We start from the raw sequence: 56,250 nt of genomic DNA on the forward strand, positions 1-56,250 counted from the left end.
GACCGTCGAAGCCGTCAATCGGACAGTAGCGAGGATCAATCTACGCCCGCGCAAGCGCTTGGGCTGGAAGACGCCGTACGAAGTGCATACAGGGGTGAGCGTTGCACTTATGTGTTGAATTCAGGAGTGGAAACGCGCCGCGCTCGTCTGCTGCCTTCGCATCATTCCCATAGGGCGGCTCCATAAACGCAATGCCGCCCGACACGATCGAGGCGACTGACTGAGTATTAACCTTCAGCCCATCCGCTCCAAAGCTGACGTCCACACCGCTGGCGTTCCAGAAACGAGTGCCTGTGGTGATAAAGGCATCATTCGGAGCAGTCACGAAAATTTCGATTTCTACGCCCTTACCGTCGGCGGATAACTGATATGAAACGACCTGTCCAACTTCGATGCGACGGTAATAGACAGGCGAACCAACATCCAATGAGCCAAGGTCATCTGCACTCAATGTATAGCGCTTGCCTTTCTGTCCATAGGTAATTGGCGGTGGACTTTCCAAACCCTTAAAAACGATTCTAGTGTCATGGGACTCGCCAGGGTCAGCTCCGATGAAGGCGCCAGACAAAAGCGTATCCACGCCTGAAATACCTTGCGCGCCGATTCGAGGGCGAACCACCCAAAAACGTGAATCCTGAGCCGTAAACGCCTTGGCGGCTTGGTCTAACTGAATAGTTGCCACCGCGTGGTCACGATCGTCGCTCAAGGTAATGTCGGAGACTTGCCCAATTACAACATTTTTGTATTTGACCTGTGTTTTTCCAGCAACCAAGCCTTCAGCACTGAGAAAGGTCACTTTTATTTCAGGCCCCTTTGACAGGATGCTGTGCGCCGCCATCGATAAGCCAATTAATGCCGCCACTATGGGTAGTAACCAAACCAACGAGACCCCCTTACTTCGATCCTTTACACCCGGCGCTTCAGGCTTTCGTTGAGTTTTGACATTAAATTGATCAGACATCTTCAACCTCAGCATCCCAGATAAGACGGGGATCGAAACTCATAGAGGCCATCATGGTGAAGACCACGACAAGGCCGAAAAAAACAATCCCAATTCGTGGCTCGATATTGCTCAGCATTTGAAACTGCACCAGTGCGGCAAGCAAAGCGACGACCAGCACGTCAAGCATCGACCAGTAGCCAATGCGCTCTACGACGCGATAGAGACGAGCGCGCTCCAAGGTGCGCCATCGGCTACGTCGTTGGGTGCTCATGAGTAACACGAACATAATCAGAAACTTCATACAGGGCACTACAACGCTGGCTATAAAAATGAGCGCCGCGATGTCCCATGCCCCGCCCTTCCAAAGTTCGAGCACACCACTCATGATCGTACTCTCGCGGCCATTACCGACAATATCGGTGCGCATCACCGGCAACAAATTGGCGGGCACATAACATAGCAAGCCCGTTATAAGAAGTGACCAGGTTCTAACAAGGCTATTGGGTTTGCGTCTATGCAATGTCGCGCCACAGCGCGAACAAATTAATGCATCACTGGAACTTGCCTTCTTACAGGTGTGACAGAGAACCAGTTGCAACTCTGAAGCAATTGGCGGACGTTGAATCGTCATACGTCCTTTGCCTCATCCCATAGCCGTTGCATACTTTTGCTGGTGACAATGATGCTCACAATACAGAGTAATACTAATGCAACCAGACCCATACCTGGGCGCACATCTAACAGCCCGCTTAGTTTAATGATGGCGACCAAAATACCGAGCAGACATACTTCCAGCATGCTCCAGGGCTTCAACTTCACTAAAAGCCGCATACACCCCTTAAACCCCGGTGCACGCCTACCCTGGTAGGCAAATCCAAGTAACCAGCACAAGAGACCAATTTGCAGCCCTGGGGCTAGTATGATGCATACACCTGCTACGAAGGCAATTGGCGTAATATCTCCTCGTGCAAGCGCCCATACGGATGACCACAATGTTGCTTGATTACCCGCACCCTGAAAACTTATATCGATTACGGGAAAAACATTAGCAAATACGAACAAAAGCGCGCTGGCTATCGAGATTGCAAACAACTGCTCAATCGTCAGCGCTGAACCTTGCTGGAGCACACCATCGCAACGCGTGCAAATGGATGTCTGACCTGGCTTCAGCGGCAAGGATTCGAAGACTGAATCGCAGTGCTCACAGATAATCCAGTCATCACACTGATGCATAAGAGTGTTCCTAAACGTTGTTCCGGCAGTCAGTTCGATTAATACGCAAGCGCAGAAAGCGGACTTAGACATGCTCACTGACTTGAATAAAAAGTGCACACCAACATAAACCACGCCGGCACACCATTAAGCATTCGGAACAAGGCTACACGCTGTTTTTCAATAAACGATTTGGAAAATATCAAGATTTGATCAAGATGCTATTCGGACGTTAATCGGATCCTGATTTCGTCGCTTCGAGTACGCTTTGCCGGCCAAGGACCGAGAATCCTGCTACCCACCTTCAGCGCTGTCAGGACGCACTCGAGAGCCGCGCTTATACTCGTCACAGCCTCAATAATTCACCGAGCAGGAAGGTTAGGCAATCTCAAGCATGCTATTGGCACATTGCTGTTGCTTGATTAATCGCTGATCCAAGCAGTGAGCAAGCGACATGCTCTTCCTCCTGAATCAGCCATAGGGAATTGACATGCGAATGGCTAGCCCACCCCCTTCACGGTTGTATGCGCTGATAGAACCGCCGTGAGCGTCACAAATAGCGGAAGCAATTGACAAGCCCAACCCAGTCCCTCCCAAAGGACGGGCGCGAGAACTTTCCGCTCGCCAGAAACGGTCGAATATACGCGTCAACTGGTCATCCTCCACCCCAGGTCCCCGATCGGCAACAATCAGGTGAAGCGCACTTTCACATTGACTGACCTTTATTTCTAAGCACTGACCCTGTGCGGCGTAGCGGATCAAATTATCGATCAAAATGGAAAGGACTTGGCCAAGCCGATCTCTGTCAGCCAGCAACATTAACTCAGGCCCAACATCGACCTGGGTGATGACATTAGCCACAGCAAGTTGAGGTGATGCCCACTCAAGTCGCTCCGACACCAGCGAACTCACCGAAAATAGACTTTTCTCCATCGCTAGCTGACCCGCGCGGGCTAGAGACAATAGATGCAGGTCACCCACCAGCCGATTCAACTGATCAAGTTGGCCCTTGACAAGCATCAACTGTTGCGGATCACTGGGAAAGACCTCATCCAGCATGCCTTGCACACGCCCTGCCGCTGCATTAAGAGGTGTCCTTAACTCGTGGGCAAGTACGGCACTGGATACCCGGATCTCACGCTCGTATTGCTCGAGCTTGGCAGTCATTCTATTGAAGTCTTTCGCCAGTTTTATAATCTCGGCAGGGGCACCTGGGACGCTCGGCGCACGTACCGAAAAATCGCCCTGCGCTACCCTTCGAGCGGCACGGGCCACATCTGAAAACTGCCGAGACAGAGGGCGAGAGGCTAATAACCCGCCTAAAATAACCACGGGAATTGAGATCATGATGAATGAGGCAAGCCACAGCCAATCACGGCTCGCGATACCGGGGAGAAAGTCACGTACATCGTAATAACGTTGGAATAGCTCCCATAAGCGAGCCTCATTGTGATGCGGATCTGCGCGAAGCTCCTCGAGTTCGGGTCGTATCGTCGCGGGGATCTGCTGGGTCGTGCTGTAATCCCAAATTGCAAATCGTAGCCACATTCCAAAGGCGATACTGAAGATGACACCTAGTGCGAGCGCACTCATCCGCAAGCAGACCCAGTACCAGAGTGTCGAGCGATGTTTACGCGAAAACGGTAATTTCACTGCGCCCCCCGGAACCGGTAGCCGACGGCCCGCACGGTAACCAAAACATTGGCGACACCATTGGTCTCCAGCTTGCGACGAAGATTATGGATATGCGCGTCGATGACTCGATCTAAAGCTCCGCTCTCTGGTAAGCACGCCTCCAACAGTTCACCACGGGTAAATGCTTTGAAGGGAGCTCTCAGCAACGTCGCCAATATATTAAATTCCGTAGGCGTAAGGTCCAACACAACACTGCCCTGCTCCGGACCTTCAACATGCGCGGTAAATGTTTGAAGATCCACCAACAGCGCACCATCGCGTAGTTGATCTTTTGATATAAGACGACTGGAGTCTGTTCGGCGCAGCACAGCGACCACTCTGGCGACAACTTCTTTCGGGTTGTAAGGCTTGACTATGTAGTCATCCGCCCCATAGCGAAGTGCACCTAACTTATCAGGCTCATCACCGATTGCGGTCACCATAATGACCGGCGTGTCACCCAAACGGCGAATAGCGGAAAGAACTTCCGTGCCGCTCAACTTGGGCAGCATGACATCCAGCAACACCAGATCCGGTTTCCAGCGTGAGTGCATTTCAACACCCCGAAGACCGTCCTCAGCAATAGCCACTTCAAAACCGTCTCGGCGAAGGTAGGCCTCAAGCGTACTTGCACTCAAGGCGTCATCCTCAACCACCAGTATTCTTTTACCTACCATACGAGCCTCTTAATAAAACCTTGATAATTTCCGCAACGATTCTTGAAAGTCTGCTGCCACCATCTCACTCCAAGATAACAGCGAATGGTTGAGTTGATGGCTACTTTCTTACCAACAGAGAATCAGACCGGTTTCTTCCGACGCAGTGTGATACTGGTATTCGGGGTGCTGCTCCCTGTAGTCATCAGTCTATCTGCTTGTTCACTGGCACCAACGTACCAGCGACCTGAAGCACCGATTCCAGCACGATTTGACAGCTCGACTGTTCCCACTTCGAAGGTTCCGGAAGGACGATCGGAGCCGCTCTCTCCCCAGGAACACCTTTTTCTTACGGCGTTTTCGACAAGCGATGATCTTGTCCCGCTCGTCGAACGTGCTTTGGCTAACAATCGTGACTTTAAAGTCGCAACGCTCCAGGTCGAACAAGCACGCGCGCTAAATCGAATTGATCGTGCACAGCAGTTACCCAGCGTGAACGCCTCAGTCCAACGCTTCCGGCAGAAATTCAATGATCCCAGCCTCGACGCTCGCTACGGACAGAAATTGAGTGCTGCGACCATTGGTACATCGGATTTCGAGCTGGATTTCTTTGGCAGGGTTCGCAGTCTTTCCGACGCATCCAGGCATCGGTATCTGGCCAGTGCTCAAGGACAACGCGCGTTTCGCGGTGCTCTGATTTCAGAAGTTCTACGTGCCTATGTCATTGACCGCGCAGCAGCGGCTCAAGCGCAACAACTGCAAAACGCATATCTCGATACGCTGACCCTGCTCAATCTGGCCAAACGCCAACAAGACGTTGGGACATTATCTGAAGATGAAGTGAACCTGCAACGCAGCGACACCGAACACTCACACACAACCATGCAGCAGGCTCAAACCGACGCGGCTGCCGCACGAAATGCGCTGCAGTTGCTGACTGGCTACGCCGGCGCGTCCCCTGCGGGCAAGGTCGAAGAATTGGCCAACCCGAATGAGTCGCTCGACTGGTTGAATTCTTTGCCCTCTGAGGTACTGCTTGAACGTCCCGACATCCTTCAGGCAGAGGAGCAGCTACGGGCCTCCAATGCTGACATCGGCGCAGCCAGAGCCGCGTTCTTTCCATCAGTTACGTTGAGTACCTCATTGGGTACTGCCAGCGATGGTCTGGGAAACCTATTCGATGCAGGTGGCCGCGTTTGGACCTTCATTCCTCAAATCACGCTGCCCATTTTCAATCATGGCCGTAACAGCGCCAATCTCGATCTGGCACAGCTACGTAAACAGGCGGCTGTGGCCGACTACGAAAGAACCGTGCAATCAGCGTTCCGAGAAGTATCCGATGTGCTCACAGCCCGCAACGCGCTGATTGAACGAGTGCGCAGCGAGCGTGGACTGGGGATCATAGAGGATGAACGTGTTCGGCGAGCGACTGCGCGCTTCGACGCAGGATGGGAGGACCAACCGCGGCTGTTGTCGGCACGCCTGCGGCTCCACCGAACCCGCATCGACGGTATTTTCGCGCAACGGGACTTAGCCCTCAATCGTATCGCCCTTTTCCACGCCTTCTATGGCGTAAGCATGAACGCTCCAGCAACGTTAGGAAAAAAATCATGAAAAAACTTTCTGCATACGCATTACGACGCTCTGTTGCCCAAGTGTTCTACGGTTCGGTGATGTCCTTGCCGCTGGCTCTTCAGGCGCAGGCTGAAACAGCTGCAATCACCGACAGCATCTTTGGGGGCGAAACTCAAGCCAGCGTCGGTGTCGGTGTTGCTGGTGGGCCCCGCTACATGGGCTCAAAGGATTACCGGAGTGTACCGGTTCCGGTTCTCTCGCTAAGCCGTGGCATTTTTTTTGTTGATACCTATCGAGGGCTAGGCTTGCAATGGCAGTCGCCTTCCGGCTTCTACATCAGTCAGTCATTTTTCTACGACGCTGGCAGGGATGATCGCAATAGCGACTTCAGACCTGGGGCTAACCGACTCTCAGGCATGGGCGAGGTCGACAGCACAGCCACCAGTATTCTGTATCTAAGTCAGCAATTGACGCCGTGGCTCTCGGTCAATGGCGAAGCTGAATTTGCGCTGGATGGCGGAGAAAGGGGCACACGCTATCGCGCCGGGCTCGAAGCGACGGTATTGAACCAGTCAAGAGACATCATTGTGCTTGGGCTTGACGTCCGAGCTGCTGATCATCGCTACAACCAGGCCTACTTCGGCGTAACTGGTCAGCAATCTCAGCAATCGAGGTTTACCTCATTTACCCCTGGAGGCGGCCTGAATCAGTACTCTCTGAACGCGAACTGGACTCATAAATTTGACGAAAACTGGTCAACGTATGTGCTGGTAACCGCATCGGAATTGGGCGGAAAAGTTGAGGACAGCCCTCTGATCGAACGCAAAGGCGCACTGAGCGCCGTTACCTCCATCAGTTATACGTTCTGACCCCGCTAGACGGCGGTCGCTTAACTATCAAACATCGGGAATACATGTCGTGATCCATGCCCCTCGCGCGCCTTTTGTACCGTTACTAATGATGTTAAGTCTAATTGCGGGATGCGGCAGTTCAACGCCGCCCCCACAAACCCCACCCCGTTCGGTGAAGGTTGAAACCGTACGTGATAGCCAGGGCAATCGCCTTCCTATCACGGGCAGGATTCGGATTGAACAACGCGCTGATCTGAGCTTTGAAGGTTCAGGCCGTATAGCCTCCATTGCCGTGGATGTCGGCGATACGGTTCGGCGCGGACAAACACTTGCACGGCTTGATCCAGAGCCTGCACAACTCAAACTACAACAGGCGCGTGCGGACGTGAGCGCCGCCAACGCGCAAAAAGCCGAACGAGAGCTGAATTTCCGCCAGCAACAAGCATTGTTTGATGATCGGGTGATCTCACCCGCGACCCTCGCCGCTGCTCGCGCAGCCTACCTGAGTGCCAAAGAGCAGTTGGACAGCGCAAAGGCTACAGAAGCGCTGGCCAGTCGAGCCGTGCGCACCAGCGCCATTGTGTCGCCATTTAATGGACGCATCGTCGCTCGTTCAGTTCAACCTTTCGTAGATGTGACAGCAGGACAAAGCGTGCTTCAGATTGAGGGCGCCGAGAAGGCTGAAGTCGTCGGCATGCTTCCTGCGGCGTTGGTCACTACACTCAAGCCAGGAGATGTCGCATCGGCCTATACAAACGCAAACCCTGCGCACGCCATCTCCATCCGATTGGAAAGCCTGTCCAGCCGCCTGGAGAATGGCGCGCTGGTTCAAGCCATATTCCGTCCAGTCGAACCAAGCAGCGAACTGCGCAGCGGCGAGACGGTGCTAATTACGTTGCCAATAACGCAAGCGCGTGCGCCTTCTGTGCCGGTGACAGCACTTATCCCGCAAACAAATAGCAAACAAGCAAGTGTCTTTGTGTACGACGCAGGCACTGGCAAGGTCAGCCGTCGCGAGATCACCCCCGAAACGGTGGAAAACGGTCGAATACTCGTACATGACGGCATTGCCGTCGGCGAAACCGTCGTGGTCGCAGGCGCTGCATTCCTGGTTGATGGTCAGGCGGTACGTCTGTATCAACCCGCCACACACATTGGCCGAGACAAAGCCTTATGAACCTGACTCGAAGCGCACTCGGCGCGAGCCGGCTGACCTTATTTACCGCACTGCTAATTTTGATAGGCGGGGTATTGACGTTTCTGCGGTTTCCCTCCCAAGAAGAGCCAACGATCACCATTCGTGACGCGCTCGTTGCAATTTATTTTCCGGGTATGCCGGCAGAGCGCATAGAAAATTTGCTCGCCAGACCGACCGAAGAAAAGTTACGTGAACTGGCGGGCATCAAAAAGATCATCACAACCGTGCGCCCCGGAAGCGCGATGATTCAGATCACTGCCTACGACCAGGTCAAAGACCTTAGTGCGCTATGGCAGCGTGTACGCGCTAAGGCGAACGAGGCAGCTGCAGGGTACCCGCAGGGCAGCCTGGGGCCGTTTGTTGATGATGATTTCGGCCGCGTGGCCGTGGCGTCCGTCGCAGTTACCGCGCCCGGCTTCAGCATGAGCGAAATACGCGAGCAACTTAAAAATACTCGTGAGCAGCTCTACGCATTGCCAGGCGTTGAACGTGTCTCTATATACGGCTTGCAAGAAGAACGCATCTACCTGGAATTTGACCGCCAGCGCCTGGCTGGCCTCGGGCTGAGTCCCAATGCTGTACTGGAGCAACTGCGTACTCAAAACGTTGTGACGCCTGGAGGACTGCCCTCTGTTTCCGGATCAGCTTTCACCGTGATGACTACCGGTGAGATGCGAACTCAGGACGACCTGCGTCGCTTTCTGATCTCCGCACCGAGGGGCAATGACACAACAGTTGTGGCGTTGGGTGAATTGGCAGACGTTCGTTTGATGCCAGCCGATCCGCCGGAAACGGCGGCAATTTATGAGGGGCAACCGGCCGTCGTACTTGCCGTTTCGATGGCATCCGGCCAGAACATCGCAGCTTTCGGCCTCCAATTACGCCAACGATTGAACGAAATCGCCAAACAACTACCGGCCGGTTTTTCCCAACACGTCGTGACCTTCCAGGCCGACGTGGTTCAGCGTGAAATGGGCAAGATGAATAGCGTGATGGCCGAGACGGTCATTATCGTGATGGCTGTGGTGATGTTGTTTCTGGGCTGGCGCACCGGGCTTGTGGTGGGGGCAATCGTGCCGCTAACCATTCTCGGGTCATTAATTGTCATGAGCGCGCTGAAGGTCGAACTGCAAACGGTGTCCATCGCAGCGATCATCATCGCCCTGGGACTTCTGGTGGATAATGGCATTGTGATTGCCGAAGACATCGAACGACGTCTTCAGGCCGGAGAGGAACGTCGCTCTGCTTGCATAGAGGCAGGGCGTACGCTAGCGATTCCCCTATTGACTTCATCTTTGGTTATTGTGTTGGCGTTTTCACCTTTTTTCCTAGGGCAGACCAGCACAAATGAGTACTTGAGATCACTTCCGATAGTGCTCGCTGTAACGCTGCTGGGGTCGTGGGTATTGAGCCTGACGGTGACACCCTTGTTATGCCTTTACTTTGCCAAAGCTCACGCCCCAGCAGACAATAATCAGGCAGCCTACGATTCAAAACTGTATCGGGGCTATCGACGCGTTATCCAAGCGCTTATGCTCCATAAACTGATGTTCATTGCCGTGATGCTGGTTATGCTGACTGGAGCCGTTGCGGTACTCGCGTCCCTCCCCTACAGTTTTTTGCCTGAATCAGATCGGCTGCAATTTCAGATGCCATTGACGCTAGAACCGGGTACCGATTCTCGTCAGACACTGCAGACCGTCAAGGACATCAGCAACTGGCTAGCGAATGACCAGGAAAATCCAGAAATTGTCGACAGCATCGGCTACGTCTCAGACGGTGGCCCACGCATCGTACTGGGATTAAATCCACCGCTGCCTGCGACGAACGCCGGCTACTTCACCATCAGTGTGCGCCAAGGCAGCGACATGGATGCGGTGATCGCTCGTGTGCGCAACCATATGCTTGAGGCGTACCCGCAAGTGCGTGCTGAGCCAAAACGATTTTCGCTGGGCACCACCGAGTCTGGAAAAGCGGTCTATCGTATCAGCGGACCGGACGAGACCGTATTACGTGCAGCGGCCGACCATATAGCTAAGGCTTTGCATGGTCTGCCAGGCACGGTCAACGTGCAGGACGATTGGGATGCTCGAATCTCACGTTACGAAGTGGTGGTTGACCAGGTGCGCGCCCGACGCGCTGGCGTGACTAGCGCCGATGTCGCTCAAGCGTTACAGACTCGATACTCAGGCGCACAGGTGTCTCAGATCCATGACGATGACACGACAGTGCCTATCATGCTGCGTGGGTCGATGACTGAGCGTGACCAAGCTGAAGACGTGGGTAGCACATTGATCTACCCGCAAGCGAACGGCTCGCCGGTTCCGCTGGCGGCTGTAGCGCAGGTGACACTCAGTTCGGAGCCCTCTGCGATTCAGCGTCGGAACTTAAACCGGACCATTACCATCTCAGGCCGTAATCCCGAACTGACGGCGGCGACCCTAGTCGCGCAGATTGCACCTAAGGTGGCAGAGTTTAAACTTCCACCTGGGTATCATATGGAAATCGGCGGGGAGATGGAGGAGTCCGCTGAGGCCAATGAGTCGTTAGTGCAATATATGCCAGTTGCCGTATTGTCGATGTTGTTACTGTTCGCCTGGCAATTCAACTCGTTCCGAAAACTGCTGATCATCGTTGCCAGTATCCCATTTGTACTGATTGGCGCCGCGCTGGCATTGGTGGTGACCGGCTATCCGTTTGGATTTATGGCCACATTTGGATTGCTGTCCTTGGCAGGGATCATTGTGAATAACGCGGTGCTGCTGCTTGAGCGAATCGAGGTGGGTGTCGCCGAAGGCCAATCCCGTCACGATGCTGTCCTGACGGCAGCAGTAGAACGGCTAAGGCCTATCTTGATGACCAAACTGACCTGCATTGTCGGACTGATCCCGTTGATGATGTTTGCCGGCCCTTTGTGGACAGGCATGGCGATCACGCTAATTGGTGGTTTGGCACTCGGCACCTTAGTTACATTAGGGTTGATCCCAGTGTTGTATGACCTGCTTTTCGCGGGCGCCATCGGGGAGCGGATCACCAACAAGGAGAAAGAACAGCACGTTTAGACATGGAAGCGTCCGACTGAGGACGCCTTCCCGGCGCTGGGCGATACCGGGCGTCGGTCGCAACCATTTTTCGATGTGACCGATGTCTCGCCGACGGGCCCAGCCTTGAGCGAGAGTACGGATGATTACCATTGGAAGTAATGCTCCGACGAAACGCCGGCGCTATTGCAACCGATCGGACGCTCTTCACGCCACTTCAGCGCAGATTGAACTGCATGAGCGGCGCTAGACGAGCTTTCCCCTCTGTCGTAGCGTTGCGTTCCATTGGGCAAAGACTGTGAAGGGAGAAATCACATGAGCACCACAAGAAAATTCGTGATGGTTTTGTCTGCCGTGGGCATTTAGGGCGGATGCGCCGTAACAACTCTGACACTCTCGCTCGCAAACCCATGAGCACGCTTGAGCAGGATCGGCAATTGGTCACCATGGGGATTTTTCGGCCATCTGTTTTGGAAACTGATGCCGAATTGGAGAAGATTTCGCCTAACAGTCCTAGAGCCCTACAACCGCTGAGACAAAAGCTTGCGGCCACTCAGCTACAGCAGAATAGACTTCAAGCAGAGGAAGCCTTACACCCGCCAGCTACAGCCACTTCGCAACCGGAAGACCAACAACAGCGCATGTGTTCTTTGAATAATAGGGCCGCCGTATATTTAGTGCCTTGCTAAAGCATTCTGCGCACAGTTCCTGCGAACGCGGGTTAGAGTGACTCACGCTGGTACGCCCTGCTAAGGCCCGAAGCCTGACCAAGTAAGTGTAGAGCTTAAACAGCTACAGTGTGTCCTACAACTCCCCACATCGCTCCAGGGCTGGATCAGGCCGATGCCGATCAATTCGCGGAGTCGAGATACTGAGTGTGGATTACCCGCTGCATTCGGATCCGATGCACGTTGACTTGTCTATCTCCGACCTGATGGCGGGCCTCTGCGACAAAAAGGCCTATCCAGCGAGACCTAGGATGTTCACCTTGCTCAGAACGATGAGCTCAAAACCGGGCGCTAATCACAGATTAATCAATATCTATTGCCTTTAGGCGATCTATTACGTTGATCAACTGCTCCACCTCGACCATAAGCTTCACGGCATCATGGGGATGGCCTGAGCGTTTAAGATTGAACGCTAGCTCAGCAAGCCGCTCGGCATACAATTCAAGCTTGCTGAGGATAAGCGAGCGCTCGAACGTGGACGTTTGGGCCATCACAGCACCTTTTTTATTATCATGGCCTCTCAAATTAGGCCGAGCCCATTAATAAACGGTCGAGTTATTGTGAATTTTTCGTTAAGACGTCAATTTTTATAAAAAAAATACTGTTCTCGCCAAAAAACACTCCAACCAATTGATTCATAATGATATATCAAAAATAGACCGAAGCAGCCGTACTAATAACTGTTGCGGCGGCATGGCGAATGGCTGCGCTGGAGCAACAGCTCTCAGGCTCAGAGAGCTGTGGATAGCCTCCACGCTATTCGAATATAGATTTCGCCTAATGAGACTGGGGTACATGCTTAAGGTCCCAGTCCGTGTCAAGCAACTAAGTGCAGACATAACGGCCAGCGATCAGTAGTCCAAGTCTTATCTGCCAAAGGGTCGCATTTGAATATCACTACAGATTGATCGACCACTCATCATCTAAGTCTCTGAATATCCGGCCATTGATAAGAAATTGATAGACTCTTCATACAATCTTGATAAATAGATGACAAGCTAGAGGCACAAGTAGTAAAAAACCGTTTTAGCGGCCACTTGCCTAATAAATAGGAGTAATCCTATTTATTAGGCAAGTGGCCGTCCGCCATAGACATTTTCTCCTTTGGGGCTATGGCGTTTTTCTCCTGCAGTTGTCGCCTTAGGCCTGGGCTGCCAAGCCCTGTCGGCAACTTTAGTGCTGGATCGTAGATTTCATGACCTAGCTAGCACCTATCAGAAGAAGGATCTTCACCTAACCCCCATTGAACGCCAGTACCGTCTACGGGCCACTCACTAGCCATGCTAGGCAGTACATCAAGCGAGCGGGTTCGTTTAAGTCAGTTGTTAGCAGGAAGCGCGTATCTTCTAAAACGAATGTGAGACCTAACGATGCATACCCGTCTACCATCCAAAAAAAAGGCCTTGGGCACGGAGATAAAGCGATGTCAGAAACGCATAGTGGTGATAGTGATACGCAGCTGCAGATCACGGCTGCGCTCTAAGCTACATAGATGGCGAGGTCCGCATTATCGTCAGTTTTCCGTTCCAGGCAGGTAGCAACGGGAAGGAGGTCGATTTATGTATGAGTCCCTACAAGTCATCGCCGCCATCGCGGCCGCCAACCAGTTTTTTGATGACTTGTGCCAGTTGGTGGACGATAGAGAAGAGCTGCCCCTTTTACGACCTCAGGTCGAAGCATATCGCTGGAAGGCCCTCAATCATGCGGGAGCGGTGAACACATATCATCAAATGCGAGGGTTCCTGTGTGGTCTGATGGTCTCCGAAATATTGGACGTTGAACAAGGCCGGCACCTGCATCAGCGCCTCGAAAATAGTTATGACGGTGGATGGAGTTGATGAGGGCTCCAGCCAGCAGGAGAGACAGCTGAGAGGTAAAAATAGTTGCGATATCGTGTCCATCCTTAGTTTTGTTTTGCGATGTCCTAACCGTCCTGTGAGGGGAACGGCTCGGCATTCTTAGAATAGCCACCCCTCACATACCGCCTGAAAAAACGCATCAGGACGACAGAAATTGTGACTTATCAGGGAATATAGGACAGCAACCGCATGGAAGCCTAGATCAAATGTTGGATCTTTAGACGTTACCTAGCGGGTCTGCCCTTTGATAACAGGGCTACCTCTATGTACGATCTCAATAGCTTCCGCTCGATTGAAAAGCTGTTCTATAGTCCCATCGAAGCAGCAATACGCTGGTGCGATCTTATTGCTCATGAGGCTCAGATTCTGGAGTCAACATGGGACAGCCCAGGGCAAATTATCCACGGTTTTCCACAATGGCCATGCTTGCACATCAACACAGAAAAAATTCTGGATGCCATTCGAAACCACGAACTACCTTACGGAGCTCTGGGAACTACGGTTGCACCAGGTACTCCCGTCGATATTAAATTACTGACTGTCAGGCATTCGGATTTAAAGCGGTGGATGTTTCACTACCATCCAGATCAGCGCCCCACCTTCCTTTTCAGCCCAGTTGCCGCCGATCAGGTTGCGATCCATTACAGCACCTACTTGATATTACAAGCAGATCGGGACGCCTTACAGGTGCAGTTAAAGGCAACCGAGAAACACCTCCAAACGCTGATCGATGAGCTCAAAGCAGCTGGGCTGGAGCGCGAGAATCTGCGCGTGCTTGCCGAAAACAAAGAGCAGGTCAGTAACCAAAGCAAAGCGAGCTACCTGAATGTAATTGGAGCGCTGGTAAATACCATACTGGGATCGTCCTCAACAGGAAGAAAGCACTCTATATTCGATAGCCAGGCTTCCATCGTCGACTCCATAACCGCGTATTACGACGGAGTACCAGGGCTGAGCAAGCGATCGTTGGATGAGAAATTTGCGGCCGCAAAACGTAGTCTCGCCCAAGCCAAAAGATGAGGGTTGCACCGCAATCACCGACGTTGCATTGCAATGACCGGCAGTGTTTTTTGGTATTGAATCCAGGTCACTTCCCACCCAACGCCATCTGGCTCTAGGAGTGACCACCATGTCCCATCAATCCTCCCCCACCGTTGCTGCGACGCCAAAACAAATCGAACGTCATATCATGCGGCGCGACGAGGTAGAGCGTAAAACCGGTTTCAAGCGTGCCCACATCTACAACTTGATGAAGGAAGGTAAATTTCCTCAGGCTAGACGCATTGGCATGCGTGCGGTCGGCTGGGACTCGCTGGAGATTGAGCAGTGGGTCGTTGAACGCTTAGATAAACTGGCCTGATGCCATGCGTGTGATTTCGGTGGTCTCCACCAAAGGTGGGGTAGGCAAAACCACAATAGCCGCCAACCTTGGCGGTCTATTGGCAGATGCGGGTCTGCGTGTTCTGCTACTCGATCTGGATAGCCAACCCACCCTCTCCAGCTATTACGCCTTGAGTCAGAAGGCTGATGTGGGTGCGTACGAGTTCATCGCATTCAACTTAACAACCCCTGCGCAGTTCATTTCCAAGACAGTGATTACAGGACTTGACCTGATCCTATCCAACGATGACCAAGGCCGACTTGGCTCACTGTTAATACACGCCCCGGATGGACGGCTGCGGCTGCGCAATCTGTTAAGTATATTGCGCCCCCATTATGACCTGCTGTTGATCGACACGCAGGGTGCACGCAGCGTCCTGCTGGAGGTGGCCCTATTAGCCTCCGATCTCGCCCTTTCCCCTATCACTCCGGAAATGCTCGCGGCCCGCGAACTGCGCCGCGGTACCTTGAAGCTGCTCAGTGAGCTCGAACCGTTTAGTCACCTGGGCATTTCGCCGCCACCCTTGCGGCTATTGCTTAACCAAGTGAACGCCAATCGGGTAGACAGCCGGATGATCATCAATGGCCTGCGTGAAAGCTTCGCTAAGGTGACCAACATCTCAGTTCTAGACACCGTAGTTCCAGACCGAGTGGCTTATCTCAATGCCGCCTCCCTTGGTCTACCAGCCCACCGTATCGAGACTCGCCAGTCACGTGAACGACGCTCGTCCTCAGCATTGGAAACCATGCAAGCGCTGGCTATTGAGTTGTTTCCGGAATGGCGCGAAGCGATTTCTAGGTTGAGTAGATACGCAGAGGTTCGATAAGGCGAATTCCGAAGACGGTATTTTGTTTGTTCAACCTTGAGGCCAACAGCGTTTGGCGAGGAGTCTTTGGATGTTGGATCAGTTTCCCATCATCGTTCAGCCATCCATTCGGCAAGATCATCCACCTAGTGAAGAGTACTGCACTGTGGTCTTTCGCCTGCAGCGTGGGCGCTCGGCCATGGGTTGGTTTCTCGCGAAACTGTCTCGGTATTTCGAAGGTTCGGGAACAGCCGAGATCGTTAAGTTTGAGGTCGGTGACCATTTGCGTAACCGGCGTTAACTGAGGCTGTTCAAATGAAGAAGCTCAGTCAGGAGGAGATCACCGACAAACTGCACCAGGACCATTTTCCTCGGGGTCCAGAACTGGAGCGACTATCCGATCCAGTCATCGACACCCCTATGCTGGTCACGCTGGAGCAGTTGCGGCCCTACGAGCACAACCCACGCTTCATCCGCAATCCGCTTTATGACGATATAAAAGCCTCGATCCGTGAACGCGGGCTGGATCAACCACCGCCGATTACCCGCCGCCCGGGTGAAACCTATTTCATCATCCGCAACGGCGGTAATACGCGATTGGCGATTCTCGGCGAGCTGTGGCAGGAAACCCGCGACGAGCGCTTCTTTCGCATTCATTGCCTGTTCCGGCCCTGGAGCAATGAAGTCACCACCCTACTCGGCCATCTGGCCGAAAGCGATCTGCACGGCCAACTCACTTTCATCGAACGTGCTCTGGCAGTAGCCAAACTCAAAACCATGCTCGAATCAGATGGAGCAACGCTCTCGCAACGCGAGCTGGCGCGACGTCTTGCCGCTGGGGGCTACCCCATTTCACAGTCACACATCAGCCGGATGCTCGACACCCTCGAATACCTACTGCCCGCCATCCCACATACCCTGTATGCCGGATTGGGTAAACCCAAAATTGAACGCGTGATCGCTCTGCGTAGCCAGGCTGAACAAACCTGGAATCGTTATCCGACTGACGCCATTGCGTTCCCCGAGTTTTGGCTCGACACCCTGGGCCAATTTGATGCCGACCCCGAGTCCTTTGATCTTGAGCGAGTCCAAGATGAACTGCTCGAACGCATGAGCCGCTTACTCGGACAGTCCTACCGCATGTTGTCCCTGGAGCTGAGCGATACACAACGGGACCTCCGGACACCTGGCGTTGTCGTCACACCATCAGAGAACAGTCAACCGTCTAGCATTGATGAAACCGCAGCGGGCCCTCTCTCACCCCAAACAACCAAGACCAGAACCCAGACCGAAACAGCGCGAGAGGAGCTGCTCACGCTGCCCGAAACAAATGTCGCATCAGCAGTTAACCCTACGTCACGTGTCCAACAGATTCGCGAACAGATTGATCGCGACACTGCCTCCGAACCAGCACCAACCGTCGAAACCTGCACGAACGACGACATCTGGATCATCGCACCAACACTGGATACCCCCGAGCAGCTTCGATTTGCCATTGCTGGACTGGCCCGGGAAATGGCGGCCTATGCCGGACATCCCGAGAGCATCATCGATCAGAAGTATGGTTTGGGCTTCGCCCTCAATATGGAGCAACTGCATCTTTCAGCGCCTCGTGCAACCGGCGTTCACCTGATGCTCCTTTCCCTACTGCGTGCTCAAGACGAAGTGAACTGGGAAGATCGCAAGCAATTGCCCTCAGCACTGTTCGGGCAACTGCTATTGGGGGTCTATCAACTCCCGCTGACAGATCGTCCCGCCGTGGACGTAGGATTGGAGCGATTGCCCGACGCTCTACTGATAAAACTGTATCGCCTCATTCGTTTAGCCCGGCGCCTGATCGACTTAACGCTTACCCCTGAAGACGACTCACCAAGGGAGATGCCATGAACCTTTCCTTCAATGTGCTCAACCAAGCCATGCTGACCCAGGTCCTTCACGAGGTGCGCCTGGGCAACCTACAACGCTGCAAGGCACTCGGACTGGGTGAAGAGGACATCTACCTGCTGCAATCTTTGCCACCTACCACACTGTCACGCCTGGCCTATGCCACCGTGCCCTGGGTTGAGGTCAAGATTGATTCGCCGGTGCTACATCGGTTGATCGACCAGGCCGAACGCGACGAGCAGAACGAGCGCTTGATCAACCGAGCGCTCAAGCTTGGTGCCAGCAGTACCATCATGTATCAGTGCTTCGGCTTGGCGCATTCGGAAACGGCCCTGCGCCGACGCCTGCTCAAGATAGAAACTCGTAAGGGTCGCCCCCAGAACTTGAGTGAAGCGCAGGAACATGCGGTCTGGCAGCGCTGGTGCCAATTACGCGCTCAGGATGGTGCCGAGGATCAACTCGACGCGATGATGATGTTGGCGGAGGAGCAAAAGATCAGCCTAACCATTGTTTGGCAACAGATCGATCAGTACAGCAATGGAACATGAACACTACCTCTTTTGGTCGCTGGCAGCGCGTTCTGCTGCAATGCACCCAACAGCTGAGTGAGCGCTGGCCCGAACGCCCTACCACTGAACAACCCTCCAACCAGGCTCTACAGGTTGCCTTTCTGTTCAGTGGCCAATCACATGAAGTCGTGCCGCGTCGCCTGCTGCTGGATAATCGGTTGACGCCATTGGAGCGTAACGCCTGGCAGGTGTTTCGAATCATGTTGCAAGGCCAGGGCATGGTTACACCGCGCTATGAGGATTTGCAGCCTTACCTGTCGAGCGTGCCCTATGGGGTATCAGCCTCCCGTGAGACCATCGCTCGCGTGTTGACGATGCTCAGGCTGACCCGCTGGCTCAGCTTGGTGAGTCGTGGCCGCGATCAGCTCAGCGGGCGCCTACAAGGCTCTCTGTACGTCCTGCACGATGAACCGTTAACCCCCGCCGAAGCCATGGAGCTGGATCAAGATTACCTAGAGCTGGTAGGACACGCCCTCGGTCACGCGACCAAGGCTGTGCGTATTGTCGCGCAGCACATTGTGGAAGAAATTCGCCAAGACACGGATATCGATCAGGGTCGACTACCTACCCGACTTGAGAGCTGGGGCGAACACTGGACACCGCAAAAACTGGATCAGGTAACCGATGAAGTGCTACACGATTCCGAACTGAGTGACGATCGCAGCGTTCGGGATCGTGTGGGACCTCGTTCGGATTCCGAACCGGGTCTGAACGCTAATGTTTCCGGCGCAGTTCGGAAACCGAACGCCGCCTGTACTGTATTAAAAGAAAGTAGTTGTACTGTACCGCGCGCGACCCCTGCTGTGGATAACCTGCACTGGCCCGATCCACTGCAACTGAGCCCGAGCGAACGTCAGGCCGTCGCAGTGGCGCTGAACAAGCTTAAACCAGCGGATCGGCAGGCAGTGCTCAACGAAGCGGGCGTGCGATGTGCAGCTGGCGGTATCCGCAAGCCAGCGGCGTATCTGATGGGTCTGATCCAGCGAGCGCTGAAAGGCGATTTTCGTCCTTGGGCAAGTCAGGCTGAATCGTTACCCATTCCAGAACCGCCACCCGTCCCTTCACTCCGACCGAGAAAACAGGGCGAACCCGTCTCTGCCCTGGCCCAAGCGTGCCTGAATGAGTTGCGTCAGCTGCGCGGCAAACGCCCTGGACGTCAGTAGATTTGATGCCACTGGCATCAATGTCGAGCGTCTCAGAAATTAGCCGTCTCGAACCAAACCGAGCAGACCGCATTCAGCTTTTTGGCTGTCCTTGCCCTTCATCTGTCGCAACGTTCCCGTCCAAGCTTATGCGAGGACAATACCGTGGCTGATCATTACCAACTCAACCTGGGCTCGTTGCGCAGCAGCATCACCCTGACACTGCACACCCACCACGCCGCACGTATCTGGCAAGGTCGAACCGCACGTGAAGGCGTCCATTCGATCATGGGCATGGCCGGCTACATCAGCGTCACCAATCTGATCAAACAAGCCGCCGCTCAGGACGACCCTTATGCCGATTGGGCTATCGTGCAGCTCGAAGAAAAACTGCTGCAGGCTAAGGCTGGGATGCTGGAGCTGACCCAACAATTGGATCAGATCAGACGGGACCTGCCGACGCAGATCGACATGAGCGATAACCTCAATATCCACCCCGTAACCTTGCCCTTGTACATCGGTAGCCAACTGGGGTTTCTCGCCGTCTACCTGCTGACTGACTACGACACGCTGGTGCGCCACACCCTGTTGGCCCATCACACCGCCTTGATTGGTCGCAGAGACATGGAAGCCTGGATAGACGACGGTGCCCATCTACTACGCAGCCTGTTCGGCCAGGCGCAGCGTTATCGACTTGCAGGTGTTACGCGCGATGATATGGCCACAAATAATGCCCGCGCCCTAGCGGCCATGCAAAAGTTTGGGTTGCCCCCCATGGACATCCTTGAGGGGCATCGCCGTTCCCAGTTCGCGCCACCGATCATTCGTCGTGGCGCTGTGACGGTGGATGACGCTGATGCGTTGGTGGAGGACGCGGTAGCACCATCTGCGGCGGTGGTTGGGCTGGAGGACGAAGCATGAGTCCCATGACACCGGCTCAACCAATGCCCTTCGAAGCGTTGACACAGGATGCCTATCGGCAGCTCGAACACGCTGCCTCCCTAAAAGGCCTTTTAAAACCTTTTAAGGGTAAGGGGGAGTTGGAGCAGCTGGCGCAGATGGCGAGGGAAATCGAGGCGCAGTTATGTGACTTGATGGAGGTTGTTGTACAGCAAGCCGGACAGCCCCCTTACTCACTGCTGGATATCCGATTGGTGCTGCAGAACACCAGCGCTGGCAGCACCTTTTTGCGTTGGCGCACCCGTGATTTTGCCCGTATGGGAGTCTCGGTCTGGGAACGCCAGGTCTGCAACAAAGCCTTGCCGCAGGTCGTACGCGAGGGATTACACCGTTTCGAATGCAATCGCATCGCGCTGAACCTACAGATGAGTGTGGTGCATTCGCTCTACCGCCAGGCCACGACCTGCGCGATCAAAATGGACAGTGCCGAACGGCTGCTGCGCCAGTTCACAACCGCAGTGGAGGTATCAGGATGAGTACTTTTTTTGTCGGCGAAGGCAACATTGGCAGTGCGCCAGAGTTCCAGGAGTTTTCATCAGGCAATGACGAGCCAAGGCGTTTACTACGGCTGAATGTGTACTTCGACAACCCCGTGCCACGCGAGGGCAGCTATGAAGATCGGGGCGGCTATTGGGCGCCAGTTGAGCTCTGGCACCGCGAGGCGGAACACTGGAGCACGCTGTACCAGAAAGGCATGCGTGTGCTGGTCGAAGGCCGTACCGTACGCGATGAGTGGGAGGACAGCGAAGACAATGCGCGGGTGACCTTCAAGATCGAGGCCCGTCGAGTCGGCATCCTACCCCATCGGGTACACAGTGTGGTCATGCGGGAACGATCCAGTGAACCGGCCGCATCTGCGGCAGATGTTAAGCAAACTACAGACCATGCCAGGTCGTCTGCGTCAAAGTCCAAAAAGCGCAGAGAGCCGTCGTCTCCAGGTTGACGGGCATTAGGCATAAAAAATGCGCCTACGCGAAGTTTCTTGCCATTATTACTCGCTGCTCGTGAAGATCCGCCCTGCTGCCCCACGCCACACCTAGGCCCGATCTATCCATGGCTGCCTTCATCGACAAATATGAGGAACCTGTCATTCGGGTTTCTCATAGCTCGCCACTGCTGTTTCCAACAACGCTGCTCCGAACTCAACCCGGAGCAGTTCTATGCGTCTCTTTCTCTGCGAGAAACCCTCCCAAGGTCGTGACATCGCCAAGGTTCTCGGAGCCAGCCGACGTGGCGATGGTTGCTTGATCGGGCCCGAGACAACCGTCACCTGGTGTATCGGTCACCTGCTGGAACCGGCCCCACCTGAAGCCTATGGCGATCAGTACAAATCCTGGTCGTTGGATCATCTACCGATCGTTCCCGAACATTGGCAGGTCGAGGTCAAACCCAAGACCGCGGCACAGTTCAAGATCATCAAGCGCCTGCTCAGCGAAGCTAGCACCGTCGTCATCGCGACCGATGCCGATCGCGAAGGCGAGATGATTGCCCGCGAATTACTGGAACGCTGCAACTACCGAGGCCATGTTGAGCGCCTCTGGTTGTCCGCACTCAACGAGGCGTCGATTCACAAGGCACTGTCCTCACTGAAGTCTAGTCAGGAGACCTTCCCGCTCTATCACTCAGCCCTCGCACGCAGCCGCGCTGACTGGCTGATAGGCATGAACCTGAGTCGGTTGTTCACCCTACTCGGACGGCGGGCAGGTTACGACGGTGTATTGTCAGTTGGGCGCGTCCAGACACCCACGTTACGTCTGGTGGTCGATCGGGATCGGGCAATTGCCAGCTTCGTCTCGGTGCCCTACTGGGACGTGGACGTGCACCTGTCCTCAATGGGGCAACCATTCATCGCGTCGTGGTTACCACCCAGTTCAGGGGCTGACGCGGCCGGCCGTTGCCTGCGGCGGGCGCTAGCCAGTAGGACCGTCCAAGCGATCTCTAGCAATGAAAGCGCCACAGTACTTTTGCTGCAGACTGAGCATTTCCGCGAAGCGCCCCCCCTGCCCTTCGACCTGAGCACACTGCAGGAAGTCTGTTCACGCAAGCTGGGACTCGGCGCTCAGGAAACCCTTAACATCGCCCAAGCCCTATATGAAACGCACAAAGCCACCAGCTATCCGCGCAGCGATTGCCGCTATTTGCCAGAGAGCATGTTCAACGAGGTAGCCGCGGTATTCGATGCCCTGCTCAGAATGGATCCTGCGTTAAGCCCAGCGCTCGCAAGCGTCGATCAATCATTGCGCTCACGAGCATGGAACGATGCCAAGATCACCGCGCACCACGCCATCATACCCACCACCGAGCCGGCGAACCTTGGGCGGATGTCTGAACAAGAGCGTCAAGTCTACGAACTGATTCGTAGCCACTACCTCGCGCAATTCCTGCCGCATCACGAGTTTGATCGAACCGAGGTCGAACTGGAGTGCGGCGCCGAACGTTTGACTGCTGTTGGCAAACAGATCCTCGTCCAAGGCTGGAAAAGCTTGCTATCCGACAGAACCGAAGGCGATGAACCCGGTCAAAAATCCCAGGTATTGCCCGTCCTACAGCAGGGTACGCGGTGCGCAGTGGACAACGTCGAACTCAAATCCATGCGCACCGCTGCTCCCAAACAGCTCACCGAGGGCGATCTTATTAAGGCAATGAAAAATGTGGCCAAGCTGGTCAACGATCCGCGCCTGAAACAGAAACTTCGGGACACCACCGGTATCGGCACCGAAGCCACGCGAGCTGGCATTATCAAGGGGTTGATTGATCGCGGTTATTTGTTGAAGAAAAAACGAGCGTTGATGGCCTCCGCAGCGGCCCATACCCTGATCGAGGCAGTGCCCGCTGCAGTCGCGGATCCGGGTATGACAGCGATCTGGGAGCAGGCTCTGGATGAAATCGAAGCGGGACGTCTGACCTTGGATGCATTCGTTGCCAAGCAGGCGCACTGGATTACGCAGCTGATCGCAAACTGCGGAGCGCTCACTTTGTCGGTACCGGTCGAAGCCGGGCCGGCTTGCCCCAATTGCAATGCCTCAATGCTCAGGCGTAAGGGAAAATCAGGGCCGTTCTGGTCATGCTCCCAGTACCCGGACTGCAAAGGCACTGTGCCGATCAGCAAAGGTACGCGTCTTCAATGAGTCGCCATTGGTGTTCACATGAACCTCGGGGGGTGTTGTCAGTGCATCGTCAACGGCGCCTGACCCTTCTCCAAGTCGTCTAGCGGTCGTCCGATTTCACGGGCCAAGGCGATGCCTGTCGCGATCCATATCTGCCCCAGCTCGTTGAACGCTTTCAGGTGAGCAGGATCTTCGTTAAGCCAATGAACAAGGCTGTCGCGGTGTTCAGGGTTATCAGGGCAGTCATGGATCTTGATAAACAGCTCCAGTGTTCGAGCCCAGATCAGGTCCATGTCGTGCTCTCGCTGCTCATCCATGCTCAACCTTGCCTCCATTTGGTCCTATCAGACCGCTCAGTCTCACTGGTCACTACGGGCTCTAATTCATGGGGGAACACATGTCACGTCGCGACAACCAGATATTTCAGTCAATATAACAACCCTATAAGTCGATACTCAACCTATAAGGATGTTCATGTCAATGGGTCTTTGCTCAACCATTCGGGTTGAATTGGAGAACTCATCACTTGGCACATAAACATCCAACCCAAGCCCAAATCGGGCGCATGATCGCGAAGCACCGAACCCAGCGTAATCTGACCCAGGAAGAGGTGGCTGAACGCCTGGGGATTGGCAGTGAAGCCATCTCGCGCCTGGAGCGGGGTGTGGTGGAGCTCTCCGTGGTCAAGCTTATGCAGTTAGCAGATATTTTCGAATGCAGGATGGATGAGCTGCTCACGGAGTCGAGCAGCCGTCCCAACGACCAAGGCCAGATGATTGCGGGTATGCTGAACGGTCTGAAAGAGAGTGACCGTGCCTTTATCCTGGCCACCGTCGAGCAATTGGCTGCTCATCTCGCCAATAAATAGGCTCCTTCACTCGTAGTCGATCTCGAGGCGTTGAGGGTTGCCCTCAGCCTTGACGTCAGCCTTCCCACTCTGTTGTAGTGCCTTCGGATCATCGCCTACGGCGACCCAAGACCGATGCGCTCCGGGTAGCTCGGTCGGACTTCTAGAGTTCGGGGCCTTCTCTTCAGTGGGATTTCATTCCTGTTTGTGCTCGAGCTGATCAATGTGGCGGATGACCGCTGTTGCTTGTACCAGGCAATAGCGGTCATCCGCTTCGGCGATTGTATTCAGCCCCGGAGCCCGCCGGGGAAACACTGGGCACCCTTTGTGCGCGGATGCGTGCCAGCATGTTCCGACCCAGGCCACGACACGGGTCGGTTGGCGAATCATGGCGCAGTTAAATCAAGTTTTGCGAGGAGCTTATCGACTGCGTATGACCGTCAAAGGTGGCTTTTCTCTTCTTCGCCTGGCACCCCGCCAGGCGCACTCTTCACTTTCTTCAGTCCAGTGACTACCACTATATTCCGGCCATAAAAAATCGGGTGGCAGCGTCTTGACGCTCCCCTATGACAGGCTTATACAAAGGGCGTGGTTCGCTGTCGTTGACAGCCCAGCCCAGGTAGCCAGAACCTTCAAGGCTACGCCACGTTCGTGGTGGTTTACCCAAGTGCGATCAGCGTTCGGAAGCTCGCGCGGTTACCGCTTCAGCGGTGATGAATGCCCACTACCCTATGCTTGCGGATCACCACCGCAGATGCTCCTCTGCTGCACCGCTATTTCCCCAGACGCATCGTTCTGATCGTCATCGGCTTGCCGGTGCCGAGTCGCTCATCGCTCGCCTTCACCTTACCCACTCTGACGGGGGCTCACTTCCCCGTCAGGGGCTGTGCGTCGCCATTTTCCCTTGAAACAGGAGAACCACCATGGCCCACGCCAACCACTCCCAAGAAGCGACCACTTACTTCAACCTGCACACCGTCGGTATCGGCTACCTCAACCGTGTTCGTGAAGTACAAGTCCGCCGCGGTCAGCCGTTCATGGCCTGCGATATAGCAGCCCTGCACGGTGCCACCGATGCGGTGGAGTACACCCGCTTCGACTGCAAAGTCGCTGGGGGCGAAGCTGAACGCTTGATTCGTCTCTATATGGACGCCGTCAACGCCGAGAAAAAGGTCTTGCTGTCGTTCCGTATCGGCGACCTGTGGATCGATCCATTTCTCTACGAGAAAGGCGAGAAACAAGGCCAACCGGGCGCCAGCCTGAAAGGTCGTTTGCTGTTCATCGACTGGATCAAGGTCAACGGCACGTTCGAATACAAAGCGCCCGCCAGGCAGCAAGTAACAGCACCTGCTGAGCAAGCGCCAACCAGTGAGCCATCCCCATCATCGGCTGATACCGAAACTGAGGAGTCCGCAAACCCAACAGAGGCTCGGGTCGAACCTGAATCTCCACCCACTCCCCGCACGGCCCGCCGTGATGCCACCCGTACCGTTCAGTCCGCCTGAACAGTCCACGATGTTCCTCATCAAGGCGCTCCGTCGAGCGCCTTTTCTTCAATCCGCACAGGAGAACCAACATGGAATCCTTCTGGCTTTGCGACGACTGCCTGTTCGCTACGGCTTACGAGGACTACAGCACGTTGTCGCTCTACTACACGACGAATGAAATCGAGAAACGCATCGCTGACATCCCTCGTGGACTGGTTCGCTTAATGCCCATCAGTGCCGACTTCGATCCCGAAACTGGCTGGGGAATAAAAGCCTTTTCCCCATTGCCCTGCGACGGTTGTGGTTCACACCTACACGGTCAACGCCACCGATTCACGCGGCTGTAAACAGCGCGCCACCTGCTAACGCCCGCGACTCCACACCCACCTCGGGGACACCACTCCCCTCGGGCGTGTACCCCTGATTTTTCCCTTCGGAGGTACCCCCATGAACACCCCACTCACCCTGATTGAGACCTCGGATTTCGAGGCTGATTGTATCGTCCAAGAAAACCAGGTGATCGACGAAGCACTGCATATTCTGGATCGTCGGCTGTTCAACCGCGGCCCTAACCTGACGTCGCCTGACGCCGTGGCCTCATACCTAAAACTGCATCTTGTGCAACAAGAGCATGAAGTCTTCGGTGTGATATTTCTCGATGCCAAGCACCGGGTGTTGGCGTTCGAAGTCCTCTTTCACGGCAGCATTGATGGCGCCAGCGTTTACCCCCGCCAGGTCGTCAAGCGTTCCCTAGCGCATAACGCCGCGGCCGCCATTTTTGTTCATAACCACCCCTCAGGTTGTACAGAACCCAGCCAGGCGGATCACGTCTTGACTGCACGGTTGAAAGAGACCTTGGCCTTGATCGAAGTGCGCGTACTGGATCACTTCATCGTGGGTGAAGGTCGTCCTCTCTCTCTTGCCGAACATGGCTGGCTTTAACCCTCACAGGCGTCTTCGGGCGCCTTGTTCATTTTCATTCTGGAGAACCTTCATGAACCCCACACACCAAGCTGCAGCCCTGCTGACGGCCTCCAACCCATTTGCTCGCGGTTACGACAACCTTCATATCGAACGGCTGCTACTGATCACCTACGAAGACGACTGCCCTCCCTGCTTTCGACCCGTGCACGACACACAGGCCCATCTGCCCGACGACGAGCTGCAACTGTTCCCCTGCCTGTTCAATGACGATTTCGCCATTATCAGCGAAGGCCATTCCATTTCGGATGATTTGGACGAACGCTGTCAGTCCAGTGGGCTAGTGCGCCAAGTGATCTACGCTGTAATGGGCGAAATGCTCAACGAGCGGCATCACCTCGGTGATCTGTACTCCCTGGAAGAGGCCCAAGCCATGGTCCATCGCTTGAGCTTCGAAACGGGACACTACAGTCGAGCCTGGGAAATCAGTACCGCGCACCTTCCCGAAGCAGCGATGCTTTATCTGGAGGAGTGGGTCAGTAACTTCGCTCTGCGGCAAACCGGCCTCTTGTTCGAGCTTTTTACGCTGCCAGATTGCTGCGGTATCGGTTGCAAACTGATCGGCACGCCATGGACGGACGAGAACTTGCTGAACATTGAGGGCAATCGTTATTCGAGCTTGAGACAAGAACAACTCGACGCAGGCACACCGGAAGCCTTGGTCAACGTACTGTATTTGGCGGCATTGGCGGATGTGCGATTGTTGATCTTCGACCCCGACGCTGCCGTCTTGGATGGGCTCGCCATTTTCGATGAATAGCAACGTGTTCAGCGTTAACACGACCCACCTTGAATCAACTTTCTCACTGAATCGCTCCTTCACCTCATGTCAGGTTCTGCACTGAATCTGACATGAGGTTTTTTCCATGGAGCGTTTTTTCACGCCTGTCTGCCTGCTGGGTTTGTTGAGCGCCTGCACCGCGCAAATCCCCAACCCTTTGCCGACCGATCCAGAGATTGACAGTGGCTCCAATCGGGCCCAGCACTCGAAGGGCATAGCCGAAGAAAGCCATCCGGCAGAGCTTCGTTATGGCCGCTACACGCTGGTCAGCACCGAGCCCACCACGGAACAACGCGATCTTCTTGCCCAAATCATTGACGTGAGCATCCCGTCCAGCCTGAACCCTTCGGTGCAGGATGCATTGCAGTACGTATTGCAGCGCTCGGGCTATGCGCTCTGCCCCGTTACCGCGTCGGTGAGGGTGCTGTTTACTCGGCCCCTCCCCGCTGCCCATTACCGGCTTGGTCCAATCCCTTTACGCCGCGCGCTGCAAGTGCTCGCTGGCCCCGCCTGGCAACTCACGACCGACGAAGTCAGCCGTTCAGTCTGCTTCGAACAGCAGAAAACGGAGACCGGCGTCGCGCTGATCACACCCGTCTCGCCCTATCTGTTGGAGGCACGCCCATGAGAGCCTCGACGTTTCAAACCCTCATCATTGGGCTGCTTTGCTTGGCGATCGCCGGCCTGAGCGGTGGTTTGTATAACCAGTATCAACGCGTGGCCGAACTGCAGAGCACGAACACGCAATACCGACAAACCCTGGACTCCCTACAACATGATTCAAGCGCCCTCAAGGACGCCCAGGAGAAGCTGCATTACGCGCTGAAAGACCTGAAGCAGATGGTCGATACCGGTGAGCAACAGGCCAATACCCTCGATCCGATGCTGGATCAGTGGGCACAAGAACTACAGGAGCTGCGCGATGGTCTGGCAGCCCGCGCCACCGAGGCAGACCTAACAGCGCTGCGCGCACGCCTTGAACAGGTCGAGCAGCAGCTCCTGGACCTCAGGACAAAGCCATTCCCTCCACCGCCGACGCCTTCTGCGACCAAACCGAAAAAGACCGCTCGCCCCAAGCCCGTCCCGCTCTCGCCACCGTTCTCGGTGTTGGGGGTCGAATCCCGTGGTGGTCAGCGTTTTTTGGCAGTCGCACCTCATGACAGTCGCTCGCTCACGGATGTCCGGCTGCTGCATAGCGGCGAGCAGCTCGGAGCCTGGCACCTGAAAGTGCTGGAGTCAAACTCAGCCATCTTCGCGGTGGCCACTCAGCCAGACCAGACCGTGCACCTCCCTTGAGAAGCGAACATGAACAGAGCGCTACTGCCCACCGTCGTCTGTCTCGCTTCGCTATTGGCCATGGGCGCTGCGATGGGCAACCCCGTCACGACACAGTCACGGACCCAGGACACGCAGTCTGCTCCGCTGGGGCGCTCTGACTCTGAACAGGCGGCGAGCTGGGGTCTGACGGAGCAGGAGTGGACGCGCTTCGAACAGATCCAAGCCGGCCCACGCGGTTTCTGGAGCCCGCACCTCGATCCGTTGACCGCACTCGGGGTCGAGGCCCAGACCGACCAAGAGCGCCAGCGCTATGCCGAATTGCAGGTAGCGCTGGAAGCCAAACGCGCTGAGCGCGAGTTGGCCTACCAAAACGCTTACACCGCGGCCTGGGCCAAGCTGTTTCCCGGGCTGCTGCCGATCCAGGGCATGGCATCCCCGTCCCCTGCCAGCTCAGCGGTCATGCCGCGTCAAGCCTTGTTTGTGGAGGACCACTGCCCAGCGTGCACCGCCGAAGCGCAGCGTCTGCAAAACAGTGACACGGCCTTCGACATCTACCTTGTGGGCAGCCAAGGCGAGGATGAACGCGTCCGTAGCTGGGCTCGGCAAGCAGTCGTTGATCCGACCAAGGTTCAACGCCGCCAGATCACCCTGAACCATGACCGTGGTCGCTGGTTCAGCCTGGGAGCCCCGGGGCCATTGCCTGCCACATTTCAAGAGGTGAATGGACAATGGCAACGCATCGACTGAGTGGTATTGCGCTCATGCTGACAATGCTCGCCGTCCAGGCTGACGAACTTCCGCCTCCGGCCTACCAATTGGCGGCGCATGACGCCGATATTCCTTCTACGGTGCTATTCGCTATCGCCCTGCAGGAGAGTGGTATCCACGTCCGTGGTCGACTGCTGCCCTGGCCCTGGACACTGAACATCGCTGGAACACCTTACCGCTTCGCCACTCGCCAGGCCGCCTGTCACGCTTTGCTTCAGGCCCTCGCCCGACATGACGCCAAGCGGGTCGATGCCGGACTCGGCCAAATCAACCTGGGTTACCACGGACAACGTTATTCCACCCCCTGCGAAGCCCTTGATCCCTACCGAAATCTCGCCGTGACCGCCGCGCTGCTGCAGGAGCATCACGCCGTCACCGGTGACTGGGTGTCAGCTGCCGGACGCTATCACCGCCCGGCAGGAGGAACGTCGGCGGCGCGTTACCGCGCCGGATTTACCCGGCAACTCGAACGACTGCAGGTTTCCTTTAAACAGGGCACACCACCATGAAGCGAATTCACAGTGCGTATTACTTCGCCGTGCTCTTGGCTGCGCTCGCCCATCCGGGACTGTCGTTTGCAGAAGCTCAGCCTGGCGGTTTCACCCGTCCCCAGTTTGACGCTTCCAGGCCGCCAATAAACAACAAGACCCTGCCTGCTCGGGCCATACATGCAGACCTACCTGCATTTGCCGATGAAACCTGGATACTGCCCGTGCGCAGCTCTCACTTGAGCCCAGGCCAAATCACAACTCGCGCCCTGGACATGCCGGGCTTGCAGCCATTTTTCCTTGTCGGGCAGGATCCCCAATCGTTGGCTTGGCTGCATCAGCGTGCGACTGAACTGCAAGAAATGGGGGCGGCCGGCCTCGCCGTCGAAGTGACCGATACTGAAGCCCTGGCCCGAATTCGAGCGGCCGCGCCGGGCATCACCATCCTGCCGGTCAACGGCAACGACATCGCCTCTCGCCTGAAAATTGAGCACTTCCCTGTCTTAATCACAGCCACCTCACTGGAACAGTGAGTCTGGGTCATGGCCGAGCATGCGATGGAGTCCAAACTCCGGCCCGCAGTCGAGCTGTATACCGTGGCGATCTGCGTCACCGCGGCGGTGTTATGCGTGTATTCGCCCTGGGCCGTGGCCCTATCACCCGAGATCGGTCTGATTGCGGCTCTGGCATATGCCCTGTTCGGTTTGATCCGCCTCCGACAAGCCTGGGAGGTGTTGCGCTATCGGCGCAATATCCGCCGGCTGTCTCGCTACGAGCTGACCAGCCGGCAGATTCCGGTGAGCCGCAAACGTCTGTTCATGGGCCGCGGCTTTCGCTGGACCCGCCTGCACACCCAGCGCTTGGTCGAGGCCCAGGATCCGGCCGTCGCTCACTACGTCGACCAACCGACCCGTTACCGCCTGGCACGTGGACTCGAACGTCGCCTGGAGCATGCACCGTTTCCGCTCTCGACACTGACCCGTGTCACGGCCTGGGACAGCGCCTTTAATCCGTTGCGCCCTTTACCCCCAGTCGGTGGCTCACCGCTGTTGCATGGGGTTGAGCCCGACGAAACGGAAGTCAGTCTGCCGCTGGGTGAACGAGTCGGACACACCCTGGTGCTGGGCACGACTCGTGTTGGCAAGACGCGGCTCGCCGAAGTGTACATCACCCAAGACATCCATCGCGTTGAACACGAGGTGGTGATCGTCTTCGATCCGAAGGGCGATGCCGACTTGCTCAAACGGATGTACGTCGAAGCCAAACGCGCTGGTCGGGAAAAGGAGTTTTATGTGTTCCATCTGGGCTGGCCGGAGATCTCCGCCCGCTACAACGCCGTCGGACGTTTCGGGCGCATCTCGGAAGTGGCGTCGCGCATCGCTGGGCAGCTCAGTGGTGAAGGTAACTCGGCGGCGTTTCGCGAGTTCGCCTGGCGTTTCGTCAACATCATCGCCCGCGCCCTGATCGAGTTGGGCCGACGTCCGGACTACCTGCAAATCCAGCGACATGTGGTCAACATCGACGCACTGTTCATCGAGTACGCCCAGCAGTTTTTCGCCAAGACCGACCCGAAAGCGTGGGAGGTGATCGTTCAGCTTGAAGGCAAGCTCACTGAGAAAAACATCCCCCGGCATATGATCGGGCGCGAAAAACGTGTGGTGGCCATCGAGCAGTACCTGGCGCTGAAGCGGGTATTTGATCCGGTCATGGACGGACTGCGTTCGGCGGTCCGATATGACCGTACTTACTTCGACAAAATCGTGGCTTCGCTACTGCCGCTGCTGGAGAAACTCACCACCGGCAAGACCGCCCAGTTACTGGCTCCCAACTACACCGATTTAGATGACCCGCGGCCAATCTTCGACTGGATGCAGATCATCCGTAAGCGTGGCATCGTCTACGTCGGTCTGGATGCACTGACCGACGCCGAAGTGGCCGCTGCCGTGGGCAACTCAATGTTCGCCGACTTGGTCTCAGTCGCGGGTCATATCTACAAGCACGGCATCGACCATGGCCTGCCCCCATCGGACAGTAGCGCCGATAAGCTACCGATTAATCTACACGCCGATGAGTTCAACGAATTGATGGGCGATGAATTCATTCCTCTGATCAACAAGGGCGGTGGCGCCGGCATCCAGGTGACGGCCTACACCCAGACACTCAGTGATATCGAAGCGCGAATCGGCAACCACGCCAAGGCCGGCCAGGTCATTGGTAACTTCAACACTTTGCAGATGCTCCGCGTACGCGAGACCGCCACTGCTGAACTACTCACCCAGCAGTTACCCAAGGTCAACGTGCTAACCAGAACCCTGGTGTCGGGTGAGACTGACACCTCCGATCCTGAAGCCAACACCGACTTCACCTCGTCCTCACAGGACCGTGTCAGCAGCACCAGTGTGCCGCTGATCGAGCCTGCTCACATCGTCAGTTTGCCCAAGGGGCAAATGTTCTCCTTCCAGGCCGGTGGGCAGCTCTGGAAAGTCCGCATGCCTTTACCCAAACCCTCCAACGACGACGCCATGCCCAAGGACCTACAGGAACTCACTCAACGGATGCGGGCGGCCTACAACGCGCAGGCGGGGCAGTGGTGGAGCGCAAGCGGTGGCGGCCCAACAATTAACTTTGATCTGGATCAGGTGGGGTAGCCTTACCCCACCACAGGTTTCGATTCAGCAGAAACCGATCCAGGAGACGAATTGCCCACATCAACTCTGCAGCGCGCAATGGGGTGAACCATGGCGACTTCCACCCAGAACACGCCGCCACAACCGATTCAGCGTCCGGGATTGATCATCTCGGCGATCAGCCTAGTCCTGCGCATCATCGGTTTGCTGATTGCCTCGTTGCTGTTCTCGATTCTCATCGAGTTCGCCGGGCTGCTACTGTTCTGGGGTGATCAGGGCTGGCGGCATAGTCAGGCGATGCTAACCAGTGAATTGGGCTGGCTCAGCGAGCACTTCAAATCTTCACTTCTCATCCAACAGCCTGGGCCAACGATTGTCCAGTGGCTGGAATTCCTCAATCAGTGGCTGCTGGTCAAGACTGGATTTGCGGATTTTGCCCAGCAGGCGCGCGTGTCTAGCCAGAGTAATGGCTTCTCGGGTTGGACCAATCAGCTCTACGTACGCGTTGAAGATTTCGTGCTGGCGGCGGTGTATGTGACCTTTACCTTCGTGGTGCGCCTGGCCATTCTGGTCCTGTCCACACCACTATTTTTGTTGGCCACGTTTACTGGTTTTGTCGATGGGTTGATGCGACGCGACCTGCGCAGGTTCGGGGCAGGTCGCGAAAGCAGCTTTGTCTATCACCGAGCTAAACGAGCAGTGATACCACTGCTGATTGTGCCCTGGATCATTTATTTGTCTCTCCCCTTTTCGCTCAATCCAATCGCTATTTTTTTACCGTGCGCCGCAATGCTTGGGATAACAACGGCGATCACCGCCGCAACATTCAAGAAATATCTTTAAATTTTGACGCCCCTTTCTTCAAAGTATTAGCTATGACTGGAGTTCGTACTCGCTCTTTTGCAGGCCGTGACGATTGCACTCATAAAGTCCTGGTACTTAGGCTGGATCCAGTCACCACGCTTCTGATGTTCAGAGAAGGGTTTCGAAAACATGAAATCAACCATGTCTTTGATTTGATTCTCCGTATCAGCTGTCCCGAATTCCACTCCCGCACTCTCGACATATGAATGTCGATGCCGCAGGACATCAGATAGAGTATCGTCCAGCGTTTGCCCTACCAAAACATAACCGGCCTTTTGCTTATATTGCCGGGAACCGTCACATACTTGTAACATATCGATATCCCCTAGACCTAATAAAGCTCCCTTCTTATTGAAGTTATTAAGATCCGCTAAAGCATCCGCCATTGGACCACTCCCAATCGGAAGGGCATCAGGGTTATGCTGAGACTGCTGAATTATCGCGCGCTCAACTCGACTAGCGAGCACAAACTTAACATACCAGGGATCAAAATATTTCAATGGCAAGTCATCAGGTATTTCCCGATGCGCAATACCTAGAGGAATTAGCACACCAAAAGGAGCCTCAAGATCTTTTCGCCAACTCTGTTCTTCAATCCTTCTAAAATATTGCGTGAGGTATACATCGTCAGCATGTACCGCCTCCAGAACGCTCACCAAATGCTCGATCGACTTAAAGCCGATCCAAGTTATACGCAGACCTGTATCAGCGAAAAACAACCGAAGCTCTTCGAGGGCACTTAATGCTTCAGCAGAGTTGATATTTCCACGACGCCCCATATGCTCATATAAGGCTGCAGGGGTCACAGCCAAGTAGGTTTGTCGGTCGCTCCAGCCTGTTACAAATCTGGTGAACGCAGTATATGATAACGCCTGCAAATTACGATTCGGCTTAGTTGCTCTATGTTTAAAAGACTGAATTATGCTGTTATCAAGAACCAAATGCATTGGTCCTTCTAGCTCGTAACTGACAGCGTATTTCCTTGCAAACTTCTCAGTTGATATAAAAAACTGAAGAATTTCGTCGTCAGTACGGCCATGCAGACACTCTGCGACCTCAACTATCAATTTTTCTTTAACCCCTTCCACCGCTACCATCCTTAACGATAACTGAATAAAACCGATCGTAGCCAGCTCGATTAACTTGCTGACGTTCACTCTTCCCTCGGAGATCTTAATTCCAGACCAACGTCGGGACCACCACAATGTCCGTTTTTCCTATTCGTGTTCTCATGCTCACTGTGATCGCATTTCACAGCGACTGCTTTGCTGCGAGCGAGCATGAGCAGCAACTCAGTCTACTGATCCGACAGCTCGATACTCTCGACACGTTGGTACTACGAACCTCACGTGACGAAGCACCAGAATCAAATACACGTTACCGCTTTGACTATGCCCGCCTAACTAAAGACATCCAGCGCATCCGTCAGGGTGTGCTGGACTATCTATCCCCTTCCCGTGCTCAACCCCGCGACTCCAGTGAATTGGTCGGCGATTACCGCCTTGACGCTCAGTCTGCGGAGACGCCGCCATGAGTATGACTGGCGCTCAAATCGCAGCCTTCCAAAACTCCGCCGGCTTTTCGGCGCAGAGCAGTTCGATGCTTTGGATCTCCATGGTTTTGGTCCTGGCTTTGCTTTGGTGTGCCTGGGTGATGTGGACGGCTTACCGCGGCTGGGCGACAGGAAGCGTGCGCTTTGGTGCCTTTGGCGGTAGCGCTGCGCGTGTACTGCTCACCTTGCTGATTTTGATGTTCTTCACCCTGTCCTAACACCGGAGATCGCCATCATGCTCAAGTGCCTTGTCCCTCTCAAAAACAACCTGCGTGATCGCGCAAGCCAACGCTTGGTCGGTCTGCTGCTTGTGCTTGGTCCAGGCCTAGCTTTTGCCGAGCTACCGACCATGGAAGCTCCTTCACGTGGTGAGGGGTCCGGATTGATAGAGACGATCAAAAACTACGCCTACGACGGCGGCATTCTGCTCGGTCTACTGATTGCTCTGCTCGCGTTTCTCGGCGTGGCCTGGCATTCCCTGACCGTATTCGCCGATGTCCAAAACCAGCGCAAGACCTGGAAAGACCTCGGCGCGGTAGTTGGTATCGGCGCCCTGTTGGTGGTGATCATCATCTGGTTTTTGACCAAGGCTGCCGCGATTCTGTGAGGTCGCCATGAACGACGCTATCGAACGCCTTGCCGACGGCACTTTGGCTTTTCTGCCAGAGCGACTTAATCGTGATCCCGCCGTCTTGCGCGGTTTAACCAATGATGAGATGTGGTTAGCGCTCGGCACCGGCGCCGTCATTGGCCTGCTGCTGGGCGTTCCTCTGGCGATCGCCACCGCCTCCATTGCCATGGCGCCGACCAGCATGATCGCAAGCATGGCGTTAGTGTTGTTTGCTGGCGGCACGCTACTGCGTCGCGCCAAACGGGCCCGGCCAGAGACCTGGTTGTACCGCAAGCTCGAATGGATAGCGGCCAGCCGCTGGCGTCTGGGGCGCAGCAGTCTGATCCTGCACTCCGGCGCCTGGACGGTTCGCCGTTCGCGTCGACTGCGCCCTGCCCTGTCCCGGTGGCTGCCATGAGCCGATTCCGAAACAAGGTCGATGCCCAACAGGCCCATATCTTCAGCCTGCGTCTGGCGGTAGTAATTCTCGCCCTGCTCTGTGCCGGACTCTGGTATGGCTGGCGCACGGCACCTACCGACCTGACCGTACATGTCCCCCCGGATCTGCGTTCGGGTAGCACGCGCAAATGGTGGGATATCCCCTCAGAGAATGTCTATGCTTTTGCCCTCTACATCTTTGGTCAGCTCAATCGCTGGCCCTCAGATGGCGAGCAGGATTATCGCCGCGCCATCTATGGCTTGCAGTCCTACCTGACACCTGCTTGCAAGGCCTTCCTTGACGGAGACTACGAATACCGCAAGGCCGCCGGCGAACTTCGCCAGCGGGTGCGTGGCGTCTACGAAATTCTGGGCCGAGGTTATAGCGAAGATCCGGAACTCAGGGTCAAGCAACTCGATCGCGACAGCTGGCTGGTCACCCTAGACCTCAACGCGGATGAGTATTACGCCGCCGAACCGGTGAAACGGGTGGCGGTACGTTATCCATTACGCGTGGTGCGTTTTGATCTGGACCCCGAACGCAATAAGTGGGGGCTGGCACTGGACTGTTATCAGGGCACGCCGCAAAAAATCGCTCTGCCTGGAGGTGAGCTATGACGCGGATTTCTATCCTGGGGCTCACCATCGCACTAATGCTATGGGGAGTTGCAGCGCAGGCCGTCGAACTGATGCACTGGGAACGCCTCCCCCTCGCGGTTCCGCTGGTGATCAATCAGGAACGAGTGGTCTTTGTCGATGAGGATATTCGAGTCGGCGTGCCCTCAACCCTGGCGGGTAAGCTGCGCGTGCAATCAACCGGCGGCACGCTGTACCTGCGCGCGTCGGAAGCCATTGCACCGACCCGACTGCAACTGCAATCGGTCGCGACGGGCGAGATCACCCTGCTGGATATAGCGGCCACGCCTGGCGATCAACCGCTGGAGCCCGTGCGTATTCTCAAGAATGCCAAGGTGCAAGCTACCGAGGCTGAATCTAGCACTGTCCTTGCTCCAGAACGCACGCCGATCCCGGTCGCTTTGACGCGCTATGCCGCGCAAAGCCTGTACGCGCCGCTGCGCACCGTGGAGTCTCTACCCAATGTACGCCGCGTCCCGCTCAAGCTACGCACCGAACTGCCGACTCTGCTGCCGAGCGAAAACGTGTCCAGCACACCCATCGCCGCCTGGCGGCTCGATGACTATTGGGTGACGGCGGTGAAATTGCGCAATCGTAGTTCAGAGATGGTGCAACTCGATCCACGTCGGCTTCAGGCCAAGCTGTTCGCCGCGACCTTCCAGCATGCTTTCCTCGGGCCGGTCGGCAGTGCAGAAGACACAACGATCGTCTACCTCGTCACTCGCGGTGCCGGCCTCGAACACGCCGTGCTGCTCCCGTCCGTTGCGCGAGGTGCTGACGATGAAGGCTAACGCCTTGCTCAAATGGTTGGTACCGGCTGCGCTACTGGCCGTGGTGTTTATCATCCTGAAAACCTGGATCGCCGGTAATACTCCGTCTCCAGAGCACCCAGTTGATCAGGGCAACATCCGGTTATCCGCCGAGCAAGCCAAGTCGCTCGGCATTGCTGGCGATACCCCACGCGACACGGTCGCCACCTTGATCGGCCAGGTGAAGGCCATGCGCAGCGACATGCTCGGCCTGAAAAAACACAACGATTCGCTGCAGACGGAGAACAACCGCTTGCGCGAGCGAGAAAACAGCGTCGATTCGCGTATCCAGACGGCTCTTGGCAGCGTGACCCAGCAGGTCGACGAGGGCCGTCGCCAAGCCAACGAGGCCCGACTCAAAGCGGAACAAGACAGTCGCCAGGCTCGCGGTCTGCTGACGCATTTGCAGGAGCAGTTGTCGGGGTTGACCGGTAAAGGCAAGGACATGCCGATCGGATTGGGGCTTGAGCCGGGCGACGGGGCGCAGTTCGACGGGCAGCATTTTGCCAATGATGCGTTGCAGTGGATTGAGCCCTCGGATGCTCCACCCACCGACGCCCGAGGCAAAACCAAGACCTCCCCCGCACTGAGTCTGCCTACCGCCTTCAACTCACTGGAAGGCTTGAAAGACAACGCTATTGATCGCAGCCAGAAACAGCTGCGTGCAGTTACCCAGGGTGAGCGTGATCCGACGCGATCCGCTGATCGTACCGAAGGCGCGAAGCCGGTCTACACCATTCCCGAAAACGCGACATTGATGGGCTCGGTCGCCATGACCGCGCTGATCGGCCGAGTCCCGGTGGACGGCACGGTGAATGATCCCTATCCCTTCAAGGTGCTGGTCGGCCCCGAGAACCTGACTGCCAACGGCATCGACCTGCCGGACGTCGCGGGGGCCGTGATGAGCGGTACGGCGTCCGGTGACTGGACTCTGTCTTGTGTACGCGGACAGGTCGAGTCAATCACCTTTGTGTTTACCGATGGCACCATCCGCACGGTACCTCAGCCGAAGGCGGTCGCCAGCCGCAATGCCTCCACCGCCCAGAGCTCGAACACCGACAAGATCCGCGGCGGACTCGGCTACCTGTCCGATCCGTATGGCATTCCTTGCATTGCCGGCGAGCGCCGCTCGAACGCCCAACAGTACCTCGGCAGCCAGAGCCTGATCACCGCGGCTGGCGCCGGTGTCGCTGCCTTGCTCGGGGATGAGCAGCACAACAGCAGCGTGATCAGTTCGGGCGGCAGTACGCTCGGGGTCACCAGCAGCAATGGCAATAGCGCGCTGAATTCAATTCTCAGCGGTGGGGTCGGCGACATCCGCGAGTGGGTCAACAAACTGTATGGCGAAGCCTTTGCTGCCGTGTACGTGCCACCTGCCGCACAGGTCGCACTGCACCTCGACCATGAGATCACCATCGACTACGAGCCCAAGGGCCGGAGCGTTCGCCATGAAAAAGACCATGCTTCTCTGCCTGACCTGGATTAGCTTGCTCTGCTGGGTCCTGACGGGGTGTTCCACCGACAAGGACACGCTTTTGCCCCATGGCGAGCAAACCATGCTGGACATCTGGAACGGTGCCGGTTCGCAAGGCACTCAGCAGCAACTGCTGGATCCTCGGCAGCAGTTACGCCGTCCGCTGGCCCAGGCAGATTTCTCCGCCTCTCTCCAAGAACCGTACACGCGCACCGCGACGAACGAGATCCACAATTTGTTCCCGCGCCTGCCCAATCCCGATCTGGTGCTGTACGTGTATCCGCATCTGAGTGGTACCGAGCAGGCACCGATCCCGGGTTACTCGACCGTCTTTCCGTTCTACCAACGGGTGCAGTACGCATTGCCTGGTGAACGTCAGGAAGACTTGTAGTGCGTACCGGCGATGCGGGCAACCGCACTGCCGCGTGGAAAGCCTGGCGCCACCCATTGCGCCCTCGCGCCACCTTGGCCGATGACGCCACACTCTATGCGCACAACCCTAGCTTCACCGATCACCTGCCGTGGGTCGAGTATCTCGACACCGAACAGTGTTTTCTGCTGGATGACAATCGCTCGGTGGGTGCGGTATTCGAGTTGCTGCCCATCGGCACTGAAGGGCGCGAACCCGATTGGTTGATGGCGGCCCGAGATGCCCTTGAGGATGCCCTGCAGGATAGTTTTGACGAGCTGGATCAAGCGCCTTGGGTGGCGCAGTTTTTCTGCCAGGACGACAACGATTTCACCCCCTACCTGAACCGGCTCACTGGCTATGTTCAGTATAGCGCCCGAGGCACGGTCTTCACTGAGGCGTATTTGGAACTCAGCCGCCGTCATCTGAAGGCCATCGCCAAGCCCGGCGGTCTGTTTGAAGATAAGGTGGTGACGCGCCTGCCCTGGCGTGGCAATAACCGCCGGGTGCGCCTGGTGGTCTATCGCTGGCTTGAGTCTGACGCTGAGGAGACAGGACTCACCCCGGTGCAATCCCTGCATCAGGCTTGCGAACGTATCGCGTCTTCGTTGCAGACGTGTGGGGTGCAATCGACGCGAGTAGATGGCCGCGGTCTGTATGCCTGGCTGGTGCCCTGGTTCAATCCGGCACCCAATCTCACCGATGAAGCGCCCGAGGAGTTCTACCACCGCGTGGCCTATCCGGAGTTGGGCGATGGTGAGTCGCTGGAACTGCCCTTCGATCATGACTTTGCCGAACGGCTATTCTTCAACGAACCGCGTTCGGATGTCCAACGCGGACTCTGGTACTTCGACGGCCAACCCCATCGGGTGATGGTGGTGGACAAACTGCGCCGGGCGCCCTTGATTGGCCAACTCACTGGCGAAACCCGTAAGGGCGACGCGGTGAATGCGCTATTCGACCAGTTACCCGAAGGCACGGTGATGAGTCTGACCCTAGTGGTCAAACCGCAGGATGTACTCGAGGATCAGTTGAACCGCCTGGCCCGCAAAGCCATCGGTGAAAACCTGGCCTCGACCCAGACCCGTCAGGATGTTGAAGAGGCTCGCGCGATCATCGGCCGCCAGCACAAGCTATATCGGGGCACCCTGGCGTTCTACGTGCGCGGTCACGATGAACAGCAATTGCACCAGCGCTCCGTCAACCTGGCTAACGCTCTACTGGGTGCGGGCCTGCAACCGGTACGTGAAGGCGATGAAGTCGCCGCCTGCAACAGTTACCTGCGTTGGTTGCCGATGGCTTACAACCCGGCCCGCGACACGCGCAACTGGTACACACGCCTGATGTTCGCCCAGCACCTGGCGAACCTGGTTCCGGTCTGGGGCCGCAGCACGGGCACCGGCCACCCCGGTATCACCCTGTTTAATCGTGGTGGCTCGCCGTTGAGTTTCGATCCCTTGTCACGTCTGGACCGGGCCATGAACGGCCATCTGCTGTTGTTCGGCCCCACCGGTGCCGGCAAGTCGGCCACCCTGCTCACCCTGCTGATGCAGGTAATGGCGGTGTACCGCCCTCGCCTGTTTATCGTCGAGGCCGGCAACTCATTCGGTTTGCAGGGCGACTACTTCGCGACACAGGGCTTGTCGGTCAACAAGGTCCAATTGAAGCCTGGCGCCTCGGTCAGTCTCGCCCCCTTTGCCGATGGCTACCGCCTGGTCGAGCAGCCGGATCAGGTCGCGAGTCTGTCGATCGATGAGCTGGACGATGAGGCGGTAGCCAGTCACGACGACCGGCGCGATGTTCTCGGCGAATTGGAGATCACCGCCCGCCTGATGATCACCGGCGGCGAGGCCAAGGAAGAAGCCCGCCTAAGCCGGGCCGATCGCAGCTTGATCCGCGAGTGTATCCTCGATGCAGCAAAGACCTGTGTCGCAGCGGACCGCCAGGTACTGACCCGCAACGTGCGCGACGCCTTGCTGCGCGTCGCCGCTGACCCGCACTTGCCGGAAAAGCGTCGCGAGCGTGCCCAGGAAATGGGCGAGTCCATCGACCTGTTTTGCCAGGGTTTCGAGGGTGAACTGTTCGATCGCGAGGGCACGCCCTGGCCCGAGAGCGATGTGACCATTGTCGACCTGGCCACTTACGCTCGTGAAGGCTATGAGGCACAAATGTCCATCAGCTACATCAGCCTGATGAACACCGTGAACAACCTTGCCGAGCGCGACCAGTACCTGGGCCGACCGATCATCATGGTCACTGACGAAGGTCATATCATCACCAAGAACCCATTGCTGGCGCCATTCGTGGTCAAGGGAACAAAGATGTGGCGCAAACTTGGCGCTTGGTTCTGGCTCGCGACACAGAACCTTGCCGACTTCCCCACTGCCGCGCAGACCATGCTCAACATGATCGAATGGTGGATTTGTTTGAACATGCCGCCGGCGGAAATCGAAGAGATCGCTCGCTTCAAGAAGCTCACCCCGGCGCAAAAAGCCCTGTTGCTGTCCGCCAGCAAGGAACCAGGTAAATACACCGAAGGGGTCGTACTGTCGAAGAAGCTCGAGACGCTGTTTCGGGCCGTGCCACCCAGCCTCTATCTCGCCCTGGCTATGACGGAGCCCGAGGAAAAAGCCGAGCGCTGGACACTGATGCAGGAGAACAGTTGCTCAGAGTTGGAAGCGGCTTACCGGGTAGCTGAACGGATAGATAGAGTGCGAGGAATAGAACCTGCATAGGGAAATCTATTCAGGTATCGCGCTCTAAAGCGAGCGACGGGTTACTGTGATACGCCTCGAAGCCGCTGCTGGATCCTCAACAAGAATCCAGCTTCAAAGGCATCCTGGCAGTCACCTACAGGAAAGGTCTTGCGGGTTTGCGCCAGCTCCCACCACAGAGGAATCTCGCCGGGCGTATCAAGCCAAGCCTGAGCACATTGCACGCCACGTTCGATCATCGAGGCAAACTCGTTGCCCCAAGGTGTCAGAAGACTTGGACAACCATCCGCTGCAGGAATTGAAATGTAGTTTTCGTCCATACACACCCTAGATGTCTGATTTATTGTTAGACGTGGAATCCAACCTCGACAAGCTTAACGACACCAAATGAACGCTCGATAACAGGCATGAACATCAAATGGCCTAGTTGAATGCCAATGTAGACTATATCCCGTGGATTGAGAGTCCCTCAAGGCGCAATTTGCGCGCATGACTCAAGACTACGAACAGCTTCGTCTGCATCTGTCGGAAAACATCCGCTTGATGAGACGCATGAAAAACCTGACCCAAGAGCAACTGGCGCTCATGGCAGAGGTGGATCGCACCTACGTCAGTCAAATCGAAAGATGCACGGGCAATCCGTCGTTGTTGGTCCTATGCAAGCTGGCCAATATTCTCGAAACAACCACAGATCAGCTACTTGCAGAACCCGATACTCTGCGCAGCGCCCTTCACGTCAAATAATAGTCTCACAACTCACAAATCCGATAGATCCGCCTTCATAATTTCCACTGACAGTCTTCAATCCGTAACCGAACCTGCCCAGGCCAAACACCGAGAGCCTGGATCATGCCTGTTGCCTGCTCGTCAATCCCGCCCACAAAGCTACGGCCTTTGGCGCTATGCATCCTGCTAGCGTGCGGCCCAAGCATGGCGCTGGACACTGGCAGCATCACGTCCTCCGTGCTTTCGCCAAACTGTCTCGAATACAGGGTCGTCGGCATCTGTTTCTGGCTCCTCTGCACGCCCTTCGGCTGCACAGTCAAAACCTCTACCAAGGTTCGTCATTTCATTCCTGAACTCGTGGTCTCGAGCTATGCCACCACGGGCAATAACCCTTGGACCGAGATGGCCACCCTCTCTTCCCCCATTAGCGGTGCGGAAGGTGGTGGCAACCTGATCACGCCAAACCCCCGCCGCGACAACCTGCCCCGCTTCAAGAACGTTGACTGCATTGGCCATCCCGGTGGCTGGGCCACCACGCAGCTGGCTTCTCAATCCGGCTACGCCTGCGCCAGCGGTGCAACTGCATTCATGCCTTACTACCTGAGTACCCTGGACTCACTGGCCTGGCGTAAGGGCATTCCGGAAAGTCTTTACCCCGAGTCGCTCATGCCGGGGATCCGTGAAATCGGCCGTCAGGCCTCGGGGACCATGTGGGGCAACGTCTATCCCCGGCAAGGCTTTCTGGTACAGCCCGACGACTTCAAGGCGGCCGCAGTCATGGCGCAACGAGCCGGCGATGTGATTACCCGTAACTGGCAGCCGCATGTGTACGTACCGCTCACGCCCGCCAAACGTGACGGCTACTGGCCGCCTGGCCCGATCGTTGAGAACGACGCTTCGACCCACAAATGGCAATTGCTCTACCCTCAGGTCCAGCCCACGTGCGCCATCTTCCCCAGCGATCCGGTACAGAGCGCGGATGGCGGCTACACCTGGTCGCTGTGGCGTCCCTATAGCTGCTGCAAACGTGAGGGGCAAACCTTTCTGTTCAGCATCGACTTCGAAGGAGGTGCTTCATGAGTCGGCTTCTCGCACGACCATTGTTGGACGTGATGAGTCTGTTGCTCTGTGGACTACTCGCCATGGCTACTCATGCCCACGCCGCCGAGGGCGATTATCGCCTGGGTACTCAAGGCGAAGTACTCGACGACCGAGTGATGTACACCATTGGTGGCGGCTCGGCAGTCGGCTCACCGAGTTCGCTCTACCGACCCAGTGGCCTTGGAGTCGGCGGGTCATGGCGAGCGAACATGATGTGCGGAAACATGAGCCTCACCAACACCCTGCAAAACCAGCTGAACGGCGTCACCGAAGGTTTCCAGCAGATCATGGGCAGCATCGTGCAGAACGCGACCCAAGCGGTGATGTCGCTGCCGGCCTTGATCATCCAGCGCGCCAACCCCGGTCTCTATGAGTTGCTGAGTAACGGGGTGATGCAAGGCCGCATCGACTTCGATCGTTCAAAGCTGACCTGCCAGGCCATGGCCGAAAAGATGGCGGACAAGGTGGGACAAGCCGGTTGGGGCGCGCTGGCCAAGAACCAAGAAATGCAGGGCAATCTGGAGCAAACCGGCGGTGATGCGGTGGCCGCGGTGAAAAACACCGAGACCCATAACGGCAATAATGGGGTGTCCTGGGTCGGCGGTTCGAAGGCTGGAGGTAACGGGCAGACGCCCATTCGTGTGACTTCCGACGTGGTGCGCGCGGGCTATAACCTGCTGCACAACCGGACGGTGGATGACAGTGCCTCGATCAGCAACAGTGATTGCCTGGGTGGGGCTATTTGCCAAACCTGGGCCTCTCCCCAAGAGGAGTCCGAATGGGCCGTTCGGGTGCTGGGGGAGAGCGAAGTCGCGACCTGCGATAGCTGCGAAACCCTGCGTACTACCGCTGGCAGCGGATTGACGCCATTGATCCAGGAGGCCTATAGCGAACGCCTCAAGGCCCTGCAAGGGTTGCTGTCGGGTTCTCTGCCGCCTACCCCTGACAACTTGGCGAAAGCCTCCAGCCCGATGCTGCCGGTGACCCGTGGAGTGGTTGAAGCCCTGCGCGACGATCCCGACCAGGATCTGCTGGCGCGACGCCTGGCCAGCGAGACAGCCTTGTCCAGCGTACTCGACAAGGCATTGCTACTGCTGCGCACGCTGCTGGCGGGCAGTCACGAACCGAACATCGCCTCCGCCGAGCCGGCTCAAACCGCCTTGACGAAAAACATCGACACTCTGGAGCGAGAAATTCGCCTGCTGCAAACCGAGCTGCAGATACGGCAGATGCTGACCACCAATACCGCCAGCCTAGTGCTCGATCGGCATGCCGGTGGTGCCGATGCTTCGCGTACCGTCGAGCAAGGCGACCCCGAGCCCGGTCGACTCAATGATGCTGACGCCAGGCGCAAGTGAGCCATGAAACGCTCACCGCTATTCACTTTGCTTTCGAGTCTGGGGATTGCCGCGGTGATGATCCTGAGCGCTGCACTAGTCGCATGGATCGGCCGCACTGCGCTGGGTAGTTTCGAGGCCTGGCAGCAGGCATTCGAATCCGTACAGCCCTATCTGCGGTGGTGGCGTGCCCTGCTCTACGGCGCCCTCTTTGCGCTCTGGTGGGATCTGCTTCGGCGCTACCAACATCGACCACAGGATCGACTGCGCGTAAAACGCATCGGGGCATTAGGGCTCGTGCTCTTTACCTGCGTCGAGCTCACCCGACTGTGAGGTCACCACCATGCTCATGAGTACCAACAGCTACCTGGAGTTTTACCTCTCCCTGCTGGCCTGGATCATCAACAACGGCCTCTGGAGCGTCCTGTCCGACACCGGACTGTTCGCCGTGCCCTTTGGTGCAATCATCCTGCAAGAATGGCTATCGGCTCGTCAGCAAGGCGCAGATGAAGGCAACAAGGGACTATTGTCGGTACCACGGATCGAAAACCGGTTGTGGCTGGCCTACATCGTCGTATTGTTCGGCTGCGCGCCGGTCTTTCCGTTGAGCCTCACGTCAATGGCGTTCGATGATGCGGCGAGTCAGCGCTGCGGTGTGAGTGTGGCCAAGCCGGCGGAAACCGCCTGGGGGACGACCTTCAATACTATCGGCGAACGCTCCGCCAACGTACCGATCTGGTGGTTTCTGGTGCATGCCTTGAGCAAAGGGGTAACCGCGGCGGCCACCGCCTCCATCCCTTGCGCACCGGATATCCGGCAGATGCGCATGGAGATCGACAGTTCGCGCATCGATAGCCAGGTACTGCTGCAGGAAGTCGCCGACTTCACCCGCGACTGCTATGGCTATTCCCGTTCTCGGCTATTCACCAACCGTCCGCAGTTGGACAAAGCACAAAGTCATGACGCCTCCTGGATCGGCTCAAGCTATTTTCTCGACACGCCCGGCTACTACGATACGGATCGTTCACGCACACCACGAGTCAGCTGGCCATATGACGAAAGCCGCGATGTTTCCTTGCCGCGGCTGGAGAATGGCGCGGGCTATCCCACCTGCAAGCAGTGGTGGAGCGATAGCGGTGTCGGGTTGCGCGAGCGCTTGATCCAGCAGGTCGATCCTTCACTGCTGACTCAGCTGAAAGGTTGGTTGACTGGCCGTTCGAGCAACGAGATCGCGGATGCCACCCTGCGCGAGCTGGTCAGTCCGCGCCAGCAATCGATGTCCATGTCGCCCGGACAGGTGTATCAGGACTATGGCTCCAGTGCTCGCGGCGGGTCGATCAATCAGGGGCTCAATAACCTGGCCACCAACACCGGGCTGGCCCTCGGTTCCTTCAGCAACTTCCCGGCGATGAATGCACTACGCGCCGCCCTGCCGATGGTGCAGGCTTTCCTGATCATGGGCGTCATCATCAGCTTGCCGTTAATTCTGTTGGTCAGTACCTACCAATTGAAAACTGTCATGACCGTGACGTTCGCGCTGTTCACCTTACACATGCTGAGCTTCTGGTGGGAACTCGCTCGCTGGGTCGACTCCAGCATGCTCGATACGCTGTACAACCAGGTTTCGGCTTCCAATCAAGTGCTGTTATCGCTGCCCACATCCGGCTTCATGGATGGTACCGTCACGGCACAGGTGATCGAGTATGTGATGGGGGCGATGTTCATCGTGCTACCAATGCTGTTTCTAGGGGCCATGAGCTGGGCAGGATATTCAGTCGGCAACGGGATTCAAGGCATGTTGGCGAACGGTAGCAAAGCCGCAAGTGATTCAGCGAGCAAAGGTACGGATCAAATATTGGGTGCTGCTAAGCGTTCAATTAGATGACTTGCTGTCGCCTATATAATGCCCATTGTCGTCGAAGTCACCGATGTAGAGATCAGCACCGAGGTAGTCTGGCCCTGGACTTTCCTCTTGATGATCGGAACCAACAAAAGCCCTGAACCATAGCAAAGTGATCACAGCCAGCATCATCACAAAAAAAGTAACCAGCCAAACACTGACAAAGAGCAATCCTCCGATCAATGCCAGTTTGGCAATCGAAAAGCTCCCGTGAACAAGTAATTTACCTGCGGGCATACCTGCAATCACCGCACGCTCAGCCAGGCGGGACTCAAACGCTTTCAATTTGCGATAACCACGCTTTACCGACATGCCACATACGTACGCCCAGCGGTGGGCACGTGAATTTTGAACAGGTTGCTGAGTCGGCATGGTCTCGCCCTCTTCTGTCCGTTTTTATGGTTGAGACAGGAGTAACAGCCTACTACTGAAAACGGTCCGTGCCTGACCGTTTATCAGTTTACCCAGCCGAATAATCTTCACTGGAAGACAGAAGACAAGCTCCGTGAAACAGCGTCTCTACAGTCATTGACCCAGATAAATCGTACGATTAAATACAAGGTACGGATCGCTGTTATCGACAGCACTTTCCCAGGTAGCCAGAACCTTCAAGGCTACGTCACTTCGATGATGGTTCTTCCCAAGTGCGATTAGCGTTCGGTGGCTCGCACGGTGACCGTTGCCGCGGTGATGAACGCCTACTCCTCATCTAAGTGCCTTCCGAGCTTCGCTCGCCAGGCAAGCTTCTTGTTTTTCTTCAACCCAATGCAGGGAAATCTTTCCCCGCGCGGGACAGGTTTCTTCGAGTTTTCAACGGAGACATACCATGCCCGACTCACTTACACCGGAAATACTGAACACCCTTCGGTTACCCATCGTGTTCACACCTGGCGCGTGGCAACGTGCTGTACTGCTCGAGCAATCCGATCATGCTGAGAAGCTGCAGGTCGATCGGTTGAGCCACGTGTTGCGCGCAGCCTTCGAAGCCCACCTGGCCTATCCACATAAGTCTTACGTGCTGTTCGAGGTAATGCATATTGAACCAGCCGATCACTTAGACCACGACCCGTTGCTGCAATTGAGTCTGAGCTTACTCCAAGAACCGGGTCAACCTGGCGCCTTGCTGATCGCGCTTGCAGGAGAACAGCGCTAAGCGCAATGGGCGGCGCCCACCTCCACATTCGGACGGCATGCAAGACCTGCATCAATCCAACCCATCACCCAACCGGGGAACCCTCCCCCGACGGGCAAGGCGTTCCTCCGTTTTTCTCTCGAGGAAATTGCCATGCGCGATATCTACCAAGACGTGACAGACAAGATCGTTACTGCGTTAGACCAAGGTGTTGCACCCTGGATCAAACCCTGGTCCTTAAGTGGTTCCGCTTGCATCAGTCATGAACTCTACCCCGTCAACGCCATCACGCGACGTCCGTATTCGGGCATCAATTTACCGCTGCTCTGGGCCGAGGCCAGTTTGCAGGGGTTCACTCAAGATCGTTGGCTGACCTTCAATCAAGCCAAAAAAGCGGGTGGGCACGTCCGTAAGGGTGAGCACAGCGCCCTGGCGGTGCTCTACAAGCCGATGGAGCGCGAGGAACAGACCGAGTCAGGCCAACCCGTACTTGATGAACATGGTCAGCCCAAGGTCGCTCACTTCGGTATTCTCAGGACGCATTTTCTGTTCAACATCGAGCAAACGGAAGGGCTCGAAATGCTCAATGACACCCTGCTCGAGACGGAACCGAGTGGTCCATTCCAGCCCAACAGCGCCGCGGAAAATCTGCTGTTAAGTTCAGGTGCACGCATCGTTCATCGGCCTGCCGACGAAGCCTTTTACCACCCGATCAGGGATCTCATCCAACTGCCGACAAAGGCACAATTTCACGATGAAAGCGGGTACTACGCCACCGCACTGCACGAGCTGACGCACTGGACCGGGCATCACACTCGCTTGCAGCGCGAAGGCGTGACGTCAGCCTGTCCGTTCGGCTCGCCAGGCTACGCGTTTGAGGAGTTGATCGCAGAGATGGGCGCTGCTTTTTTATGTGCCTACGCCGGTATACAGGGGGAGCTGCGGCACGAGGGCTACATCGACTCCTGGCTCGGCCTGCTCAAGGCTGACAAACGCGCGATCTTTCGCGCCAGTGGTCAGGCCCGAAGCGCCTCGGAGTTTGTACTCAACCTGGAGCAGCAACGGAAGCAAATGATAATGGATGACTCACGATGCATGTACGATGGAGTTTGATAGTTATCTCACCGCTGCAATCGCATCACAGGGCCCAACGCAAGTTGGGCCCTTTTTTCTGACACCCAGAAACCCCATGCCGCGAGGCTCTGATACAACGGGTCAGGGATGGGCGCACACCCGCAACCTGTCATTCCGCATCCAGGTTCTGCGCCAGAAAATCCACCAGATCGAGCGGACTCCGGCTGTCGATAACCTTGTAGATCAGATCGCGTTTACTGCGCGGCAACTTCTTGACCACGCTCTTCGCTGAAGCCCTGACGGCTTCGTCGGTCCCATGGATACGTGCCGCGAGCAGCAGCACGAGCGTGGCGTCAGTAAGGTTCATGGCAAGACCCAAAAAATAGGCACCGTAGTTTACCGACTCTTTTCTTTTTCGTACCAGCCCCAACAAAACGATGTGTAGCGGTATCGATATCCCGATTGCCGCGCAAAGGGACACGAGCCAAAAAGGACGGGTAAGGGTTGGAAGGGAATGGGGACTCAAGGGTAAGAGCTCTATCCGAAAAGGCTAAAAGGCCACTGACCCAGCCACCTCCCGGGGGTCACGATGCTCAGTCTGTTTCGCCACAAAAAGCAGAAGCCACCTCCGCCACCGACCGTCAACGTCGCCGAAGGCTACCTACCCGTTGAGTCGGCCCACCGCTTGTTAGCAGCGGACCACCGATGTCAGTTGCTTGATCGGATTTGGCAGTACACCGCCCTCTCCCACGCGCAGTTCAGCCAGCTCTATTTAAATCCGATACATCGTTACGCCGAACAGGTCCAGCAACTCCCGGCCAGCGAAACACACCACCATGCGTATCTCGGCGGCATGCTCGACCATGGCCTGGAGCTGGTCGCTTGCAGTTTGAAACTGCGTCAGTCGTATCTGCTTCCCACCGGCGCCGCGCCCGAAGACCAAGCCGCCCAGACCGATGCTTGGTCGGCCGGCATCGCCTATGGCGCCCTGCTGCATGACATCGGCAAGATCGCCGTGGACCTGCAGGTCGAACGCCAGGATGGCCGGGTTTGGCATCCTTGGCAGGGTCCCCTGGATCAGCCCTACCGTTTTCGTTACCTCAAAGGTCGTGACTACCACCTGCACGGTGCCGCCGCAGGCTTGCTCTACACCCAGATTCTCGACCGCCCGATCCTCGATTGGCTCAGTGGATTTCCGCCACTGTGGGCCAGTCTGCTGTATGTCCTGGCGGGCCAGTACGAACGTGCCGGCGTGCTCGGTGAGTTGGTGAAGCAGGCCGACCGTATTTCCACCGCGCAGAATATCGGTGGCAACCCGAGCAAGGCGCTACAAGCACCCATTCATTCGCTGCAACATCACTTGATCAGCGGACTGCGTCATCTGGTTCAGCACGAACTGAAAATCAACCAGCCAGGTGCCGCGGGTTGGTTGACTCAAGACGCATTGTGGCTGGTCAGCAAGACGGTCACGGACAAACTGCGAGCCTATCTGCTGTCGCAGTCAATTGAGGGCATCCCGTCGTCCAACATCGCCGTGTTCGACGAGCTGCAATCGCATGGATTGGTTGAGTCTACGCCGGAAGGCAAAGCCATCTGGACTGCGTTAGTGATTCAGGGAAACTGGCAGCAAAGCTTTACCTTTCTGCGTCTTCAACCAGCGTTGATTTGGGGGAACGAAGACCGGCCTGAGGCATTTAGCGGAACCGTGAGCATTGCGGCTCATGAACACTTAACTGACGCCCCGGTACCAACGTCAGCGCCTGAGGCAGTTATTACAAGGTCAGGCCAAAGCCAACCGCAGCCGGATCCCATGGCGCTAGAGGATACCGACTACCTAGGCACGCTGCTGAACATGTTCGAGTTGGAGGAGCCTGAGGCCCGTGATGTCCCCCCAGAAAGCGCTGTCGAAACTTCAACGACTCTATCGGATAACCCAGGCCAGGCATTCCTAAATTGGGTAAGGGAAGGCATCCTGAGCCACAAGCTGATCATCAATGACAGCAAGGCTAAAATCCATACGGTGGGCGGTACTGTGTTCCTGGTCACGCCTGGCCTTTTTCAGCGCTACGTTCAGGAGTTTCCGGCCATCTCATTAGGGGCCGATTCCGTAGGTAAGGAATGGCGCTGGGTGCAAAAGCAGTTTGAGAAACTCAAGGTCCACAGAAAGAGACACAATGGCCTGAACATCTGGGCATGCCAAGTGCAGGGCCCTAGGAAGAGAAGCACCTTGAAGGGATATCTGATTGCCGAGCCGTTGTCACTTCTAGAACCGATTCCGCCAGACAATCCATTTCTCGCACTTGTCGAAGTATGAGCAATGACAATCCCGGAGGCTTGACTTAAGAGCACAGCCCCCGCTACACACCTGGGCAATAGCTTGATCATGGAACCCGTCATGAACAATCCGTTTGAAATGAGCTAACTGGGTGGAAAAGGGTGATGGTGTCCGCATAAATACGCGGACACCATCACCCTAAATGCCGGAGTTCGGAAGGTGACTTAGCTGGACGGAAATAATTACCTATCCAGATGCACTCGTAGACGCCTCGCCCGCTCTTGAAACGCTCCTTCGCCGCCCTCGAGAATATCGCAAACGGCTTTACGGATGTCCGCATTCTCCAGACCACCAGACCGGTAGGTGATTGGAGGCAGCGCGCCATGTGGGTGCGGCCCAGACTCAGCAATGATGATCTGATCGGCGTCTGTGTTGATGACGAGGTTGGCATTGTGCGTCACCATGATCACCTGACGATGTGCTTTTGCCTCAATAAAAAGGTGGACCAGTTCATCAAAAACCGACTTCGGGTCCAAGTTTTCCTCAGGCTGATCGATCACTAGAGGACGGTTGTCGCTATCATCCAGTGCCAGATAGAGCAACAGCAGGACGATCCCTCGCGTGCCCGGAGACAGCTTTCGGATATCAACCCCGTCGTACTCAATACCATACCTGATCGAGATATGGTCAGTACTGAACAGCCATTGCGCGAATCGCTTCGACCAAGCGCGAAATTCTGCTTGGTCGTTTTGCGGTACAGGTGCGTGATCAAGCAGTTCCTTCTGATACAGGCGCCGGAACTCCTTCATTGCGGCACAAACTGCTATTGAGTCACCCGTTTCCCAAGCACTTTTTAGGACCTCGTTCGACTTTTGCAGAAGCGTACCCTTACCCCGAAATGCACCGCTCTTCCGGAGGTCGATTAATCCGTCTTCAGCAACTGAAGTCCATTGTTCCACATTAGCAATGCGCACTACAGAGAAAGATAGTTTTTTCAACGTTCCCGATGCCTTAGACAGTCGTACCATTAACGGAGCGTATAGGGCCTCCAATACCGACTGCTCAGCGATAAGCGCGTCAAATGCTCTGCCATAGGCCTCCTCGCGGTCGAATTGCAGATCTTTGGCCCGCGCCTTCGCCCCTTGAGCATCCTTTAGCTTATCTGTCAGGATTTGGAGCGCTGCGGTTTCGGTCGCGATGCTACCGGACAGAGCGGTGTAGCGGCGCTGAGTCTCCTTATCGGCGCTCACAAGCTTCTCCAATCGTGTCATTTCTGCATCAAGCATTGCCTGCGAGAGAGTGCTCAGATCGGTATCATCGGGAAAATAGGGCGTGCTGGGTTCGCCGAGACCCGGAGCCGTTCCCTTTACAGCTGCGATCTTATCGTCAACCCACTTGATAAAGTCGGCAAGATTTCTGTCAACAGGCCCCTTGTAGTCCAACAAGAATTCCGACCACTGCTCATCCGACAAGCCGCTGTTGGAATGACGAGCCTGCGCCTGTCTTAGCGTCTCTGGTGCTTGGTTGCGGCGTTGATCTTTTACCTCGTCTTGGAGAGCGAGAAAGGTTTGCCGCTGCCCTGTGAAACGCCGTAGCTTCGTACGTAGGGTATTCACCATGCTCGCCAGCTCAGTGTGGCGCGCAGCACGTTTCTCGCTACCGGGGGACACTAGATTAGCGCGGTCAGCAGTGTAAGCGTCGACAAGCTTCTTTTTCTGAGCTGCATTGGACTCGTAGGTCGCTGCTACCTTCTCCTTTTCTAACTCGATGCTAATTCGGTCAGAAATTTGGGCAACCGCCTCTGCTTCACGTTCACGGGCAAGACGATGCCGCGTCGCACGCTGTTCAAGCAATTCCTCAAAATCTAATGCGCCGTCACGCCCCTCGTCGGGATGAGCCTCAAAGATCACGCGCTCGATCTCACGTAGCAACCCGTCAGTAAGCCCACTAGACGAGCAGAGCTCTTCCACAAATTGCTGTGACAGGTAGCGTACTCGTTCATAAGCATAAGGGCCGTTAGCGTCTGAGCCGTTAAGTGATCGAACACTCGGTTCCCCCGTCGCCCAACTTAACCTAACTTTGCTATCGCCGATCAGGGGCTGCGCCCGAACGAGAAACGAAGGGTTCGCCCACTCATCCGCAGCCCAAACCTCATTCGAAATAGAGTCGCACCCTGCTGCGATCATGTCGGCCAAGGCAGTCTTGCCCGAGCCACGCGCACCGATAATTGCGACGAGGCCAGGATTCAGTGGAATGACGGGTGTCGTTAGCCATGGCGCATTGAGGATTTCGATTTGAGAAATAACCTGTGAAGGCGTCGCTGAGGCTGGAGGCTCAGCTCCAACATGGGCTCGCCCCTCTGGGTCGATGCATGCCTGGCGCAGAGCATCGAACTCAAGACCACCCTTAACCCAAGAGAAACGATCTCCAAACGGATTGGCAACTTCTTCCAGCTTGTGAGCGTCGCTGCCATGTAGACAGGGTTTGAGGCCTCCGTATAGCGCACGAATTTCTGAGCGGCTTAGCTGACGTTGACCAAGCCAAAATTCGCGCTGGGCGGCACTGCTAGCGAAAATAACATGGGCAAAGCCTTCTATCTCACGTCGGATAGTCTGATCCGCAGCCTCACGCACTCCGGAGGTTCCATCGTTTGCTCCACCCGCAACGGCAATGAGAATATTCTTCTTTGCCCACTCGCTCTCTCCGAACACCTCGCGCAGTTTTTGGAAGTTGACCTTGAACTGGTTCGCTCCGTAAGCCAATGCTGCTTGGTCGTCTGTAATATTTGGGTCTGCTTTTTTGCCAAGTCGGATGAGGTCAGCTCGCGTGCAATCGAAGCGGTCGCGCATCACGTTAAATTGCAGGCGCGACAAAAGCCGTTGGAGCTCCTCGATATGATCAGGATCTTCAGGGCTCACAAAAAGGTGAAGGTTGACGAACCCACCTTTTGCGGTAGCTACGTCCAGTCTTAGCTCAACGTTCGGGAAGATGAGCTGGGTGTCCGGAAGGCGTCCAGCTGTCTTGTGGCGTAGGACCTCTTGATAAGTGTCCGTAACATAATAGTCAGTTACAGCAATCGCCTCGATCGCCGGTGACGCACGCTCCAGAGCAGCAAGATAGTCCTCCCAAGCTGTCGGGCCGGAAAATTGATTGTTCATAGCGGTGCCAGGAGCGTGAATGTGCGGCTCCCAGCGGCGCCACTCCGATCCGCGGTGCAATCCAGTCCCTGAAACCAAAACAACCTCCTCGCCAGCATTCGTAAATGCTAGGCATAAGCGTCCTTGACAGCCTTCTATCCCGTCCTATCTTTTTCGGGCAAGGATGGCACCGCATTCGTTTATACCTGAGAAGAGTGCAATTAGCACCGCTTGGCCCGGACAGATTAACTATCTTAGAGCGATCCGCTTTCATCGCGAATCAAGGTACTTCTGGGGGATCACCCGTAACACCGCTCGGACGACATTTTTTGCGCCGCCAGTAACAGTTCAGTAGAAATTGCGTTTACGCTGGTCTTGGACCATAAGGTACGGCGAGAAGCCTAAAGCCTCATACTTTGTCCAAGCTTACGGCCTTTGCTTTTGACAGGATTAGGACAAACACATGGTTCAATTCAACGATTGGTGCGATTGGGCCGATACCCCTGTTGGTAATCATTATGTGCGAGTCATGAGGGGGCGAGCCGCAGATGCCCAAAACGCTATCGAGCTCTCCGCAGCAGCAATTCCCTCCCACTACGCGGCTGAGGATCGCATCGCTCATGCTCTAGCGCGATTGGGTAAAACAGGCGCCGCACATTTGATTGACGGACTGTTGCCGCAAACGCCTCAGATTCGTTCGGGTGACCTGGGTGAAATCTACGCCACCGAATGGATCAATGCTCATAGTGGGTATCGGGCCCCGATCAAACGCCTGCGCTGGAAAGATCACCGTAATATGGCAATGCGTGGAGACGATGTGATCGGCATACTTCTCGAGCCAGCCACCCTGCGCCTAAAGTTCCTAAAAACGGAAGCTAAGAGCCGAATTGACCTGCGAGCCCAAACAATCAACGAAGCGCGCGCGGGCCTAGACAAAGATGAGGGAAGGCCATCTGCACATGCACTATCTTTCATTTCAGCGCGGTTACTTGACCTCGACAATATCCCTCTAGTGGATGCCATTGATGACGCATTGGTGCGCCACGGCATCCCTCTCGAGAACGTGCAGCATCTGCTTTTCACCTTCTCCGGCAACGCGCCTGGGGCGATGCTTAGCCAATCACTCCAGGCCTATCCTGGCACCATAAACCAATGGGCCGTAGGGCTCCAGGTGGACGAACATGCGGCCTTCGTAGGCGCCGTTTATGACCGTGTGATCG

Annotated in this window: 57 protein-coding genes and 2 pseudogenes (1 of these 59 only partly in view); 47 read left to right on the plus strand and 12 right to left on the minus strand. The window is 56.0% G+C overall.

What is annotated here, in order from left to right; translation table 11 throughout:
• Window positions 1–118: pseudogene (locus tag AC19YT_RS20520) on the plus strand (IS30 family transposase); the annotation flags it as partial.
• On the opposite strand, the pseudogene AC19YT_RS20525 reads toward AC19YT_RS20520, so the two are convergent.
• The 5 genes and pseudogenes from AC19YT_RS20525 to AC19YT_RS20545 form a co-directional block, all read right to left on the minus strand.
• Window positions 92–961, minus strand: a pseudogene (locus tag AC19YT_RS20525) (PqiB family protein); the annotation flags it as partial. The pseudogenes AC19YT_RS20520 and AC19YT_RS20525 overlap by 27 nt on opposite strands.
• Window positions 954–1,574 carry a paraquat-inducible protein A gene (locus AC19YT_RS20530; RefSeq protein WP_153332630.1) on the minus strand — a complete coding sequence of 207 codons (621 nt, stop codon included), beginning with the start codon at window positions 1,572–1,574 and terminating at the stop codon, window positions 954–956. The gene AC19YT_RS20530 and the pseudogene AC19YT_RS20525, both read right to left, overlap by 8 nt.
• Window positions 1,571–2,176 (minus strand): paraquat-inducible protein A, encoded by a 606-nt coding sequence (locus AC19YT_RS20535; protein ID WP_096143087.1) that lies wholly within the window; start codon window positions 2,174–2,176, stop codon window positions 1,571–1,573. Before AC19YT_RS20535 ends, AC19YT_RS20530 begins: the two co-directional genes overlap by 4 nt.
• Before the next feature lie 450 nt (window positions 2,177–2,626).
• Window positions 2,627–3,748 (minus strand): ATP-binding protein, encoded by a 1,122-nt coding sequence (locus AC19YT_RS20540; protein WP_096143086.1) that lies wholly within the window; start codon window positions 3,746–3,748, stop codon window positions 2,627–2,629.
• Between the two features lie 56 nt (window positions 3,749–3,804).
• The gene (locus tag AC19YT_RS20545; RefSeq protein ID WP_096143085.1) at window positions 3,805–4,506 is read right to left on the minus strand and encodes a response regulator; all 702 of its coding nucleotides are present in this window, start codon (window positions 4,504–4,506) and stop codon (window positions 3,805–3,807) included.
• An 84-nt stretch (window positions 4,507–4,590) separates the two neighbouring features.
• Here AC19YT_RS20545 and AC19YT_RS20550 point away from each other — a divergent pair, with 84 nt between their 5' ends.
• From AC19YT_RS20550 to AC19YT_RS20565, 4 genes are read left to right on the plus strand one after another with little or no spacing between them, the layout of a single operon-like run.
• Window positions 4,591–6,099, plus strand: a complete 1,509-nt coding sequence (locus AC19YT_RS20550) for an efflux transporter outer membrane subunit (protein ID WP_200583633.1) — start codon at window positions 4,591–4,593, stop codon at window positions 6,097–6,099.
• Window positions 6,096–6,929, plus strand: coding sequence for a MipA/OmpV family protein (locus tag AC19YT_RS20555; RefSeq protein WP_096143084.1), 834 nt, complete (start codon window positions 6,096–6,098; stop codon window positions 6,927–6,929). The genes AC19YT_RS20550 and AC19YT_RS20555 overlap by 4 nt, the downstream gene beginning before the upstream one ends.
• Window positions 6,930–6,978: 49 nt before the next feature.
• A complete protein-coding gene (locus tag AC19YT_RS20560; protein ID WP_143129371.1) occupies window positions 6,979–8,088 on the plus strand; it encodes an efflux RND transporter periplasmic adaptor subunit in 1,110 nt (369 codons plus the stop codon).
• The gene (locus AC19YT_RS20565) at window positions 8,085–11,171 is read left to right on the plus strand and encodes an efflux RND transporter permease subunit (protein WP_500610905.1); all 3,087 of its coding nucleotides are present in this window, start codon (window positions 8,085–8,087) and stop codon (window positions 11,169–11,171) included. The genes AC19YT_RS20560 and AC19YT_RS20565 overlap by 4 nt, the downstream gene beginning before the upstream one ends.
• Window positions 11,172–12,180: 1,009 nt before the next feature.
• Here AC19YT_RS20565 and AC19YT_RS20570 read toward each other — a convergent pair.
• Window positions 12,181–12,369 (minus strand): hypothetical protein, encoded by a 189-nt coding sequence (locus AC19YT_RS20570; RefSeq protein WP_096143081.1) that lies wholly within the window; start codon window positions 12,367–12,369, stop codon window positions 12,181–12,183.
• Between the two features lie 1,068 nt (window positions 12,370–13,437).
• Here AC19YT_RS20570 and AC19YT_RS20575 point away from each other — a divergent pair.
• The 12 genes from AC19YT_RS20575 (at window position 13,438) to AC19YT_RS20630 (ending at window position 23,606) form a co-directional block, all read left to right on the plus strand.
• The gene (locus AC19YT_RS20575) at window positions 13,438–13,716 is read left to right on the plus strand and encodes a hypothetical protein (RefSeq protein ID WP_096143080.1); all 279 of its coding nucleotides are present in this window, start codon (window positions 13,438–13,440) and stop codon (window positions 13,714–13,716) included.
• A gap of 285 nt (window positions 13,717–14,001) precedes the next feature.
• Complete coding sequence (locus tag AC19YT_RS20580; protein WP_169990187.1) at window positions 14,002–14,757, plus strand: coiled-coil domain-containing protein; 756 nt, start codon at window positions 14,002–14,004, stop codon at window positions 14,755–14,757.
• Between the two features lie 109 nt (window positions 14,758–14,866).
• A complete protein-coding gene (locus AC19YT_RS20585; protein WP_070411909.1) occupies window positions 14,867–15,097 on the plus strand; it encodes an AlpA family transcriptional regulator in 231 nt (76 codons plus the stop codon).
• 4 nt (window positions 15,098–15,101) lie between these two features.
• Window positions 15,102–15,944 (plus strand): ParA family protein, encoded by an 843-nt coding sequence (locus tag AC19YT_RS20590; RefSeq protein WP_096143079.1) that lies wholly within the window; start codon window positions 15,102–15,104, stop codon window positions 15,942–15,944.
• A gap of 70 nt (window positions 15,945–16,014) precedes the next feature.
• Window positions 16,015–16,224, plus strand: coding sequence for a hypothetical protein (locus tag AC19YT_RS20595; protein WP_096143078.1), 210 nt, complete (start codon window positions 16,015–16,017; stop codon window positions 16,222–16,224).
• A 14-nt stretch (window positions 16,225–16,238) separates the two neighbouring features.
• A complete protein-coding gene (locus AC19YT_RS20600) occupies window positions 16,239–17,810 on the plus strand; it encodes a ParB family protein (protein WP_096143077.1) in 1,572 nt (523 codons plus the stop codon).
• Window positions 17,807–18,355 carry a DUF2857 domain-containing protein gene (locus AC19YT_RS20605; protein WP_096143076.1) on the plus strand — a complete coding sequence of 183 codons (549 nt, stop codon included), beginning with the start codon at window positions 17,807–17,809 and terminating at the stop codon, window positions 18,353–18,355. The genes AC19YT_RS20600 and AC19YT_RS20605 overlap by 4 nt, the downstream gene beginning before the upstream one ends.
• A complete protein-coding gene (locus AC19YT_RS20610; RefSeq protein ID WP_096143075.1) occupies window positions 18,352–19,539 on the plus strand; it encodes an STY4528 family pathogenicity island replication protein in 1,188 nt (395 codons plus the stop codon). The genes AC19YT_RS20605 and AC19YT_RS20610 overlap by 4 nt, the downstream gene beginning before the upstream one ends.
• 144 nt (window positions 19,540–19,683) lie before the next feature.
• Entirely contained in the window at window positions 19,684–20,439 is a 756-nt protein-coding gene (locus AC19YT_RS20615; protein WP_096143074.1) for a PFL_4669 family integrating conjugative element protein, read from the plus strand.
• A complete protein-coding gene (locus AC19YT_RS20620) occupies window positions 20,436–20,954 on the plus strand; it encodes a DUF3158 family protein (protein WP_096143073.1) in 519 nt (172 codons plus the stop codon). Before AC19YT_RS20615 ends, AC19YT_RS20620 begins: the two co-directional genes overlap by 4 nt.
• Window positions 20,951–21,421, plus strand: coding sequence for a single-stranded DNA-binding protein (locus AC19YT_RS20625; protein ID WP_096143072.1), 471 nt, complete (start codon window positions 20,951–20,953; stop codon window positions 21,419–21,421). The genes AC19YT_RS20620 and AC19YT_RS20625 overlap by 4 nt, the downstream gene beginning before the upstream one ends.
• A 217-nt stretch (window positions 21,422–21,638) precedes the next feature.
• The gene (locus AC19YT_RS20630; RefSeq protein ID WP_096143071.1) at window positions 21,639–23,606 is read left to right on the plus strand and encodes a DNA topoisomerase III; all 1,968 of its coding nucleotides are present in this window, start codon (window positions 21,639–21,641) and stop codon (window positions 23,604–23,606) included.
• Between the two features lie 38 nt (window positions 23,607–23,644).
• Here AC19YT_RS20630 and AC19YT_RS20635 read toward each other — a convergent pair whose 3' ends face one another.
• The gene (locus AC19YT_RS20635) at window positions 23,645–23,878 is read right to left on the minus strand and encodes a hypothetical protein (RefSeq protein ID WP_229752094.1); all 234 of its coding nucleotides are present in this window, start codon (window positions 23,876–23,878) and stop codon (window positions 23,645–23,647) included.
• Window positions 23,879–24,111: 233 nt separating this feature from the next.
• Here AC19YT_RS20635 and AC19YT_RS20640 point away from each other — a divergent pair, with 233 nt between their 5' ends.
• The 12 genes from AC19YT_RS20640 (at window position 24,112) to AC19YT_RS20695 (ending at window position 33,685) form a co-directional block, all read left to right on the plus strand.
• Entirely contained in the window at window positions 24,112–24,453 is a 342-nt protein-coding gene (locus AC19YT_RS20640; protein WP_106120315.1) for a helix-turn-helix domain-containing protein, read from the plus strand.
• Between the two features lie 902 nt (window positions 24,454–25,355).
• Window positions 25,356–25,937, plus strand: a complete 582-nt coding sequence (locus AC19YT_RS20645) for an STY4534 family ICE replication protein (protein WP_058426000.1) — start codon at window positions 25,356–25,358, stop codon at window positions 25,935–25,937.
• Between the two features lie 71 nt (window positions 25,938–26,008).
• Window positions 26,009–26,266, plus strand: a complete 258-nt coding sequence (locus tag AC19YT_RS20650; RefSeq protein WP_058426001.1) for a hypothetical protein — start codon at window positions 26,009–26,011, stop codon at window positions 26,264–26,266.
• A 100-nt stretch (window positions 26,267–26,366) separates the two neighbouring features.
• The gene (gene radC, locus AC19YT_RS20655) at window positions 26,367–26,861 is read left to right on the plus strand and encodes a RadC family protein (RefSeq protein WP_058426002.1); all 495 of its coding nucleotides are present in this window, start codon (window positions 26,367–26,369) and stop codon (window positions 26,859–26,861) included.
• A gap of 52 nt (window positions 26,862–26,913) precedes the next feature.
• Window positions 26,914–27,660: a DUF5983 family protein gene (locus tag AC19YT_RS20660; protein WP_058426003.1), complete on the plus strand. Its 747-nt coding sequence runs from the start codon at window positions 26,914–26,916 to the stop codon at window positions 27,658–27,660.
• 106 nt (window positions 27,661–27,766) lie between these two features.
• Window positions 27,767–28,309 (plus strand): PFGI-1 class ICE element type IV pilus protein PilL2, encoded by a 543-nt coding sequence (gene pilL2 / locus AC19YT_RS20665; protein ID WP_058426004.1) that lies wholly within the window; start codon window positions 27,767–27,769, stop codon window positions 28,307–28,309.
• Window positions 28,306–28,977 (plus strand): chemotaxis protein, encoded by a 672-nt coding sequence (locus AC19YT_RS20670; protein WP_078466824.1) that lies wholly within the window; start codon window positions 28,306–28,308, stop codon window positions 28,975–28,977. The genes pilL2 and AC19YT_RS20670 overlap by 4 nt, the downstream gene beginning before the upstream one ends.
• A gap of 9 nt (window positions 28,978–28,986) precedes the next feature.
• Window positions 28,987–29,706: a TIGR03759 family integrating conjugative element protein gene (locus AC19YT_RS20675; RefSeq protein ID WP_058426006.1), complete on the plus strand. Its 720-nt coding sequence runs from the start codon at window positions 28,987–28,989 to the stop codon at window positions 29,704–29,706.
• The gene (locus AC19YT_RS20680) at window positions 29,688–30,236 is read left to right on the plus strand and encodes a lysozyme family protein (protein WP_070411926.1); all 549 of its coding nucleotides are present in this window, start codon (window positions 29,688–29,690) and stop codon (window positions 30,234–30,236) included. The genes AC19YT_RS20675 and AC19YT_RS20680 overlap by 19 nt, the downstream gene beginning before the upstream one ends.
• Complete coding sequence (locus AC19YT_RS20685; protein ID WP_096143067.1) at window positions 30,233–30,748, plus strand: integrating conjugative element protein; 516 nt, start codon at window positions 30,233–30,235, stop codon at window positions 30,746–30,748. The genes AC19YT_RS20680 and AC19YT_RS20685 overlap by 4 nt, the downstream gene beginning before the upstream one ends.
• A gap of 9 nt (window positions 30,749–30,757) precedes the next feature.
• Window positions 30,758–32,863 carry a type IV conjugative transfer system coupling protein TraD gene (traD, locus tag AC19YT_RS20690; RefSeq protein ID WP_058426009.1) on the plus strand — a complete coding sequence of 702 codons (2,106 nt, stop codon included), beginning with the start codon at window positions 30,758–30,760 and terminating at the stop codon, window positions 32,861–32,863.
• A 90-nt stretch (window positions 32,864–32,953) separates the two neighbouring features.
• Window positions 32,954–33,685 carry a TIGR03747 family integrating conjugative element membrane protein gene (locus tag AC19YT_RS20695; protein WP_096143066.1) on the plus strand — a complete coding sequence of 244 codons (732 nt, stop codon included), beginning with the start codon at window positions 32,954–32,956 and terminating at the stop codon, window positions 33,683–33,685.
• Window positions 33,686–33,711: 26 nt separating this feature from the next.
• Here AC19YT_RS20695 and AC19YT_RS20700 read toward each other — a convergent pair whose 3' ends face one another.
• The gene (locus tag AC19YT_RS20700; protein ID WP_143129370.1) at window positions 33,712–34,863 is read right to left on the minus strand and encodes a hypothetical protein; all 1,152 of its coding nucleotides are present in this window, start codon (window positions 34,861–34,863) and stop codon (window positions 33,712–33,714) included.
• Between the two features lie 47 nt (window positions 34,864–34,910).
• Here AC19YT_RS20700 and AC19YT_RS20705 point away from each other — a divergent pair, with 47 nt between their 5' ends.
• From AC19YT_RS20705 to AC19YT_RS20745, 9 genes are read left to right on the plus strand one after another with little or no spacing between them, the layout of a single operon-like run.
• Window positions 34,911–35,240: an integrative conjugative element protein, RAQPRD family gene (locus AC19YT_RS20705; RefSeq protein WP_096143064.1), complete on the plus strand. Its 330-nt coding sequence runs from the start codon at window positions 34,911–34,913 to the stop codon at window positions 35,238–35,240.
• Complete coding sequence (locus AC19YT_RS20710) at window positions 35,237–35,476, plus strand: TIGR03758 family integrating conjugative element protein (protein ID WP_058426012.1); 240 nt, start codon at window positions 35,237–35,239, stop codon at window positions 35,474–35,476. Before AC19YT_RS20705 ends, AC19YT_RS20710 begins: the two co-directional genes overlap by 4 nt.
• 17 nt (window positions 35,477–35,493) lie before the next feature.
• On the plus strand, window positions 35,494–35,865 hold the full coding sequence (locus AC19YT_RS20715) for a TIGR03745 family integrating conjugative element membrane protein (protein WP_096143063.1): 372 nt from the start codon (window positions 35,494–35,496) through the stop codon (window positions 35,863–35,865).
• 7 nt (window positions 35,866–35,872) lie between these two features.
• On the plus strand, window positions 35,873–36,286 hold the full coding sequence (locus tag AC19YT_RS20720) for a TIGR03750 family conjugal transfer protein (protein ID WP_058426014.1): 414 nt from the start codon (window positions 35,873–35,875) through the stop codon (window positions 36,284–36,286).
• A complete protein-coding gene (locus AC19YT_RS20725; protein WP_070413465.1) occupies window positions 36,283–36,924 on the plus strand; it encodes a PFL_4703 family integrating conjugative element protein in 642 nt (213 codons plus the stop codon). Before AC19YT_RS20720 ends, AC19YT_RS20725 begins: the two co-directional genes overlap by 4 nt.
• The gene (locus AC19YT_RS20730) at window positions 36,921–37,733 is read left to right on the plus strand and encodes a TIGR03749 family integrating conjugative element protein (protein ID WP_058426016.1); all 813 of its coding nucleotides are present in this window, start codon (window positions 36,921–36,923) and stop codon (window positions 37,731–37,733) included. The genes AC19YT_RS20725 and AC19YT_RS20730 overlap by 4 nt, the downstream gene beginning before the upstream one ends.
• Window positions 37,723–39,237 (plus strand): TIGR03752 family integrating conjugative element protein, encoded by a 1,515-nt coding sequence (locus AC19YT_RS20735; RefSeq protein WP_500610906.1) that lies wholly within the window; start codon window positions 37,723–37,725, stop codon window positions 39,235–39,237. Before AC19YT_RS20730 ends, AC19YT_RS20735 begins: the two co-directional genes overlap by 11 nt.
• Entirely contained in the window at window positions 39,200–39,616 is a 417-nt protein-coding gene (locus tag AC19YT_RS20740; RefSeq protein WP_096143061.1) for a TIGR03751 family conjugal transfer lipoprotein, read from the plus strand. Before AC19YT_RS20735 ends, AC19YT_RS20740 begins: the two co-directional genes overlap by 38 nt.
• Window positions 39,616–42,369 (plus strand): conjugative transfer ATPase, encoded by a 2,754-nt coding sequence (locus AC19YT_RS20745; RefSeq protein ID WP_096143060.1) that lies wholly within the window; start codon window positions 39,616–39,618, stop codon window positions 42,367–42,369. Before AC19YT_RS20740 ends, AC19YT_RS20745 begins: the two co-directional genes overlap by 1 nt.
• A 41-nt stretch (window positions 42,370–42,410) precedes the next feature.
• On the opposite strand, the gene AC19YT_RS20750 is transcribed toward AC19YT_RS20745, so the two are convergent.
• On the minus strand, window positions 42,411–42,668 hold the full coding sequence (locus tag AC19YT_RS20750) for a LasR-specific antiactivator QslA (RefSeq protein ID WP_058426020.1): 258 nt from the start codon (window positions 42,666–42,668) through the stop codon (window positions 42,411–42,413).
• Window positions 42,669–42,837: 169 nt separating this feature from the next.
• Between AC19YT_RS20750 and AC19YT_RS20755 the strand changes: the two genes are divergently transcribed.
• From AC19YT_RS20755 to AC19YT_RS20775, 5 genes are all read left to right on the plus strand, one after another.
• Window positions 42,838–43,092: a helix-turn-helix domain-containing protein gene (locus AC19YT_RS20755; protein WP_058426021.1), complete on the plus strand. Its 255-nt coding sequence runs from the start codon at window positions 42,838–42,840 to the stop codon at window positions 43,090–43,092.
• A gap of 105 nt (window positions 43,093–43,197) precedes the next feature.
• Window positions 43,198–44,154, plus strand: coding sequence for a TIGR03756 family integrating conjugative element protein (locus AC19YT_RS20760; RefSeq protein ID WP_096143059.1), 957 nt, complete (start codon window positions 43,198–43,200; stop codon window positions 44,152–44,154).
• On the plus strand, window positions 44,151–45,533 hold the full coding sequence (locus tag AC19YT_RS20765) for an integrating conjugative element protein (protein ID WP_096143058.1): 1,383 nt from the start codon (window positions 44,151–44,153) through the stop codon (window positions 45,531–45,533). The genes AC19YT_RS20760 and AC19YT_RS20765 overlap by 4 nt, the downstream gene beginning before the upstream one ends.
• Before the next feature lie 3 nt (window positions 45,534–45,536).
• Window positions 45,537–45,845: a hypothetical protein gene (locus AC19YT_RS20770; protein ID WP_096143057.1), complete on the plus strand. Its 309-nt coding sequence runs from the start codon at window positions 45,537–45,539 to the stop codon at window positions 45,843–45,845.
• Between the two features lie 10 nt (window positions 45,846–45,855).
• Window positions 45,856–47,397 (plus strand): conjugal transfer protein TraG N-terminal domain-containing protein, encoded by a 1,542-nt coding sequence (locus AC19YT_RS20775; protein ID WP_096143056.1) that lies wholly within the window; start codon window positions 45,856–45,858, stop codon window positions 47,395–47,397.
• Here AC19YT_RS20775 and AC19YT_RS20780 read toward each other — a convergent pair.
• Window positions 47,386–47,784 (minus strand): DUF3742 family protein, encoded by a 399-nt coding sequence (locus AC19YT_RS20780; protein WP_096143055.1) that lies wholly within the window; start codon window positions 47,782–47,784, stop codon window positions 47,386–47,388. The genes AC19YT_RS20775 and AC19YT_RS20780 overlap by 12 nt on opposite strands.
• Window positions 47,785–48,238: 454 nt before the next feature.
• Here AC19YT_RS20780 and AC19YT_RS20785 point away from each other — a divergent pair, with 454 nt between their 5' ends.
• Entirely contained in the window at window positions 48,239–48,565 is a 327-nt protein-coding gene (locus AC19YT_RS20785; RefSeq protein WP_073162545.1) for a hypothetical protein, read from the plus strand.
• Window positions 48,566–48,697: 132 nt separating this feature from the next.
• On the plus strand, window positions 48,698–49,657 hold the full coding sequence (locus AC19YT_RS20790) for an ArdC family protein (RefSeq protein WP_096143054.1): 960 nt from the start codon (window positions 48,698–48,700) through the stop codon (window positions 49,655–49,657).
• Between the two features lie 130 nt (window positions 49,658–49,787).
• On the opposite strand, the gene AC19YT_RS20795 is transcribed toward AC19YT_RS20790, so the two are convergent.
• A complete protein-coding gene (locus AC19YT_RS20795) occupies window positions 49,788–49,985 on the minus strand; it encodes a DUF7740 domain-containing protein (protein ID WP_096143053.1) in 198 nt (65 codons plus the stop codon).
• Window positions 49,986–50,207: 222 nt separating this feature from the next.
• On the opposite strand from AC19YT_RS20795, the gene mobH reads away from it, so the two are divergent.
• A complete protein-coding gene (mobH, locus tag AC19YT_RS20800; protein ID WP_096143052.1) occupies window positions 50,208–51,932 on the plus strand; it encodes a MobH family relaxase in 1,725 nt (574 codons plus the stop codon).
• Between the two features lie 203 nt (window positions 51,933–52,135).
• Here mobH and AC19YT_RS20805 read toward each other — a convergent pair whose 3' ends face one another.
• Window positions 52,136–55,129 carry a TrlF family AAA-like ATPase gene (locus AC19YT_RS20805; protein ID WP_345940997.1) on the minus strand — a complete coding sequence of 998 codons (2,994 nt, stop codon included), beginning with the start codon at window positions 55,127–55,129 and terminating at the stop codon, window positions 52,136–52,138.
• 364 nt (window positions 55,130–55,493) lie between these two features.
• Here AC19YT_RS20805 and AC19YT_RS20810 point away from each other — a divergent pair, with 364 nt between their 5' ends.
• Window positions 55,494–56,250: the 5' portion of a Hachiman antiphage defense system protein HamA gene (locus AC19YT_RS20810; RefSeq protein WP_096143050.1), read on the plus strand. The gene runs 14 nt beyond the window's last position; the window shows 757 of its 771 coding nt (coding positions 1–757); it begins with the start codon at window positions 55,494–55,496; the stop codon falls past the right edge of the window.

Source organism: Pseudomonas sp. MF08875 (assembly GCF_059862525.1).

What these genes read in the sequence shown, in the direction of transcription:
- AC19YT_RS20530 (WP_153332630.1), bottom strand. Translation starts at nt 1,574, where the DNA reads ATGACGATTCAACGTCCGCCAATTGCTTCAGAGTTGCAACTGGTTCTC.
- AC19YT_RS20535 (WP_096143087.1), bottom strand. Translation starts at nt 2,176, where the DNA reads ATGCATCAGTGTGATGACTGGATTATCTGTGAGCACTGCGATTCAGTC.
- AC19YT_RS20540 (WP_096143086.1), bottom strand. Translation starts at nt 3,748, where the DNA reads ATGAGTGCGCTCGCACTAGGTGTCATCTTCAGTATCGCCTTTGGAATG.
- AC19YT_RS20545 (WP_096143085.1), bottom strand. Translation starts at nt 4,506, where the DNA reads ATGGTAGGTAAAAGAATACTGGTGGTTGAGGATGACGCCTTGAGTGCA.
- AC19YT_RS20550 (WP_200583633.1), top strand. Translation starts at nt 4,591, where the DNA reads ATGGTTGAGTTGATGGCTACTTTCTTACCAACAGAGAATCAGACCGGT.
- AC19YT_RS20555 (WP_096143084.1), top strand. Translation starts at nt 6,096, where the DNA reads ATGAAAAAACTTTCTGCATACGCATTACGACGCTCTGTTGCCCAAGTG.
- AC19YT_RS20565 (WP_500610905.1), top strand. Translation starts at nt 8,085, where the DNA reads ATGAACCTGACTCGAAGCGCACTCGGCGCGAGCCGGCTGACCTTATTT.
- AC19YT_RS20570 (WP_096143081.1), bottom strand. Translation starts at nt 12,369, where the DNA reads ATGGCCCAAACGTCCACGTTCGAGCGCTCGCTTATCCTCAGCAAGCTT.
- AC19YT_RS20575 (WP_096143080.1), top strand. Translation starts at nt 13,438, where the DNA reads ATGTATGAGTCCCTACAAGTCATCGCCGCCATCGCGGCCGCCAACCAG.
- AC19YT_RS20580 (WP_169990187.1), top strand. Translation starts at nt 14,002, where the DNA reads ATGTACGATCTCAATAGCTTCCGCTCGATTGAAAAGCTGTTCTATAGT.
- AC19YT_RS20585 (WP_070411909.1), top strand. Translation starts at nt 14,867, where the DNA reads ATGTCCCATCAATCCTCCCCCACCGTTGCTGCGACGCCAAAACAAATC.
- AC19YT_RS20590 (WP_096143079.1), top strand. Translation starts at nt 15,102, where the DNA reads ATGCGTGTGATTTCGGTGGTCTCCACCAAAGGTGGGGTAGGCAAAACC.
- AC19YT_RS20595 (WP_096143078.1), top strand. Translation starts at nt 16,015, where the DNA reads ATGTTGGATCAGTTTCCCATCATCGTTCAGCCATCCATTCGGCAAGAT.
- AC19YT_RS20600 (WP_096143077.1), top strand. Translation starts at nt 16,239, where the DNA reads ATGAAGAAGCTCAGTCAGGAGGAGATCACCGACAAACTGCACCAGGAC.
- AC19YT_RS20605 (WP_096143076.1), top strand. Translation starts at nt 17,807, where the DNA reads ATGAACCTTTCCTTCAATGTGCTCAACCAAGCCATGCTGACCCAGGTC.
- AC19YT_RS20610 (WP_096143075.1), top strand. Translation starts at nt 18,352, where the DNA reads ATGAACACTACCTCTTTTGGTCGCTGGCAGCGCGTTCTGCTGCAATGC.
- AC19YT_RS20620 (WP_096143073.1), top strand. Translation starts at nt 20,436, where the DNA reads ATGAGTCCCATGACACCGGCTCAACCAATGCCCTTCGAAGCGTTGACA.
- AC19YT_RS20625 (WP_096143072.1), top strand. Translation starts at nt 20,951, where the DNA reads ATGAGTACTTTTTTTGTCGGCGAAGGCAACATTGGCAGTGCGCCAGAG.
- AC19YT_RS20630 (WP_096143071.1), top strand. Translation starts at nt 21,639, where the DNA reads ATGCGTCTCTTTCTCTGCGAGAAACCCTCCCAAGGTCGTGACATCGCC.
- AC19YT_RS20635 (WP_229752094.1), bottom strand. Translation starts at nt 23,878, where the DNA reads ATGGACCTGATCTGGGCTCGAACACTGGAGCTGTTTATCAAGATCCAT.
- AC19YT_RS20645 (WP_058426000.1), top strand. Translation starts at nt 25,356, where the DNA reads ATGGCCCACGCCAACCACTCCCAAGAAGCGACCACTTACTTCAACCTG.
- AC19YT_RS20650 (WP_058426001.1), top strand. Translation starts at nt 26,009, where the DNA reads ATGGAATCCTTCTGGCTTTGCGACGACTGCCTGTTCGCTACGGCTTAC.
- radC (WP_058426002.1), top strand. Translation starts at nt 26,367, where the DNA reads ATGAACACCCCACTCACCCTGATTGAGACCTCGGATTTCGAGGCTGAT.
- AC19YT_RS20660 (WP_058426003.1), top strand. Translation starts at nt 26,914, where the DNA reads ATGAACCCCACACACCAAGCTGCAGCCCTGCTGACGGCCTCCAACCCA.
- pilL2 (WP_058426004.1), top strand. Translation starts at nt 27,767, where the DNA reads ATGGAGCGTTTTTTCACGCCTGTCTGCCTGCTGGGTTTGTTGAGCGCC.
- AC19YT_RS20670 (WP_078466824.1), top strand. Translation starts at nt 28,306, where the DNA reads ATGAGAGCCTCGACGTTTCAAACCCTCATCATTGGGCTGCTTTGCTTG.
- AC19YT_RS20675 (WP_058426006.1), top strand. Translation starts at nt 28,987, where the DNA reads ATGAACAGAGCGCTACTGCCCACCGTCGTCTGTCTCGCTTCGCTATTG.
- AC19YT_RS20680 (WP_070411926.1), top strand. Translation starts at nt 29,688, where the DNA reads ATGGCAACGCATCGACTGAGTGGTATTGCGCTCATGCTGACAATGCTC.
- AC19YT_RS20685 (WP_096143067.1), top strand. Translation starts at nt 30,233, where the DNA reads ATGAAGCGAATTCACAGTGCGTATTACTTCGCCGTGCTCTTGGCTGCG.
- traD (WP_058426009.1), top strand. Translation starts at nt 30,758, where the DNA reads ATGGCCGAGCATGCGATGGAGTCCAAACTCCGGCCCGCAGTCGAGCTG.
- AC19YT_RS20695 (WP_096143066.1), top strand. Translation starts at nt 32,954, where the DNA reads ATGGCGACTTCCACCCAGAACACGCCGCCACAACCGATTCAGCGTCCG.
- AC19YT_RS20705 (WP_096143064.1), top strand. Translation starts at nt 34,911, where the DNA reads ATGTCCGTTTTTCCTATTCGTGTTCTCATGCTCACTGTGATCGCATTT.
- AC19YT_RS20710 (WP_058426012.1), top strand. Translation starts at nt 35,237, where the DNA reads ATGAGTATGACTGGCGCTCAAATCGCAGCCTTCCAAAACTCCGCCGGC.
- AC19YT_RS20715 (WP_096143063.1), top strand. Translation starts at nt 35,494, where the DNA reads ATGCTCAAGTGCCTTGTCCCTCTCAAAAACAACCTGCGTGATCGCGCA.
- AC19YT_RS20720 (WP_058426014.1), top strand. Translation starts at nt 35,873, where the DNA reads ATGAACGACGCTATCGAACGCCTTGCCGACGGCACTTTGGCTTTTCTG.
- AC19YT_RS20725 (WP_070413465.1), top strand. Translation starts at nt 36,283, where the DNA reads ATGAGCCGATTCCGAAACAAGGTCGATGCCCAACAGGCCCATATCTTC.
- AC19YT_RS20730 (WP_058426016.1), top strand. Translation starts at nt 36,921, where the DNA reads ATGACGCGGATTTCTATCCTGGGGCTCACCATCGCACTAATGCTATGG.
- AC19YT_RS20735 (WP_500610906.1), top strand. Translation starts at nt 37,723, where the DNA reads ATGAAGGCTAACGCCTTGCTCAAATGGTTGGTACCGGCTGCGCTACTG.
- AC19YT_RS20740 (WP_096143061.1), top strand. Translation starts at nt 39,200, where the DNA reads ATGAAAAAGACCATGCTTCTCTGCCTGACCTGGATTAGCTTGCTCTGC.
- AC19YT_RS20750 (WP_058426020.1), bottom strand. Translation starts at nt 42,668, where the DNA reads ATGGACGAAAACTACATTTCAATTCCTGCAGCGGATGGTTGTCCAAGT.
- AC19YT_RS20755 (WP_058426021.1), top strand. Translation starts at nt 42,838, where the DNA reads ATGACTCAAGACTACGAACAGCTTCGTCTGCATCTGTCGGAAAACATC.
- AC19YT_RS20760 (WP_096143059.1), top strand. Translation starts at nt 43,198, where the DNA reads ATGCCTGTTGCCTGCTCGTCAATCCCGCCCACAAAGCTACGGCCTTTG.
- AC19YT_RS20765 (WP_096143058.1), top strand. Translation starts at nt 44,151, where the DNA reads ATGAGTCGGCTTCTCGCACGACCATTGTTGGACGTGATGAGTCTGTTG.
- AC19YT_RS20770 (WP_096143057.1), top strand. Translation starts at nt 45,537, where the DNA reads ATGAAACGCTCACCGCTATTCACTTTGCTTTCGAGTCTGGGGATTGCC.
- AC19YT_RS20775 (WP_096143056.1), top strand. Translation starts at nt 45,856, where the DNA reads ATGCTCATGAGTACCAACAGCTACCTGGAGTTTTACCTCTCCCTGCTG.
- AC19YT_RS20780 (WP_096143055.1), bottom strand. Translation starts at nt 47,784, where the DNA reads ATGCCGACTCAGCAACCTGTTCAAAATTCACGTGCCCACCGCTGGGCG.
- AC19YT_RS20785 (WP_073162545.1), top strand. Translation starts at nt 48,239, where the DNA reads ATGCCCGACTCACTTACACCGGAAATACTGAACACCCTTCGGTTACCC.
- AC19YT_RS20790 (WP_096143054.1), top strand. Translation starts at nt 48,698, where the DNA reads ATGCGCGATATCTACCAAGACGTGACAGACAAGATCGTTACTGCGTTA.
- AC19YT_RS20795 (WP_096143053.1), bottom strand. Translation starts at nt 49,985, where the DNA reads ATGAACCTTACTGACGCCACGCTCGTGCTGCTGCTCGCGGCACGTATC.
- mobH (WP_096143052.1), top strand. Translation starts at nt 50,208, where the DNA reads ATGCTCAGTCTGTTTCGCCACAAAAAGCAGAAGCCACCTCCGCCACCG.